A 55,567-nucleotide genomic window follows, 5' to 3' on the forward strand; every position below is an offset into this window, starting at 1 on the left:
AGCCGCCGCAGTCCGTGGCTCCGGCTGCCAGCCGGGCCCGCGGAAGACCCGCCCGGCCCGCTCGCGCCAGCTGTCCGCGGCCCGTACGTCCCGGGCGATCGCCGCGTACTCATGCGTGGCGACCCGCAGCGGGTTGTGGGTCTCGATGTTCTTGGTGAGCCCGAACACGGGCCGCTCGGTCTCGGGCGTGAACGACCCGAAGAGCCGGTCCCAGACGATCAAAATCCCGCCGAAGTTCCGGTCCAGATAGCCGCCTTGGGAGGCGTGATGCACCCGGTGGTGGGAGGGCGTGTTCAGTACGTACTCCGCGGGCCGCGGCAGCTTGTCGATCCGCTCGGTATGCACCCAGAACTGGTACACGAGGTTGACGGACGAGCAGAAGGCGAGCGCGGCCGGATGCACACCGCACGCGATGAGCGGCAGATAGAACGGCCAGACCGTCAGACTCGTCCAGGGCTGGCGCAGCGCGGTGGTGAGGTTGAACTTCCGGCTCGAGTGGTGCACGACATGGCTGGCCCACAGGATCCGGATGACATGGTGGCCGCGGTGGGACCAGTAGTAGAAGAAGTCCTGCGCGAGCAGCATCAGCAGGATCGTCCACCACAGGACGGGGACGCGTGCGGGGGTGAGCTCGTAGACCGCGGTGTAGATCGCGACGATGGGGATCTTCCACAGGAAGTCGAAGACAAGACTGCCGAGCCCCATGCCGACGCTGGTGGCGGCGTCCCTGGTGTCGTACCCGGCGGCATCCTCGTCGGGATGGAGGCGGACGGTCACCATCTCCAGGGCGCTGAGCAGCACGAAGGCGGGTATCGACCACAGCACGACATCGGGCAGGTTCGGCATGGGTGCACCGTAGAGGCGGTGGCCGTGGCGCGGCTAGATGGTGTTACCGACAAGTATGCGAGACAAGTTGTCATCAACCGTTGGTGACTTCCGCCAAGCCGTCGCGAGTCCGGCACGGGTACGGTGCGGCCGGATCTCAGACGCCCGCCGCGCCCAGCAGCGAACCCGCCCCGTACGTCACCGCCATAGCCACCGCTCCGCCGCCCATGTTCCTCAGCACCGCCGGGCCCGCGGCCGCCGCGCCCAGGCGTGCGCTCCACCAGCCCGTCAGGGCCAGGGCCGCGAGCACCGAGAACACGGTGACGTACAACCGCATCGACGGCGGCGGCAGAACGATCGCCAGCAGCGGCAGCAGCGCGCCGACCGTGAAGGCCAGGAAGCTGGCGCCTGCCGCGTGCCAGGGGTTCGTCAGCTGGTCCGGGTCGATGCCGAGCTCCACGCGCGCGTGGGCGCGCAACGCGTCCCGTTCGGTGAGCTGTTCCGCCGCCTCGCGGGCCACTTCCGGGGACAGACCACGGGCCGCCAACAGACCGGTCAGCTCATCGAGTTCCTCCTCCGGCTGTTCGCGCAGCTCGCGTCGCTCCATGGCCAGCGCCGCCTTCTCCGAGTCGCGCTGCGCGGATACGGAGACGTACTCACCGGCCGCCATCGACATGGAGCCGGCCAGCAGTCCCGCCAGACCCGCGGTGAGCAGGGTGTCGCGCGAGCTCGTGGCTCCGGCGACGCCGACGACGAGGCCCGCGGTGGAGACGACGCCGTCGTTGGCTCCGAGTACCGCGGCACGGAGCCAGTTGAGCCGCGAGCCGAGCGCCCCGCCGTGGGCTTCGTCGTGAGGTGCGTCGTGGGGTACGTCAGTCACCCCGGGAGAGTCTCACCCGGCCCGTCACCAGACGCGCACCGACCCGCCCCGCGCGAAGGCGGGACTCGTCGCGTCGGCCGGTATCTCCGCCAGGGGCTCGGCGATCTCCTCGACCGTCGGACCGGCCTTCGCCGCGATCGGGTCGAGAATGCGCAGGTCGAAACCGTAGACACGCGCGGCGTTGCCGCCGGCCATCGCCGCGACCTCGTCCCTCGGCAGACCCGCGTAGGCGATGCGGAGACCTTCGCGGGAGTACGGGGCCGTGCCCTCGTCGTGCGGATAGTCGCTGCCCCACATGATCTTGTCGAGGCCGATCCGGTCGCGCAGCGGCACCTCGTGCGGACGCATGAAGCTCGCGCCGACGAAGCAGTTGTCGCGCCAGACCTCGCTCGGGCCGCTGCCCATCGAAGCGGCAAGCCCGGCACCGAACTTGGACTCGGCGGTGGCGGCCCTGTCCGCCGCGGCCACCAGGCGCGAGTGGTAGTAGTCCAGCATGTCGAGCACGCCCGGAATCCACCCGGAACCCTGTTCGGTGAGGACCAGTCTCAGACCCGGGTGGCGGCGGAAGGCGCCGCCGAAGATCAGGTGCCACAGCGCCCGGTGCGAGAACCAGGTGGTCTCCACCATGAACACCGCCCGGGCCGCCGGTTCTTCGCCCAGCGGCGGGGACGCCGAGCCGCCGTGGTGGTTGACCGGTACGCCGAGCTCGTCGCAGACCGCCCAGACCGGGTCGTACGTCTGCGAGTACAGCTCGGGCAGACCCGAGCCCGGCGGCGTACCGGGCAGCAGGATCCCGCCGGTGAGGCCCGCCTCCTTGATCCGGTGGACCTCGCGGACCGCCTCGTCCACGTCGTTGAGCAGGATCTGCGCGACGCCCGCCCGGCGCCCGGGGGCCGCCGCGCAGAAGTCGGCGAGCCAGCGGTTGTGGGCACGCAGTCCGGCCCAGCGGTGCTCGTACTCCTCCCGCGTCGGCGCCGGAGCCATCAGGGAGGCGCTGGGGAAGAAGGGCGGGATGGTGTTGGGGAAGACGACCTCGGCGACGATGCCGTCCGCCTCCAGCTCGGCCAGCCGCCGGTCCGAGTTCCAGTTGCGGTCGGCCGTGTCGGCGAGGAGATCCTCGTACGGATTGATGTAGGTGTCGGCCCAGGCGTCGAAGTCGTCGTGGTACCTCTTCTCCAAGTACGGCTTGTAGTCGAGGAGATCGGCGCCGGCGTGGCAGTCGGCGGAGATGACGGTGTAGCGGTCGGTGGTGCGGTCGGTGGTGCGGTCGGTGGTGCGGCCCGTCATGAGGACGCTCCCAGGACCGGGAAGTCGTTGTCGGTCAGCCAGTGCCGGCCCACCTCCCGCGACCTCGCCCATGACGCCTCGACGGCCGACTGGTCGTCGGACTGGCCCAGTTCGGCCGGCGTCGGGCCGATCCGCCGGGCGACCGGCTCCAGCGCGGACACATCGAAGCCGAAGACCTCCGCCGCGGCCAGGCCGAGCATCCGCCGGGTCTCGGCGACCGGGATGTCGTGGAAGGTGTTCCTCAGCCATGCGCGGGTGTTGGGCCAGGTCCCTTCCGGATGAGGGAAGTCGCTGCCCCAGAGGATGTTGTCGACGCCGATCTCGTACCGCTGCGCGAGCTCGCGCCGCTTGGTGTTGGTGGCGCAGATGAAGATCTGCCGGTCGAGATACTCACTCGGCGGCCTCTTCAGCTCGGCGAACGGCGACAGCTTCTTCCCGCCGTGGGCTCCGAGGTAGAGCCGGTCCATGAACCACAGGAGGTTCGGCAGCCACCAGCAGCCGGACTCGGCGACGCCGAACTTCAGGCGCGGGTGGCGTTCGAAGACGCCCGACCAGAGCAGGAACCACAGCGGGCGCGCCGGCCACCAGGTGACTTCCGAGACGTAGATGCCCAGGTGATCGCCGTACTCATGGCGTGGAGCCGCGCCGGAGTGGGTGAGCACCGGCATACCGGTCTCGGCGGCGGCGGCCCACACGGGGTCGTAACGGCGATCGTGGTAGGGCGCCTTGTCCACCCACATCGAGGGAATCATCAGCGCGCCGAGCCCGGACTCCCTGGCCCGGTGGATCTCGGCGACCACACTGCCGACCTCGCCGGTGACGGGCAGCAGGGCGACCCCGCAGTGACGTGCCGCGTTCTGGGTGTTCCCGCCGACGAACTCGGCGAGCCAGCGGTTGTGCGCCTGTGCGCCCGCCATACCGAGGTCGGGGTCCTGGTCGCCGGAGAGTCCGAGGCCGACCCCGAAGGGCGCGGCGGTGCGGCTGTCCACGGCGTCCGCGTCGGGGAAGACGACCTCGGCCGCCACTCCGTCGCCGTCGAGCTCCTTGATCCGCTGGGCGCTGTCCCAGCCTCCCTTCAGGCCCTCCGAGTTGTCGCTGAACCACTTGGTCGCGAAGGCCTCGTTGCGTACACCGAGCCGGTTCATCTCCTCGCGGCGCGCGTCGCGCCCGGCGAGGAAGTCGTCGAAGGCCCGGTGGAACCTGCTGTCCAGATAGGGCCGGTACTGCTCGGTCGGCAGTCCGGCATGGCAGTCGGAGGAGATGATCAGGTACGGGTCCGCCATCACGCATCCCTCAATCGAGAATGAAGCTTTCCAGGTACGACGGGTCGGCGCGGTCGAGCATCGACTGCGACCTGGCGCGGATCTGCCGGTCGCTGCGCTCGCTCTCCGGCAGCATCCAGAACCGGTCAGCACGGATCCCGTCCACGACGAGTGCGGCGACCTCCTCGACCGGCGTGAACGTCACCTCGTGCCCTGCGTCCCTCATCGCGGCCTCCCACTGATCGAGGCTGCGGTAGGGCGTCCTGCGCGGCCGCTCCTTGGCGTAGCGCTCGGGCCGGTTGCGGTGCGACTCCCACAGTCCGGTGCGCAGCATGTGCGGTCCCGGGAAGAGCACGGACGCGCCCACACGCGCGTGCTCCGCCGTCAGATGCGCGTACAGCGACTCGGTCATCGTCACGACCGCAGCCTTGGTGACGGCGTATACGGAGGCTGTGGGCAGCGGGGCGATCCCGCCGTCGCCCGACGAGGTGTTGACGACATGGCCGGGCTCGCCACTCTCGATCATGCGCGGCACGAAGGCCTGGATGCCGTGGAAGACGCCCCAGACGTTGACCGCGAAGGCCCACTTCCAGTCGTTGGGCTCGTGTTCCCACATCCGGCCCTCGGCGCCGGAGCCGACGCCCGCGTTGTTGCACAGCACATGGACGGCGCCGAAGGTCCTGTACGCCGCGTCCGCCAGCGCGAACACGGAGGCCCGGTCGCTGACGTCGACGGTGCGGGCGAGCACCCGGGCGCCTTCCCCGGTCAGTTCGTCCGCGGCCGCGCGCAGCGCCTTCTCCTCGACGTCCGCGAGGACGACCTTCAGCCCGTCCGCCGCGAAGCGGCGCGCCATCGCAAGGCCGATGCCGCTCGCGGCGCCCGTGACGACGGCGACCTGTCCCGCCGTCAGCTCCATCAGACGCTCCCCTCGGGCGGGCCGTCGAGGATCTGCCGAGGGTCGTCGTAGCGCTGATGGATGTAGGGCAGCAGCGCCTGCGCGCTGACCCGTTCCACGACCCGGCCCTTCTGGTCGGTGGTCTTCTCGCCGATGGTGAGCTCGACGACGCGGCGTACGGGGAGGTCTGCGACAGGGTCGTACATGGACTCCCGCAGCACGATGTCGCCGGTGATCCTCTCCAGCCTGCGGAACTTCTCGTTACGCGTGCAGTGGACGAGGACCGGGTCGGTGTCGAAGCCCCTGCCGTCCACGGCGGGCAGGAATTTGAAGTAGAAGTCGAGCTTCTCGGCGGGCTCCGGCAGCGGAAGGGGGCCGTCCACCGCGCCCCGCACCTCGACGAAGGCGATGCCGTGCCGGGCGAGTACCGCCCGTACGACCAGGCCGTCGCGTTCGACGCCGACCTCGCCCAGCTTCTTCGGCTCGCCGAAGACCTCACGGCCGCCGATCAGCGCGCGCTCATGGGTCATCGGCATGACGAGGGGGTACCAGCCCTCCCGGCCGTCGTGCAGCGCGGCGACCGCCACGGAGCCCGCTCCGAGCCGATAGCCGGGCAGGTCGACCTTGCTGATGGCGGCCCGTACGAGCGGCCGCTCGGTGGGCTTGAGCGGCGGCGGCAGTACGGCCGCCACCGCGTCCGGGTCGCTCTCCCACACTGCCGTCACGCCCGTGGACCAGATGTCGGGGAGCTTGGAACCGGATGCACGGGCCGCGGCGATCTCCGCCTCGGTGCGCGCGCCGTACCGTACGCGTGCCATGTCCTACCCGCCCTTCGTGGGGTGTTCCTCTCCAGGGTCTGTAACACAGTTACACCGGAGGCGATGAAGGGTAAAGAGCCGTGCGCGTACCGGAATTGGGGGCACCATGCCGAGAACCGCCCTGACCCGCGAAGAGGTCCTCGACTCGGCTGCCGTCCTCGTCAGGCAGCACGGCCCGCAGGCCCTGACGATGCGCAAGCTCGCCGCCGGGCTCGGCACCGCCGTCACCTCGATCTACTGGCATGTGGGCAATCGCGAGTCGCTGCTCGACGCTCTGGTCGAGCGCACCGTCCAGGAGATGGGCGCCATCCGGCCCACCGGCCGTACACCCGCCGAGCGCGCAGTCTCGGTCGCGCGCAAGCTCCGTCGTGAGCTGCGGGACCGTCCTCATCTGATCGCGATGGTCCATGAACGGGGGCTCACCGAACGGATGTTCCTGCCCGCGCAACAGGCGCTCGTCCATGAGGTGCACGCGGCGGGGCTGCGCGGGGCGCGCGCCGCCGAGGCCGTGCGCGCCGTGCAGTTCCAGGTCGTCGGCTTCGTACTCGTCGAGCGCAACCGCGAACGCTCGCCCGTCCAGTCGCCGGGGGAGGGCGAGTTGTGGGAGGCCGCCGGCGCGGCGGAGCACGACCCGGCGCTGGCCCGCGCGCTGGCGCGCCCCGCCGATCCGGAAAAGCTGTTCACCGCCTCCGTACGGGCGCTGGTGAGCGCCCTGCTGGACGGCTGAAACCGGACGTCAGGAGTCTCTGGGCCGATAACAGCGCCGACACGCCTGACTCCGAACCCGGAGTCGGCGGGCGGCTGTTGCTCGCCCAGGGCGTGGTTCCGTGTCCCCCGATGGAGCGACAGTCACCGCCCGCCCGCTCGTGACCGGAGCGGTCGTTCGGCCACCGCAGGCCCGGACCTGGTCACCGTCAGCACCCCGACAAGGAACCGGCCATGCGGCCGGGCGGATGACGGGCCTGTCAGTCCCGGCCCGTATTCTCTGTGACCATGCTCGACGACCGTACAACCGCAGCAACAGCGTGGCCGGCCGCGTACCCACAGGGGTACGCGGTCGTCGACGTGGAGACCACCGGACTCGCCCGCGACGACCGGATAATCTCCGCTGCGGTGTACCGCCTCGACGCCCGGGGCAATGTCGAGGACCACTGGTACACCCTGGTCAACCCGGAGCGGGATCCGGGCCCGGTGTGGATCCACGGTCTGACCAGCGATGTGCTGGAGGGCGCCCCGCTCTTCGGTGAGATCGCGGGCGAGTTCGCCGAGCGGCTCGACGGCCGGGTCCTCGTCGCGCACAACGCCATCTTCGACTGGTCGATGATCGCCCGGGAGTACGCACGCGCGGAGGGGACCGCACCGACCCGTCAGCGGCTGTGCACCATCGCGCTCTCCAAGGAGCTGCGGCTGCCGCTGCCCAACCACAAGCTGGCGTCGCTCGCCGCGCACTTCGGTGTCGTACAGCAGCGGGCGCACCACGCGCTCGACGACGCGCGCGTGCTGGCCGAGGCGTTCCGGCCGAGTCTGCACACCGCGGCCCGCGACGGGGTGCGACTGCCACTGCTGGAGTGCCGCCCGCTGACCGAGTGGTCGGACTCCCCCGCCACCCCGCGGATCGGCTACCAGGCCTCGTACGGGCAGAGCAGTTGGCGGCCCTCGCGCAAACGCCCGCCGTGCCCCTATCCCAACCCCGGGCGGTACCAGGCGGACAAACCGCTCGTGCAAGGCATGCGGGTGGCCTTCTCGGGCGACACCTCCGTCGACCGCGAGCTGCTGGAGGACCGGGCGATCGAGGCGGGGCTGCACATCGCGTCCGGCGTCTCCCGGCTGACCAGCCTGCTGGTGACCAACGATCCGCAGGCCTCGACCTCGAAGACCGTCAAGGCGAAGTCGTACGGCACGCCGGTCATCGACGAGGCGGCCTTCACCCAGCTGTTGCGGGACGTGGCTCCGGCACCCGCATCGGAGTGAACCCGGCGCGACTCGCCCGGCGACCGCTCGCCCCGTGGCGCCTCGCGTCCCACCCTGTGGCGCATGGCACGTTGCGAGGTATGCGGAAACGACTACGGCATGTCCTTCGAGGTGCACGCGCAGGGCGCGGTGCACGTCTTCGACTGCTTCTCCTGCGCCATTCACCGCATGGCGCCCATCTGTGAACACTGCCGGGTCCAGATCATCGGCCAGGGCGTCGAGGTCGAGGGCCACTGGTTCTGCGGCGGGCACTGCGCCCGCGCAGACGGGAGGGCGGGCATCGTCGACAAAGTCTGATCCCACGGCCCCCGCCCCCGGGTGCTCTCGGGGGCACCGCACCCCGACCCCCACCCTCCGCACCCCATGACCCCAGTTGTACGGTCATGGGGTGTACCGCTTCCTGTTGTCCCGGCAGTGGGTGATCCTCACCCTCATCGCCCTCGTCCTCATCCCCGCGATGATCGAGCTGGGCTTCTGGCAGCTTCACCGGCACGAGCACCGGGTCGAGCAGAACACCCTGATCTCGCGGAACCTCAAGGCGAAGCCCGTCCCCGTGACCGAGCTCACCTCCCCGGGGCACACCGTCCCGCGCGCCGACTACTGGCGCCAGGTCACCGCCACCGGCACCTTCGACACCGCGCGCGAAGTCGTCGTACGCCGCCGCACCTCCGCCGACGAGCGGGTCGGCTTCCATGTGCTGACCCCGCTGGTCCTGGCCGACGGCCGGGCGGTCCTGGTCAACCGCGGCTGGGTGCCGTCCGCCGCCGACCAGAAGTCCTTCCCTCCCGTACCCGCCGCGCCCAAGGGCACCGTGACCGTCACCGGTCGGCTCAAGGCCGACGAGACGACGAGCGCCAGCGGCATCAAGGACCTGTCCGGCCTGCCGCCCCGCCAGATCATGCTGATCAACAGTGCGCAGCAGACGAAGTCGCTGGGCCGCTCCGTCCTCGGCGGCTATCTGGAACAGAGCGCGCCGGAGCCCTCGGGCGGCAATCCGGAACTGATCCCCGAACCCGATCACGAGTCCATCGGCCCGCACATGGCATACGCCGTCCAGTGGTGGCTGTTCGCCGCGGCCGTACCTGTCGGCTGGGTGATTCTCGTACGCCGCGAGAAGCACGACCGCCGGGCGGCCGACGCCCGGAGCGCCCCGCAGCCCGCCCCCGCGACCGCTTAACCGCAGCGTTTGGCGGGAACACGCCAGAGCGTGACCCAACGTATAGAGGACTACGCCCTCATCGGCGATCTGCAGACCGCGGCACTGGTCGGCAAAGACGGCTCCATCGACTGGCTGTGCCTGCCCCACTTCGACTCGCCGGCCTGCTTCGCCGCACTGCTCGGTGACGAGGAGAACGGCCACTGGCGGATCGCCCCCAAAGGCGCCGGGCAGTGCACCCGCCGCAGCTACGTCGGTGAATCACTGGTCCTGGAGTCGGTGTGGGAGACCCGCTCCGGCACCGTCAAAGTCCTCGACTTCATGCCGCAGCGCGACACGGCGCCCGATGTCGTCCGGATCGTGGAGGGCGTCAGCGGCAGGGTGGAGATGAACGGGACGCTGCGGCTGCGCTTCGACTACGGCTCCGTCGTGCCGTGGATGCGGCGCTCGGACGGCCACCGGGTGGCGGTCGCCGGCCCCGACTCCGTATGGCTGCGCAGCGAGCCCCAGGTCAAGACCTGGGGACACGAGTTGAGCACCCGCTCGTCGTTCACGGTCGGCCCCGGCGAAAAGGTGGCTTTCATCCTCACCTGGCATCCTTCGAACGAACCGCGGCCATGGCTCTGCGACCCGCTGGAGTCACTGGAGCAGAGCCTGGAGGACTGGGCCAAGTGGTCCTCGCGCTGCCGGAGCAAGGGCCCGTACCGCGAGGCCGTCGTCCGCTCCCTGATCACCCTGAAGGCACTCACCTTCGCGCCGACCGGCGGGATCGTCGCCGCGCCCACCACGTCCCTGCCGGAGGAGCTCGGCGGCGTACGCAACTGGGACTACCGCTTCTGCTGGCTGCGGGACTCCACCCTCACCCTGGGCGCGCTCCTTTCGGCCGGCTACCTCGACGAGGCGGCGGCCTGGCGCGACTGGCTGCTGCGGGCGGTGGCCGGCGACCCCGCCGATCTGCAGATCATGTACGGGCTGTCCGGCGAGCGCCGGCTGCCCGAGACGGAGCTGCCGTGGCTGAGCGGGTACGCGGGCTCCGTGCCGGTCCGTACCGGCAACGAAGCCGTACGCCAACTGCAGCTCGATGTGTACGGAGAGGTCATCGACTCCCTCCATCTGGGGCGGGAGGCCGGTCTGTCCTCGGAGAGGCACGCCTGGAATCTGCAGCTCAGCCTGCTCGGATTCCTGGAGTCGAAGTGGCGCGAGCCGGACGAGGGGCTCTGGGAAGTACGCGGCGCGCGCCGCCACTTCGTGCACTCCAAGGTGATGTCGTGGGTCGCGGCGGACCGTGCGGTTCGCACCCTGGAGGAGCATCCTTCGCTGCCCGGCGACGTCGCGCGGTGGCGGACGATGCGGGACGAAGTGCACCGGGAAGTGTGTGAGAAGGGGTACGACCCGGTACGGAACACCTTCACGCAGTCGTACGGCTCCATCGAACTCGACGCCGCGGCGCTGCTGATCCCGCGGGTCGGCTTTCTGCCGCCCGACGATCCGCGGGTGATCGGGACGGTGGACGCGGTACGGGCGGAACTGGGCGCCGACGGTCTGGTGCGCCGCTACAGCACGGACAACAAGGCGGTCGACGCGCTGCCGGGAGGCGAAGGGGCGTTCCTGGCCTGCTCGTTCTGGATGGCGGACGCGCTGCGGATGACGGGCCGGGTGAAGGAGGCCACGGAGCTCTTCGAGCGGCTGCTCGCCCTGCGCAACGATGTCGGGCTGCTCGCCGAGGAGTACGACCCGGTGAGCGGTCGCCAGGTCGGGAACTTCCCGCAGGCCTTCAGCCATATCGGGCTGGTGAACACGGCCCTCGCGCTGAGCGGGGAAGAGACGGCAGGATAGGTCCATGGATCTTGGACTGAAGGACCGCGTCTACATCGTCACGGGTGCGTCGCGGGGGCTGGGCAACGCGTCCGCCCGCGCGCTCGTCGCCGACGGCGCGAAGGTCGTCATCACCGGGCGCGGCGAGAAGGCGGTCTCGGACGCCGCCGCGGAACTCGGCCCGAACGCCGTGGGTCTCGCCTCCGACAATGCCGACCCGGCGTCGGCGGAGCGCCTCGTCGCGGCGGCGCGGGCGCAGTTCGGACGTCTCGACGGCGTACTGATCAGCGTGGGCGGCCCGGCACCGGGCTTCGCCGCGGACAATACGGACGAGCAGTGGGAGTCGGCGTTCGAGTCGGTCTTCCTGGGCGCGGTGCGCCTCGCCCGCAGCGCGGCGGCGGCGCTGAGCGAGGGCGGCGTCATCGGCTTCGTCCTGTCCGGCTCGGTCCACGAACCGATCCCCGGCCTGACGATCTCCAACGGCCTCCGTCCGGGCCTGGCCGGTTTCGCCAAGTCCCTCTCGGACGAGCTGGGCCCGCGCGGCATCCGGGTCGTCGGCCTGCTGCCGGCCCGTATCGACACGGACCGGGTGCGCGAACTCGACGCGCTGTCGGGCGACGCGGAGGCGGCACGTACGGCGCACGAGTCCCGCATTCCACTGCGGAGGTACGGCACACCGGAGGAGTTCGGCAACGCGGCGGCGTTCCTGCTGTCGCCTGCGGCGTCGTACCTGACGGGAGTGATGCTCCCGGTGGACGGGGGCGCACGGCACGGGTTCTAGCTGTATTCATGGGCAATACACCTAGCGCGCGGGGCGCGCCGCTCAACTCACCCGTTGCGCCCGGTGCTTCGCCGCCCTGAGGCGGACCTCCGCCGGCAGCGACGCCAGGCCCGCCGAGTCCCGTGCGTGTGCCACCGCCTCGTCCGTCAGGCGCGCCAGCATCTCGACGGGCGCCGCGTGCGGCTCCAGCAGCAGGTCCGCCCGGGCCTCCGGCGTGCTCCGGCGGCCGGTCAGGGTCACCCGGGCGCGGGCCACCCCGTCCAGGGCTTTCGCCTCACCCTCCAGTACTCCCTCCAGCGCGCGGCCCCGCAGCAGCGCGCCCTCGCCGTCGCCGCTGTCGACCAGGACTTCCGCCAGTCGGGAGCGCCGCAGTTGGGCGAGCAGCCACCACACGGCGAGCAGCACCAGCACTGCGAGCACGACGACGACCGTCGGCCACCACCAGCCCTCGTCCCGCCAGCGGTACCGGTCCGCCCTGCTCAGCAGCACATCGCGGGGCCCTTCGTAGGGCCACCAGGACGGCACGGGCAGCCCCACGCCCGCCGCCATGACCGCGCCGCCCGCGCACAGCAGCACCAGCCCGGCGAGGCCCAGCAGGACCCGGTTGACCACTCGCAGCGTTCCACCCACCGCGCCCTCACCTCTTCTTCGCCGGCGGCCTGGTGACGTGCACGGCCAGGGCCGGCGGCCTGGCGAGACCGAGTTCCCTGATGGCGGTGGCCAGCGCCGAGTCCAGATCGGCCCGTACGTCGTCGAGTTCACGGAAGTGGGACTGCGCCCGCACCGAGACCTTCGCCCGTCCCGTCCGCACGCGTGCGGACTGCACCCCGGAGACCTCCATCGCCCGGTCCCGCAGCACCTGCGCCGCGGCCTCCCGGTCAAGGCCGGCGCGTACGGCAGCGGTGCGGCGACGCATCGGCAGCAGTGCCCGCAGTCCGGGGGTCACGGCGAGGACGATCAGAATGACGCCGAGAAGCATCACGGCCCCCGCGCTCGCCAGCACGCCCACATCTTCCAGCCGCCATTTCGCGAGTTGCTGCGCGGTGGCGCGGCGCCATTGCATGGCCGGGCGGTCGGCCCGTACCGCCGCGATGTCGTACAGCAGCAGACCCGCGCAGCCGAGGACCACGACCGCCAGCAGCCCGGCCGGGACCCGGCGCACGGACCAGAAGCGTCCGGCCTTGCCGCCTTCGCCTTCCAGGACCGGAGCCGGCTCGTACGCCGCTGCTGACGCCGACTGGTCCAGATCGAGTACGGGTGGTGCGGGCCGTACCGGCTCGCTCATCGGATCCTCCCCTGGGCCGCGCTGCGCGAGTGGACGGAGTGCAGCCGCTCGACCAGCACGGCCACCTCGGGCACGTCCATCCCCGCCAACGCCTTTACCCGCTGTACGACTCGCTGACGCACGGCACCGCACTGACCGCCGATGTCGCAGGGATAGTCGAGTTCGAGGCTGACCCGCACCCGGGCGGCGTCATGGTGGACCGTGACCGTGGCCTGCGGCGGCGAGCCGCCCTCCGGTACGCCGCCGAGCGCTTCCCGTGCCGCCTGCGAGGCGATCTTCGCCACGACCCGGTCGGCGATCGTGGTCGCGCCGCGCTCGGCCGCTGCGACGCTCCCCCTGCCTCGGGCGGGGGGACCCCCGGCGGTCACGGCGTGTCACCGCCGCCGGTCGCCGCGGTCACGACTCCGGAAGAAGTCGCCTGGTTCCAGGTCGCCCTCGAGGAGGCGGCCCGCGACAAAGCCGACCACCCCCAACGCGGCCACCAGCAGGAAGGCGCCGAAGCCGCCGAAGTATCCGGCGAAGCCGAGCGCCATGCCGGCCATCAGGCCGACCACCGCCATGCTCATCGTGAGCTCCTCTACTGGAGACGCGGCTCCGGCTCTTCCTCTTCTTCATCGGGCAGTTTCACATCGCTGACCGCGATATTGACCTCGACGACCTCGAGACCCGTCATCCGCTCGACCGCCGAGACGACGTTCTCGCGGACCGCGCGGGCGACGTCGGCGATGGAGACGCCGTAGTCGACGACGATCTCGATGTCGAGGGCCGTCTGCACCTCGCCGACCTCGGCCTTCACGCCCCGGGTGACATTGGACCTGCCGCCGGGCACACGGTCACGGACCGCGCCGAGGGTGCGTGAGAAACCGCTGCCCATCGCATGGACACCGAGCACTTCGCGGGCCGCGAGCCCGGCGATCTTCTCCACCACGCCGTCGGCGATGGTGGTACGGCCGCGGGAGGCGGGATCGCCGCCGCCGCGTTTGCTCCCCGACGACTTCCTCAGACCTTCGCCCGAGCCCGACGGTTCGCTACCGGGGGACTCGGACCGGTTCCACTGAGCGGTGTCGTTCATCGCCGTTCGTCCTTTCCGGGCGGTGGTGGACTCCGCTGCCCACATTAAGTGCGCTTGCCCGATATCGCGCCGGGGATGCTGCAGGCTGGAGCAATGACCACTGCTGATGCGGTACGGAGACGGCTCGGCCTCGGCCGGCTGCTCCCGCTGGGCGGGGCGGCGGACGGGGCCTGGCTGACCGAGCAGGCGGCCGACACGGTGCTGCGGCGCGCGGCGGCCGCGGTACCCGGGGTGGCGCTCGGGCGGCTGAGGCTGGGGCTCGCCGATCCGGACTCGACGGCGCGGCCTGTCGTACCGGCTCCGCCGAGCGCACTGCCGCCGGGGCCGCTGCGGATCGAGGCGGATTTCGCGGCCTCGGCACCGCAGCCGCTGCCGGCTGCCGCGGCGGCTCTGCGCGCCGCGCTGTTCACGGCCTCGGTGGATCTCGGGCTCGGTGTCTCGGAGGTGGATCTGCGGGTGACGGAGCTGCTGGACAGCGCTGCACAAGCCCCGGTCCCCGCTCCGCCACCCGGGGTACGGCCCGTCACCGCGAGCGACCCGGCGGGCACGGCGGCATCCGCAGCCCCGGGTGTCGCGTATCTGACGGCAGTGCTGGGCACGGCGGTGCACCTGGCACCCGACCATGTCCGCGTCGAGGTGGCGACGGCGAGCGGGTATCACCCGCCCGATGTGGTCCGTGCGGTCCGCGAGGCGGTGACGGCGGCGCTCGCGGACGGCCGCCCGGTGGCGGTGCTGGTCACCTCGGTACCGGCGTGAAGGGGTACCGGCGCCACCCGGTACCGGGTGAACTCACGCCGGTACCGGGTGAGGACAACCGGTACCGGCGTGAAGGGAGTACCGCGTGAATGGGTGCAGGCGTGAGCCGGGGTGGCCGAGCGGATCAGTCCGCAAGGCCCGCCAGGTCACGCAGGCGGCGCGCCTGTGCCGCGCGCTCCGCGGTGCGCTGGTCCTCGTAGGAACGGGTGCCCGCGGCCTGCAGCAACGCCTTCGTCTCGATCACCGCGTCCCGCGGCGCCGCCAGCAGGGCGGACGCCAGGTCCCGTACCGCACCGTCCAGTTCATCGGCGGGCACGACGAGATTGGCGAGGCCGGTACGCTCCGCCTCGTCCGCGTGGACGAAACGGCCGGTCGCGCAGATCTCCAGCGCGCGGGCGTAGCCGACGAGCGACACCAGCGGGTGCGTGCCCGTGAGGTCCGGGACGAGCCCGAGGCTGGTCTCGCGCATGGCGAACTGCACGTCCTGCGCGACGACCCGGAGGTCGCAGGCGAGGGCGAGCTGGAAGCCGGCTCCGATCGCATGGCCCTGGACGGCCGCGATGGTGACGACGTCGCTACGGCGCCACCAGGTGAACGCCTCCTGGTACTCGGCGATGACCGCGTCGAGCTCCTTGTCGGAGCCGCGTGCGAGGTCGAGGAAGGACGGCTCGCCGTCGAAGCCCTCGGGCGTGAACGCCTGCCGGTCGAGACCGGCGGAGAAGGACTTGCCTTCGCCGCGCAGCACCACGACCCGCACATTGCCCGGCAACGACCGTCCCGCTTGCGCCAACGCCCGCCACAGAGCGGGAGATTGGGCGTTGCGCTTGTCCGGGTTGGTCAGGGTTACCGTGGCAACCGCGTCCTCGACGGTGAGCCGTACGCCGTCCTTGTCGAGCACAGAGTCGAGCGAAGCCATGGGGCGCCTCCGGTTCGGGAACAGTCACTGCAAACGAAGATAAGTGACTGCACAGTAACCACCCGGTCGACCGCGCGACCGACCGGGTGGCCACCGTGGAAACCGGTGGTCCGAAGGAAGCCTCGGTCGTCAGGCCGAGGCGGCCTTCTTGCCTCGCGTCGCTCCGCCGCGTCCCCGCAGCGTGACTCCGGACTCGCTGAGCATCCGGTGGACGAATCCGTAGGAGCGGCCTGTCTCTTCGGCCAACGCCCGGATGCTCGCACCGGAGTCGTACTTCTTCTTCAGGTCTGCCGCGAGCTTGTCACGCGCGGCGCCGGTAACCCGGCTGCCCTTCTTCAGAGTCTCGGCCACCCGTGCCTCCTCATGCGAAGTGCGCTCTGGACTCTCATGATCACCCCTCGGGAGCCTCCTGGCCACCCATTCGGCAAGGTCCGTGCGACAAGCTTTGCCGTACACCGGGCGGACACCACTACCGGAATCCGAGATTCCGTGAGTCCGTGTTCGCACGTCCGAACGGGGTCCCGGCAGAAGTACCAGGTCAGCGCGGCGCAAAGGGCACAGCCACGACAGACGCCCGGACGGAGGGAATCCGCACGGTGCCACGCCGGGGTACGAGACGTTCTCACACAGATGATGGATCACCCGTGAGCCGAATGATCCATACGGAGTGGATCAGCGGCGGATCAGGAGCAGAGCAGCCCGGTCCTGCGCCCGGGCCCCGGCCCGGATCAGGCGAGCGCCACCAGATCCGCGTAGTCCGCGCCCCACAGATCCTCGACCCCGTCCGGCAGCAGGATGATCCGCTCCGGCTCCAGCGCCTCGACCGCGCCCTCGTCGTGGGTGACGAGGATGACGGCGCCCTTGTAGGTGCGCAGCGCGCCGAGGATCTCCTCTCGGCTGGCCGGGTCGAGGTTGTTCGTGGGCTCGTCGAGAAGCAGGACATTGGCGGACGAGACGACCAGGGTGGCCAGCGCGAGACGGGTCTTCTCGCCGCCGGAGAGCACCCTGGCCGGCTTGTCGACGTCGTCGCCGGAGAAGAGGAAGGAGCCGAGCGTCTTGCGCACCGCGACAAGGTCGAGGTCGGGCGCGGAGGAGCGCATGTTCTCCAGGACCGTACGGTCCGGGTCGAGAGTCTCGTGCTCCTGCGCGTAGTAGCCGAGCTTGAGACCGTGCCCGGGGGTGACCTCTCCGGTGTCCGGCGTTTCCACGCCCGCGAGCAGCCGCAGCAGTGTCGTCTTGCCCGCGCCGTTGAGCCCGAGGATGACGACGCGTGAGCCCTTGTCGATGGCGAGGTCCACATCGGTGAAGATCTCGAGTGAGCCGTATGACTTGGACAGGCTCTCCGCGGTCAGCGGGGTCTTGCCGCAGGGCGCGGGATCGGGGAAGCGCAGCTTGGCGACCTTGTCGGAGACCCGTACCGCGTCCAGGCCCGACAGCAGCCGCTCGGCGCGCTTGGCCATGTTCTGCGCGGCGACGGTCTTGGTGGCCTTGGCGCGCATCTTGTCGGCCTGGGAGTTGAGGGCCGCGGCCTTCTTCTCGGCGTTCTGACGCTCGCGCTTGCGGCGCTTCTCGTCGGCCTCGCGCTGCTGCTGGTAGAGCTTCCAGCCCATGTTGTAGACATCGATCTGGGAGCGGTTGGCGTCCAGGTAGAAGACCTTGTTGACGACCGTCTCGACGAGGTCGACATCGTGGGAGATCACGATGAAGCCGCCGCGGTAGCTCTTCAGGTAATCCCGGAGCCAGACGACCGAGTCGGCGTCGAGGTGGTTGGTGGGCTCGTCGAGGAGCAGGGTGTCGGCGTCGGAGAAGAGGATCCGCGCGAGCTCGACGCGGCGGCGCTGACCGCCGGAGAGTGTATGCAGCGGCTGGCCGAGCACCCGGTCGGGCAGTCCGAGCGCGGCGGCGATGGTGGCGGCCTCGGCCTCGGCGGCGTAACCGCCCTTGGTCAGGAACTCCGTCTCCAGCCGCTCGTACTTCTTCATCGCCTTCTCGCGGGTGGCGCCCTTGCCGTTCGCCATCCGCTCCTCGTTCTCGCGCATCTTCTTCAGCACGGAGTCGAGCTCGCGGGCGGAGAGGATGCGGTCGCGGGCGAGGGTGTCGAGGTCGCCCGTACGCGGGTCCTGCGGGAGGTAGCCGACCTCGCCGGAGCGGGTGATGGTGCCGGCGGCGGGGATGCCCTCACCCGCGAGGCACTTGGTGAGCGTGGTCTTGCCCGCTCCGTTGCGGCCCACCAGGCCGATGCGGTCGCCCTTGGCGATACGGAAGGAAGCGGACTCGATAAGAATGCGTGCGCCGGCGCGCAGCTCGATGCCGGAAGCGTTGATCACGGAAAGTCTCCAGGGCGGTATGGACGGCGGAAGGGACGGACGTGGGAGCTTCGACGCCGTCTAGTGCGCAAGGAGAATTGCCATACGAACCAGTCTAACGGGGCCGTGCAAGTGGTTTGCGCCCTCGGAGCGGCCGCCGAAGGCGGGGATGGCGCCGTGTCGGCGGGCGGGCGCAGGGGCCGTGGGCCACGGGTCCTGTAACCGTACGGCAAAAGGGGCGGGCGGCACCGGCGTGATCGATACTCGGCGCAGGGCGGCGGGCTGCCGCCGTCGTGGAGCGGAGGGTGGTGGCCCATGCAGTTCGACGACGACGCCGATCTGGACACTTCGGAGGTCCGGGATGTGCGGGGCAGCCGCGTTCCCGGCGGGAAGGCCACCATCGGCGGCGGCGTCGCCGGCCTCATCGCACTGATCCTGGGGCTGTTCTTCGGGGTGGGGCCCGACGAGCTCGGGCTGTCGTCGGGCGACTCCGACCCGGCGGCGACGGCCTCGTCGCAGGCGCAGGTCGATCAGGCGTGCAAGCGCGGCTCGGACGCCAACAAGCGGGATGACTGCCGGATCGTCGCGGTGGTGAACAGCGTGCAGGACTACTGGCGGGCCGAATTCCGGCGGCGCCAGTGGCGATACCCGGACGCGCAGACGGTCATGTTCACGGGCCGGGTGGACACGGCGTGCGGGACCGCGACCTCGGCGGTCGGCCCCTTCTACTGCCCCGGCGACCGGAAGGTCTATCTGGACCTCGGCTTCTTCGACGACCTGCGGACCACGTTCGGGGCGGGCGGCGGTCCGTTCGCCCAGGCATATGTGGTGGCCCATGAGTACGGCCACCATGTGCAGAACCTGATGGGCACGCTGCGGCGGGCGCAGGACGGGCGACCGGGCGCCAACAGCAATGCCGTGAGGGCGGAGCTGCAGGCGGACTGCTACGCCGGGGTGTGGGCGCACCATGCGACGACCACGCCCGACGAGGTCACCGGGCGGCCGCTGCTGACCACGCTGACGGCGGCGGACATCGAGGACGGTCTCGACGCGGCGGCGGCGGTCGGCGACGACCGGATCCAGGAGAAGCTCCAGGGGCGGGTCGCTCCGGAGTCCTGGACGCACGGCTCGGCGGCGCAGCGCCGGCAGTGGTTCTCCAACGGCTTCCGCACGGGCGACATGGCCCGGTGCAACACCTTCGCCTGAGCGCCCGACTGCCGGGCGTTGTCAGTGGCCGGTGCAAGACTGAGACGCGGATCACATCCCTACCGTCGAGCATGAAGGAGTGACCGAGATGTCGGATTCACCGAGCATCTGTCCGACGCTGGTGTACACGGACGCGAAGGCCGCGATCAAGCAGCTCACCGAGGCCTTCGGCTTCGCCGAGCACGCGGTGTACGAGAACGAGGCGGGTGCGGTGATGCACGCCGAGCTGACCTTCGGCAACGGCATGGTCATGCTGGGCAGCAGAGGCACCGGCAGCGAGTTCGACAAGCTGATGGAGGGCGGCGGGCCGACGGGTGTGTTCGTCCATGTCGACGATGTCGACGCACATCACGGTCATGCGGTCGAGCACGGCGCGGACATCGTGATGCCGCCGACCGACCAGGCCTACGGCGCGCGTGACTACATGGCGCGCGACATCGAGGGCAATGTGTGGAGCTTCGGCACCTACGCACCGGGGGCGGAGGAGTCCTAGCCTCCCCCGCCGCTCGCCGCGTTCGCGCTAGACGCCTCCGGTGTGCACCTGGAACGCCGCCCGCCGCACGGCCTTGGCCAGGGCCGGGTCCGGATGTGCGGCGGCCAGCGCGACCAGGACCTGGACGGTGCGGGGGTGGCCGCCGGCCCGGACCTCGTCGAGCAGTGCGGGGACGGTGCCCTGCACCGCGGAGTCGAGATGCCGCAGCAGCAGCTGGGGCTCGCCGTGGTCGGCGACGGCCGCCGCGGTGTCCACCCAGAGCCAGGTCGCTTCCTCACGGGTGAGGACCTCGGCGGCGTCCTCGGGGTCCGCTCCCTCATACTCGGCGAGCCAGAGCAGGACGTAAGGGCGCAGCGAAGGCTCGTCGGCGGCCGCGCGGACGTCGGCCTCGGCGGGGGCGCCGACGACGCGCAGTGCCTCGAAGGCGAGTCCGCGCAGCAGGGCGTCCTCGCCACGCGCGACGCCCAGGAGCTCGGCGACCGCACTGGAGACGGTGCGGGCGGCGAGCCAGGCGCGGTACTCGGCGCGGGCCGGGCCGGGGGTGAGGCGGGCGCAGCCGCGCAGCATGTCCTCGGCGGGCTGCTCGATATTGCCGGCGGGGCTCTGTGCGGCGACGCAGATCTGCTCGAGTTTGACCCAGACCGCCCAGTTGCCGAGCGGGGTGAGGGTGGCGGACCGGCCCTTGTCCAGGGTCAGGGCGCCGACGGCGGACAGTCCCGCCAGGGCCCAGTCGAGAAGGAGGGAGACGGGAACGTCCCGCCGGGGCTCGAGGTCGGATCCGGCCCTGAGGTCGGATCCGGACCTGGACCCGGCGTCGGGCTCGGTCCCGGAGTCGGTCCCGGTCTCCGGCCCGGCGACGACATCCCGTGATACGGACTGAGGACCATGGGCGACCTCGCAGCGCTCCTCGCGCAGTTCCACGACGCGCTGCTGCAGCAGGTCGAGCAGGACCGGTACCAGCACGGGTCCGGCCGACAGCTGGAGCAGGGAGAGCACCTGGGGGACGGCCTCGACGACCTCGGCGACCGCCGTGGGGGCGACATCGTCGGGCGCGGGGTGGACCAGCGACCAGGCGTCGAAGAGGGCGACCCAGCCACGCAGTACGGCCATGTCGTCACGGTCCCAGGCGCGCAGCCGCCAGCCGGGGCGCGCGGTGTCGCCGTGCAGCTCGACCAGGCCGGCGAGGCGGGCGCGGTCCCAGCCCGCGCGTACCTGGAGCGGGGTCAACTCCAGGTCGGCCGCCGCCCGGTCCTGGGCGCGGTCGGCGAGCGGCGCGGTGCTGGGGTCCCGTTCGACGGCGGCCCAGCGGGCGATCCGTACGGCATCGGCGAGGACCGCCCGCGCCTGGCGGGCGAGCTCGGCGGGGGCCGGTGTGCCCTCGGGAGGCCGCGGGGCGGTCCGGGTGCGCCGGGCAGTCACGGCCCGCCGTGCGGTGGCCAGCGATCGCGAGCGGACAAGACGGAGTCTGGAGTTGCGCGCCAATTGCTCATCAGGCTTTCGGGACGTCACGGGGGGCAGTCTTCCCGCTGACAGCCCGAAAGCCCAAACGGAACCTGGTCGGCCGGACGGGGCGGCCGTCCGGCATGGATGACCCGTCGACTCACGAGGTGCTACATCAAGGGGGTGAGGAACCGGCGAAGGGCCTCTTCGTAGCGAACCGGGTCCGCGTTCCACATCGCGGCGTGCGGGGCGTGCGGGACCGTCTGCAGGCTGATCAGTTGCGGGCGGCGGGCAGCGAGTTCGCGGGACGGGTACCACGGCGCGAGGTCGTCGTCCGGGCCGTGGTAAATCAGCGTCGGTACGCGCATCGTGTCGGGGTCCGCGGCTTCGAGCAGCCGGTCGCCGTGCAGTCCTGTTCTGCCCTGCGCCGCCCTGACGGCGAGCGTCAGCAGCGGCCCTGGGGTGCCACGGGCGGCGGCCAGATTGCGCAGCGTGGCTTCCCAATCGAGGACCGGTGAGTCCAGTACGAGTCCGCTGATCCGGTCGCGCAGCGCGGAGTTGGCCGCGGCGTGCAGGGCCATCGAGGCGCCGGTGGACCAGCCGTAGAGGACGACGTGCTGGGCGCCGTAGCGCACGGCGTAGCGGATGGCGGCGTCCAGGTCGCGCCACTCCGAGTCGCCGAGGTGACCGAGCCCGTCCGGGGACCTCGGGGCGCCGACGTCTCCGCGGTAGCCGATGTCGAGCACCGGGAACCGGTGGACATGCAGGAACTCCATGATGTTCATGGGGTGTTCCCGGGTGGCGCCCAGGCCGTGCGCAGTGATCACCCAGGTGTCGCGGGCGCCGGGCACGAACCAGGCGGGCAGCCCGCCCAGTTCGCCCGGGATGTCGACATCGCTGTACTTGAGGCCGAGTGCGCTGTCCGGGTCGCCGCTGTACACCTGCGGGGTGAGCCGCACCCGGGTGCCCGGTTCCAGACTGCCGTGGCTGACGCGTTCCAGGCGGCGTACGACGGTGTCGGCGGCGTGCGGCACATCGCCGAGGACGGCGCCGACGACCGCGTGGACGGCCGGGCCCTCGAGACCGTACGTACCGGGGCGCAGCGAGGCGAGGCTGCGGGTCAGGGTCACCCGATCCGGGGTCGTGGCGTGCACGGTGAGCCGGGGGTCACCGGGCAGGGGCCGGCCGGGCGGCGTCTTGAGCGCGAGGTCGCTTGCGTAGCGGCCGGCCGCTATCGCGGCCGCGCCGACACCGATCAGAGTGGTGACGGCCACTGCCGTCGCTGTTGCCGGGCGCACCGTTCCAGTGTCGGCACCCGCGCGCCGCGCGGCCAGTGGACGGGGGCCGCCAGTGGCGGCGGAGGTCTCCGGGGTGGAGGCGACCCGGGCGGCCCCGGGCGGCGGGGCGCGTCCCGGGCGTCAGCGGGGCTGGCCGTAGCTCTGGAGTTTGTCCGCCACCTCACGCAGCTGGGCCCCGGAGAGCAGGGTGGGCGAGTAGCCGGGCACCGCTGCGGCGGTGAGCCAGAGCCGGCACATCCACTCCAGTTGAGCGGTGCGGTCGTAGGCCTGGTCGAGGGAGTCGCCGTAGGTGACCGTGCCGTGGTTCTGGAGGAGACAGCCGGTGCGGTCCCGCAGGGCGCTCAGCATGTTCTCGGCCAGCTCCTCCGTTCCGTACAGGGCGTAGGCGGCGACCCGGACCGGGCCGCCGAGGGCGGCCGCCATGTAGTGGATGAGCGGCAGCTCGGGGACGAGGGTGGAGACGGCGGTGGCGTGTACGGCGTGGGTGTGCACGACGGCGACGGCACCGGTGTTCCGGTAGACCTCGAGGTGCAGCGGCAGCTCGCTGGTGGGGGCGAGATCACCGAGGACCTGGTTCCCGTCGAGATCGACGGCGACGGCGTCCTCGGGAGTGAGCCGGTCGTAGGGCACTCCGCTCGGGGTGACCAGGACGAGCCCGCCGACCCGTACCGAGACATTGCCCGAGGTGCCTACGACAAGGCCTTCCGCCGCCGTTCTGCGGGCCGTGGCCACGAGGTCTTCCCACGCCCGCTCGATCGCGTCCTGCCGCACCTGATCGGTCATGCGGTGATCCTGTCAGGCGGGGCCGCGCCGCCACAGAGGCCGCAGTGACGGATATCACGCAATTCGCCATAAAAGGCGCCTTTCGTGGCACCGCCCGTACCGTTGTCGCGGCGATCGACAAGCGGAGTGACGGTTCCTCACTTGCGGACACCGCAAAGCCCGTCCCAGTTCATCTTCCGTTCATCCAGATTAACTACGTTCGCCGAGCCACTGACGTCAAACGATTGCCTGGGTAAATGGAACACATCACCTTGCTGCTCGCGATTGTGATCGTGACAGCTCTCGTGTTCGATTTCACGAACGGTTTCCACGACACCGCCAACGCGATGGCGACGACCATCTCGACCGGCGCTCTGAAACCCAAGACGGCGGTGGCCATGTCCGCCGCGCTCAACCTCGTCGGCGCGTTCCTGTCCGTGGAGGTCGCCAAGACGATCTCCAGCGGCATCGTCACCGAGTCAGGCATCACACCCGAAGTCATCTTCGCGGCGCTCGTCGGCGCCATCCTCTGGAACTTGATGACCTGGCTGATCGGCCTGCCGTCCAGTTCCTCGCACGCCCTCATGGGCGGTCTGGTCGGCGCCACCATCGCCTCGGTCGGCGTCAGCGGCGTCAACGGCGGCACGGTCGTCACCAAGGTGCTGATTCCGGCGATCGCCGCACCGCTGGTCGCCGGCCTCGCGGCGTTCCTCGCCTCCCGGCTGACGTACAAGATCGGCAAGAACGCCGACGCGAAGGCCACCTCGAAGGGGTACCGCTCCGGCCAGATCGCGTCCGCGGGCCTGGTCTCGCTGGCCCACGGCACCAACGACGCCCAGAAGACCATGGGTGTCATCACGCTGGCGCTCGTCGCCGGCGGTGTCCTCTCCCCCGGCTCCAACCCCCCGATGTGGGTCATCCTTTCCGCCGGTCTCGCGATCGCGACGGGCACCTACCTCGGCGGCTGGCGCATCATCCGCACCATGGGCACGGGCCTCACCGACCTCCAGCCGCAGCAGGGCTTCGCCGCCCAGACCAGCGCGGCCAGCGTCATCCTCGCCTCCTCCAACCTCGGCTTCTCGCTGTCGACCACGCACTCCTGCTCCGGCGCCGTGATGGGTGCGGGCCTGGGCCGCAAGGGCGGCGTGGTCCGCTGGTCCACCGCCACCCGGATGTTCGTCGCCTGGGGCCTGACGCTGCCGGCCGCGGGCCTGGTCGCCGCGGGCTCGGAGTTCGTGACCAAGCAGGGCGACTGGGGTGTCGCGGTCGTCGCGGCCTTCCTGATCGGCGCCTGCGCCGCGATCTGGTTCATCTCCCGTCGGCAGGTGGTCGACCACACCAACGTCACCGCGCCGGACGCCGAGCCCGCGGGTGTCGTGACCACCGCCATCGCGGCCGTCACCCCGCCGCCGGCCGGCACGCCCGCGCAGGACTTCAAGACCACCATCCCGGCTCCGGCCTCCGCCGACTCCGAGCCGACCCAGCCGGCCACGGTGTAAGGACAGATCAGCATGAGTATCGACTGGGCAGCTCTCGGTTCCGTCTTCGGCGTGAGCCTCGTCGCCACCGTCGCCCTGGTGGGCGTGTTCACCCTCGGCGTCGTGGGCCTGACCAAGCAGGAGTCGGCGACCGCGCAGGGCGGTTCCGCCGCCCTGGCACGCACCGGCGCGTACGCCTGTTTCGCGCTGTGCGCGGCGGCCGTGGCGTACGGGATCTATCTGATCGTCACCTGACGGCACAGTTCCACCGGGCTTTCGACAACCGCTTCACAGGCCGGGCCGGGCACCCCTTCGGGTGACCCGGCCCGGCTTTTCCGTCGCGGGCGAAACGGCGGTACGGCCCGTTTTCGACACGTAGGAGGATCCGGCCCCCATGTGTGCCCCAACACACTCTTGCACCGCAGGTCAAAGGCAAGTTGACGGTCGTTCTCGCAGCGTGGTGGACTGCCGGGGCCATCTACGGCGGCAGAAGAGGAAGCCGGTGCGAATCCGGCGCGGTCCCGCCACTGTCACCGGGGAGCAATCCCCGGAAGCCAGGAACTCTCACCGCCGATCACGTCGAACCAGGGCGCGGACACCCTGAGTGAGGACATATCGCCATGCCCGGCTGCGGTTCAGTTCCTGCTGTGAGTACAAGGGTCCATCGAGGCGAAGCGTCGGCCTGAACCCATGCGTGCCGACCGTGAATTCGTGTACGGCGCCACCGCCGGCCTGGCCGGCGACCTGCTGCTCGGCGACCCCCGCCGAGGCCATCCGGTCGCCGCGTTCGGGCGGGCCGCGGGCGCTGTCGAGCATGTCCTGTGGCGTGACCACCGCGGCTGGGGCGCGCTGCACACCGTCGTGTGCGCCGGTGGCGCCGCGGGTGCCGCAGCGCTTCTCGCGCGCGGTGCACGGGGCCGCGGCCGCGCATCCGTCGCGCTGATCGCCGCGGCCACGTGGGCCGTCGTCGGAGGGACCTCGCTGGGCCGGGAGGCACGGGCCATCGGCGGCGCGCTCGCCGCCGGAGACGTGGATGTGGCGCGGGAGCGCCTGCCGCATCTGTGCGGGCGCGACCCGCAGGCGCTGGACGAGCGGCAGATCGCGCGCGCCGTCGTCGAGTCCGTCGCCGAGAACACCTCCGACGCCGTGGTGGGCGCACTGGTCTGGGGCGCTCTCGCCGGCGTGCCCGGTCTGGTGGGGTTCCGTGCCGTCAACACGCTGGACGCGATGGTCGGGCACAAGTCGTCCAGGTACCGGCGGTTCGGCTGGGCCTCGGCGCGGCTCGACGATGTGGCCGGCTGGCCCGGGGCCCGGCTCACAGCCGCACTCGCGGTACTCGCGGGCGGGAACGCTCGCGGGGCCGTACGGGCCTGGCGGGCCGATGCGAAGAAGCACCCGAGCCCGAACGCGGGCCCGGTGGAGGCCGCGTTCGCGGGTGCGCTCGGCGTACGGCTGGGCGGAACCCTCTCGTACGGCGGCCGGGTCGAGCACCGTCCCGTACTCAACTCCGGCGGGCGCCCGGTGGAGTTCGGCGACATCGAACGCGCCGTACGGCTCTCGCGCCGCGTCGGCTGGCTGACACTGGCGACCTGCGCGGCGGGCCGCCTCGCGGGTCACGCACTGCGCGCGCGGCGCGCGGGAGAGGGGCGGGGATGAGCGGGCACAGAGGCGGCGGGCTGCTGATCGCGGGGACGACGTCCGACGCGGGCAAGAGCGTCGTCACGGCCGGGATCTGCCGGTGGCTGGTACGGCGGGGAGTGAAGGTCGCGCCCTTCAAGGGGCAGAACATGTCGCTCAATTCGTTCGTGACGCGCGAGGGCGCGGAGATCGGCCGGGCGCAGGCCATGCAGGCGCAGGCCGCACGCGTGGAGCCGAGCGCGCTGATGAACCCGGTGCTGCTCAAGCCCGGCAGCGACCGGTCCAGTCAGGTCGTGCTGATGGGCAAGCCGGTGGGCGAACTCAGTGCGCGGGGGTTCTTCGGGGGGTCCGGGCCCGCGGCGGAGCCGCAGTCAGCCGCGGGGTCGCCGGCAAGGACACTGCGCGGAGGCCGGCAGGAGGCGCTGCTCGGGACCGTCGTGGAGTGCCTGGAGGAGCTGCGGGGCACGTATGAAGCCGTGATCTGCGAGGGGGCGGGCAGCCCGGCCGAGATCAATCTGCGGCGTACGGACATCGTGAACATGGGCATCGCGCGAGCGGCACGGCTCCCGGTGCTGGTGGTCGGAGACATCGACCGCGGTGGGGTATTCGCCTCGTTCTTCGGGACCACCGCGCTGCTCAGCGCCGAGGATCAGGCGCTCGTCGCCGGGTACATCGTCAACAAGTTCCGCGGCGATGTGTCGCTGCTCGAGCCCGGTATCGAGATGCTGCGCGGGCTGACCGGTCGGCACACGTACGGGATTCTGCCGTTCGCGCACGGGCTCGGCATCGACGAGGAGGACGGGCTGCGGGTCTCGCTGCGCGGCGCGGTACGGGAGTCGGTGGTCGCGCCACCCGTGGGCGAGGACGTGCTGCGGGTCGCGGTCTGTGCCGTGCCCCTGATGTCCAACTTCACGGACGTGGACGCGCTGGCCGCCGAGCCGGGTGTCGTGGTGCGGTTCGTGGACCGGCCCGAGGAGCTCGTCGACGCCGACCTGGTGGTCCTGCCGGGAACCCGTGGCACGGTCAAGGCCCTGGCGTGGCTGAAGGAGCGCGGGCTGGCCGACGCGCTGGCGCGCAGGGCTGCCGAGGGGCGGCCTGTGCTCGGTATCTGCGGCGGTTTCCAACTGCTCGGCGAGCACATCGAGGACGAGGTCGAGTCCCGGGCGGGCCGTGTCCAGGGGCTCGGACTGCTGCCCGTACGGGTGCGGTTCGCGCGCGAGAAGACCCTCGCCCGGCCGGTCGGCGAGGCGCTGGGTGAGCGCGTGGAGGGCTACGAGATCCATCACGGCGTCGCCGATGTGCTCGGCGGCGACACCTTCATCTCCGATGGTGACGGACGGAGCCTGGACGGCTGCCGGGTCGGTGCCGTCCGGGGTACGCACTGGCACGGATCGCTGGAGAGCGACGGCTTCCGCCGGGCGTACCTGCGCGACGTCGCCCGGGCCGCGGGCCGGCGGTTCGTGCCCGCGCCCGACACCACCTTCGGGGCGCTGCGCGAGGAGCAGCTGGACCGCCTCGGCGACCTCATCGAAGAACACGCGGATACGGATGCGCTGCTGCGGCTGATCGAGTCGGGCGCACCCTCAGGACTTCCCTTCATCGCACCTGGAGCGCCATGAGCACCGAGAGCACCGTGCTGCTGCTGTCCACCGCCGATACGGATCTGCTGGCGGCCCGGGCCTCCGGCGCGCCGTACCGGATCGGCAATCCCACCCGTATCGATGTGGCGGAGGAGCTGCCCGCGCTCATCGCGGGCGCGTCCGTCGCGGTCGTGCGGCTGCTCGGCGGTAAGCGGGCCTGGGAGGACGGGCTCGCGGCCCTCAAGGCGTCCGGTATCCCGACCGTGCTGCTGGGCGGCGAGGCGGTGCCCGACGCGGAGTTGATGGCCGAGTCGTCCGTGCATGCGGGTGCGGTCGCGGAGGCTCTGCGGTATCTCGTCGAGGGCGGTCCCGGGAACCTCGTCGAGCTGGCCCGCTTCCTCACCGAGGACGTGCTGCTGGCCGGACACGGTCGTGCCGAAGCCGCGCAGAACAGGCACAGTGCCGAGCCGCGGAAGATGCCGGAGTGGGGCGTGCACGGCGCGCGTGCGTATGTGGAGGGGCGGCCGAGCGTCGGCGTGCTCTTCTACCGCGCGCACCAGCTCTCCGGGAACACCGGCTTCGTCGACACGCTGTGCGATGCGATCGAGGCGCGCGGGTCCAACGCCCTGCCCGTGTACTGCGGTTCGCTGCGCGGTGCCGACCCGGAGCTGTACGAGCTGCTGGCCAGGACCGACGCGCTGGTCGCCACGGTGCTGGCGGCGGGCGGTACGCGGGCGAGCGACGCCAGTGCCGGCGGGGACGACGAGGCCTGGGACATCGGCGCGCTCGCCGAGCTCAATGTGCCGGTGCTGCAGGGACTGTGCCTGACCTCGTCGAAGGCCGTCTGGGAGGCCTCGGACGCGGCCCTGTCCCCCATGGACGCGGCGATGCAGGTGGCGATCCCCGAATTCGACGGCCGGATCATCACTGTCCCGTTCTCCTTCAAGGAGCAGGGCCCGGACGATGTACCGGTGTATGTCGCCGACCCGGAGCGGGCCGGGCGCGTCGCCGGAATCGCCGTACGCCACGCCCTCTTGAAGCACAAGCCGAACGCCGAGAAGAAGCTCGCGCTCGTCTTCACCGCCTACCCGACCAAGCATTCGCGGGTCGGCAACGCCGTCGGTCTCGACACCCCGGCGTCTGCCGTGCGGGTGCTGGACGCGCTGCGCGACGCCGGTTACGCCGTGGAGGGCCATCCGGACAACGGCGACGAGCTGATCCACCGGCTGATCAACGCCGGTGGTCATGATGTGGAGTGGCTCACCGAGGAGCAGCTGGCCGCCGCGCCCGCGCGCGTGCCGCTCGCCGACTACCGCGCCTGGTTCGACAAGCTGGAGCCGGAGCTGCGCGACGGAATGCTGGCGCACTGGGGCGAGCCGCCGGGCAGCCTGTACATCGACGGCGACGAGATCGTGCTGGCGTCCTTGCAGTTCGGGAACGTCGTCGTGATGATCCAGCCGCCGCGCGGCTTCGGCGAGAACCCGATCGCGATCTACCACGACCCCGATATGCCGCCGTCGCACCACTACATGGCGGCGTACCGCTGGCTGGACAACAGCTTCGGCGCGGACGCGATCGTGCACATGGGCAAGCACGGCACCATGGAGTGGCTGCCGGGCAAGGGGCTCGGGCTGTCGGCGGGCTGCGGTCCTGACGCGGTGCTCGGCGAACTGCCGCTGGTGTACCCCTTCATCGTCAACGACCCGGGCGAGGGCACCCAGGCCAAGCGCCGCGGTCACGCCACCGTCGTGGACCATCTGGTGCCGCCGATGGCGCGTGCCGACACCTATGGCGACCTGGCCAAGCTGGAGCAGCTGCTCGACGAGTACGCACTCGTCAGCGATCTCGACCCGACGAAGGCCCCGGCTGTACGGGCGCAGATCTGGACGCTGGTGAAGGCCGCCGAACTGCATCACGATCTGCATGTGGACGAGCAGCCGGACGACGGCGAGTTCGACTCCTTCGTCATGCACATCGACGGCTATCTCTGCGAGATCAAGGACGTTCAGATCAGGGACGGTCTGCACATCCTGGGCGGCGGCCCGGAGGCCGAGGCCAGGGTCAATCTCGTACTGGCCGTGCTGCGCGCCTCGCAGGTGTGGGGCGGCACGGCGAACGCTCTGCCGGGGCTCAGGGCCTGTCTCGCCGAACACTTCGGACTGGTGGAGAAGGAGCTGCTCGGCGAGCCGGGTGCGCCGGTGAAGGTGCCGGTGGAGCTCACGGAGCTGGTCGACGGACCCGCGCGGACCGGTGCCGACGCGATCGATCTGCTGGAACAGCTGTGCCGGCGGCTCGCGGAGGGGATGGAGGAGCGCGGCTGGGAGGTGTCCGCCGTGGCCGGTCTCGTGGCCGAGGTGCTGGGCAGTGCCGGGCCTTCCGGGGTGGCTCCCTCCGTGTCCCCGTGCCCGGACGCGGTGGCCGTGCTGGGCTTCGCCTGCGCGGAGGTCGTGCCGCGGCTGGCCAGGACGACGGACGAGATCGACCATATTCTGCTGGCGCTGGACGGCGGTTACGTGCCGGCCGGTCCTTCCGGGTCGCCGACGCGCGGACTGGTGAATGTCCTGCCGACCGGCCGTAACTTCTACTCGGTAGACCCCAAGGCGATTCCGTCCCGCCTGTCGTGGGAGGTCGGCCAGGCGCTGGCCGACTCGCTCGTCGCGCGGTATCTCACGGACACGGGTGAGTACCCCAGGTCGGTGGGCCTGACGGTGTGGGGCACATCCGCGATGCGCACCCAGGGCGACGACATCGCCGAGATCCTGGCGCTGCTGGGCTGCCGGCCGGTCTGGGACGACGCGTCGAGGCGGGTCACCGGCTTCGAGATCGTGCCGGCCGCGGAGCTGGGCCGCCCGCGCATCGATGTGACGGTGCGTATCTCCGGCTTCTTCCGGGACGCCTTCCCGCATGTGGTGGGGCTGATCGACGACGCGGTACGGGCGGTGGCCGAACTGGACGAGCCGGCCGGGTCCAACTACGTACGGGCGCATGCCGACGAGGACACCGCCGAGCACGGCGACCGGCGGCGTGCCACGGCCCGGATCTTCGGCTCGAAGCCGGGGGCCTACGGTGCGGGGCTGCTGCCGCTGATCGACGCGCGGAACTGGCGCAGCGACGCCGACCTGGCCGAGGTGTACGCGGTGTGGGGCGGTTACGCCTACGGGCGCGGGCTCGAAGGACGGGCCGCGCGCGGGGACATGGAGACGGCGTTCCGGCGGATCGCGGTCGCCGCGAAGAACGTCGACACCAGGGAGCACGATCTCGTCGACGCGGACGACTACTTCCAGTACCACGGCGGCATGGTCGCCATGGTGCGGCACCTGACCGGTGAGTCGCCCGAGGCGTATGTGGGTGACAGTGCCACGCCGGACCAGGTGAAGACGCGCACGCTGGGCGAGGAGACGCACCGGGTGTTCCGGGCGCGGGTGGTCAATCCGCGCTGGATGGCGGCGATGCGGCGGCACGGCTACAAGGGCGCTTTCGAGATGGCCGCCACGGTGGACTACCTGTTCGGCTACGACGCGACGGCGGGCGTGGTCGACGACTGGATGTACGAGAAGCTCTCGGCGGAGTACGTCTTCGCGCCGGAGAACCGGGAGTTCATGCAGAAGTCCAACCCGTGGGCGCTGCGGGGCATTACGGAGCGGCTGCTGGAGGCGGCGGACCGTGGACTGTGGGCGGAGCCGGACGCGGAGACGCTGGAACGGCTGCGGGCGACGTATCTGGAGCTCGAGGGTGACTTGGAGGGGGACGCGTGACGTCTTTGGCGAACCGGAGCCCGAACCCGGGTTTCGGTCCCCGAACGCCGGCGCCGGCCGGTCCTGCCGGGCTGACCAGGCTTGATGTGGAGGCTTCTTCGTGAGTACGCCCTACCCGTTCACCGCGATCGTCGGCATGGACGACCTGCGGCTCGCGCTGCTGCTGAACGCCGTTTCCCCGGCGGTCGGCGGTGTGCTGGTGCGCGGAGAGAAGGGGACCGCCAAATCGACCGCCGTACGTGCGCTCTCGGCGTTGATCCCGGAGGTCGCGGTAGTCTCCGGATGCCGGTTCTCGTGCGATCCCGTGTCGCCGGACCCGGCGTGTCCCGACGGTCCGCACGAGGCGGGCGGCGGTGTGGCGCGGCCCGCGCGCATGGTCGAGCTGCCCGTCGGGGCGTCCGAGGACCGGCTTGTCGGCGCGCTCGACATCGAGCGGGCACTCGCCGAGGGCGTGAAGGCCTTCGAACCGGGGCTGCTCGCGGACGCGCACCGCGGGATTCTCTACGTGGACGAGGTCAACCTCCTCCATGACCACCTGGTCGACCTGCTGCTCGACGCGGCCGCCATGGGCGCGTCGTACGTCGAGCGCGAAGGCGTCTCGGTGCGGCACGCCGCGCGCTTCCTTCTCGTCGGGACGATGAATCCCGAAGAGGGCGAGCTGCGGCCGCAGTTGCTGGACCGTTTCGGGCTCACCGTCGAGGTCGCGGCCTCGCGGGAACCCGATCAGCGGGTGGAAGTGGTGCGGCGGCGGCTCGCCTACGACGACGATCCGGCGGGTTTCGCCGACCGGTGGTCCGACGAGGAATCCGCCGTACGGGCCCGGATCGCCGCCGCGCGGGCCCTGCTGTCCCGGGTCCGGCTCGGCGACGGCGCGTTGCGGCAGATCGCCGCCACCTGTGCCGCCTTCGAGGTGGACGGTATGCGCGCCGACATCGTGATGGCCCGTACCGCCACCGCGCTCGCCGCGTGGGCGGGGCGTACGGAGGTGCTCGCCGAGGATGTGCGGCAGGCCGCTCTGCTGGCGCTCCCCCACCGGCGGCGGCGCAATCCCTTCGACGCGCCCGGTCTCGACGAGGACAAGCTCGACGAGACCCTGGAGGAATTCGGGGACGACGATCCGGACCCGGATCCGGACGGGCCCGGCGGGGGCGGGCAGCCGCCGCAGGGCGGCCCCGACGTGCCGCCGCAGGGCGATGCCGGACAGGGCGACACGCCCGCTCAGGCGGAGTCGGCCGAAGGTGGCGCTCCGCAGGCCGGCGGCGGTGAGCAGCAGGCCGTACGGGCCGCCGAGCCGTTCCGTACGAAGATGCTGAGCGTGCCGGGTCTCGGCGAGGGCGCGGCAGGGCGCAGGTCACGTGCGCGGACGGAGCAGGGCCGTACGACCGGGGCGCGGCGGCCCCGAGGCGCGCTCACCAAGCTGCACTTGGCGGCTACCGTGCAGGCCGCGGCCCCGCACCAGCGGGCGCGCGGGCGCAGCGGCCGGGGTCTCGTGGTGCGGCGGGACGATCTGCGGCAGGCGAACCGCGAGGGGCGCGAGGGGAACCTGGTGCTCTTCGTGGTGGACGCGTCGGGTTCGATGGCGGCCCGGCAGCGGATGAGCGCGGTGAAGGGCGCGGTGCTTTCGCTGCTGCTGGACGCCTACCAGCGGCGCGACAAGGTCGGGCTGATCACCTTCCGCGGGAAGGACGCGGAGGTGGCGCTGCCGCCGACCTCGTCGGTGGACGCGGCCGCCGCTCGTCTTCAGACGCTGCCGACGGGCGGCCGTACGCCGCTGGCGGCCGGGCTGCTCAAGGCGCACGACGTGCTGCGGGTGGAGCGTATGCGCGATCCGTCGCGCCGGCCGCTGCTGGTCGTGGTGACGGACGGGCGGGCGACGGGCGGGGTCGATCCGGTGGCGCTGGCGTCGCGCGCGGCGCGGCTGCACTCCGCCGAAGGGACGGCTGCGATCGTCGTGGACTGCGAGTGGGGGCCCGTACGGCTCGGTCTTGCGGGCACACTGGCCGGCGATCTCGGCGGCACCGCCGTCACACTCGACGAGCTGCACGCCGACTCCATCGCCGGACTCGTCAAGGACGTTCAGACTGCCAGGAGGGCCGCGTAATGCCGCAAGGACAGCCGTCCGTCGTACCGGACGACGGGCTCACCACCCGCCAGCGCCGCAACCGCCCGCTCGTCGTCGTCCACACGGGCATCGGCAAGGGCAAGTCGACGGCCGCGTTCGGGCTCGCGCTGCGCGCCTGGAACCAGGGGTGGCCGATCGGGGTGTTCCAGTTCGTCAAGTCCGCGAAGTGGAAGGTCGGCGAGGAGAACGCGCTCAAGGTCCTCGGCGCCTCCGGCGAGGGCGGTCCTGTCGACTGGCACAAGATGGGCGAGGGCTGGTCGTGGGTGCAGCGCGACAAGCAGCTGAACAACGAGGAGGCGGCGCGCGAGGGCTGGGAGCAGGTCAAGCGCGATCTGGCGGCCGAGACGTACCAGCTGTATGTGCTGGACGAGTTCGCGTACCCGATGCACTGGGGGTGGGTGGACACGGACGAGGTGATCTCGGTGCTCCGGGACCGGCCGGGGACGCAGCATGTGGTGATCACCGGGCGCAACGCTCCGGCGGAGCTCGTCGGGTTCGCCGATCTGGTGACCGACATGTCCAAGGTCAAGCACCCGATGGACACCGGTCAGAAGGGGCAGCGGGGCATCGAGTGGTAGCACGTCTCGTCATCGCCGCGCCGTCGTCCGGCAGCGGCAAGACCACCGTCGCGACGGGCCTGATGGCGGCCTTCGTCGCGGCGGGCCTCTCCGTGTCCCCGCACAAGGTCGGGCCCGACTACATCGACCCGGGCTATCACTCGCTCGCCACGGGACGTCCGGGGCGGAATCTGGACGCGTATCTGTGCGGTACGGAGCTGATCGCGCCGCTGTTCGCGCACGGCGCGGCCGGCTGCGATGTGGCCGTGGTCGAAGGCGTGATGGGGCTGTACGACGGTGCGGCGGGCGCCGGTGAGCTGGCGTCCACCGCTCAGGTCGCGAAGCTGCTGCGGGCGCCGGTGGTGCTGGTGGTGGACGCGTCCTCGCAGTCGCGGTCGGTGGCGGCGCTGGTGCACGGTTTCGCGTCCTGGGATCCCCAGGTGCGGATCGGGGGCGTGATTCTGAACAAGGTGGCCTCTCAGCGGCACGAGGAGTTGTTGCGGGAGGCGCTGGACGAGTCGGGGGTGCCGGTGCTGGGGGTGTTGCGGCGGGCGGGCTCGGTGGGGACGCCGAGTCGGCACCTGGGGCTCGTGCCGGTCGCCGAGCGGCGGGCGGAGGCGGTGGCCTCCGTGGCGGCGACGGCCGAGCAGGTACGGCAGGGGTGTGACCTCCAGGGGCTGCTCGCGCTGGCGCGGAGCGCGCCCGCGCTGCCGGGCGCGCCGTGGAACGCCTCGGATGCCGTACCCGCCCCGGACATGTCCTCGAGCGCCGGACAGGCTCCCGTCGAGCCTCTCGGGCGACCGGCGAACGGCCGCGAGCGGCCCGTCGTCGCCGTTGCCGGCGGGCCCGCGTTCACGTTCTCCTATGCCGAGCACACCGAACTGCTCGCCGCCGCGGGCGCCGACGTCGTCACCTTCGACCCGCTCCGGGACGAGCAACTGCCCGAAGGGACGGCGGGGCTCGTCATAGGCGGTGGCTTTCCCGAGGTGTACGCGCCCGAACTGTCCGCCAACGACGCGCTGCGCAAGGCCGTCGCCGAGCTGGCGGACTCCGGCGCGCCCGTCGCCGCCGAGTGCGCCGGGCTGCTGTATCTCGCACGCGCCCTGGACGGACTGCCGATGTGCGGTGTCCTGGACGCCGAGGCGCGGATGGACGAGCGGCTCACGCTCGGATACCGGGAGGCCGTCGCGGTGAGCGACAGCGTCCTCGCGGCGGCCGGGACACGCCTGCACGGGCACGAGTTCCACCGCACGGTCATCGAGCCGGCCGCGGGGCCCGGCCCCGCGTGGGGGATGCACCGGCCCGAGCGGCGTGTGGAGGGATTCGTACAGCAGGGCGTGCACGCGAGCTATCTGCATACGCACTGGGCGGCCACGCCCGGCATGGCACGAAGTTTCACTGAGAGGTGCGGAGCATGAGCAGCAGGCTGATCGGTGTCGGAGTCGGGCCGGGCGACCCGGAGTTGGTGACCGTGAAGGGCGTGCGCGCGCTTCAGGAAGCCGATGCCGTCGTCGTACCTGTGATGGCCGGGGCCGACGGAACGGACGGGGGTGAGCCCGGGCGCGCCGAGGCGACCGTCCTGCACTACGTGGGCGCGGAGAAGGTCGTACGCGTCGTCTTCGCGCTCAACGAGCGCACCGACCGCGGCCGTCGCGAGGCCGCCTGGGATGCCGCGGGCGAGCGGGTGGCCGGGCTGCTGCGCGCGCACGGAACCGTCGCCTTCGCGACGATCGGCGATCCCAATGTCTACTCGACGTTCACGTATCTCGCGCACACCATCGCCGAACTGGTCCCGGGAACCGCCGTGGAGACCGTGCCCGGCATCACCGCCATGCAGGATCTGGCGGCCCGCAGCGGCGCCGTCCTCACCGAGGGCACCGAGCCGCTGACCCTGGTGCCCGTGACCGCGGGGTCCGCCGTGCTCAAGGACGCCCTGGAAGGTCCCGGCACGGTCGTCGCGTACAAGTTCGGGCGGCTCGCGGCGGAGGTGGCCAACGCGCTGCGCGAGACGGGACGGACCGAGGGCGCGGTGTGGGGGTCGGCGCTCGGACTGCCCGAGGAGTCGATCCGGCCGGCCGCGGACCTTGCCGGGGAACCGCTGCCGTACCTCTCGACGCTGATCGTGCCGGCGCCGCGCGACGGTGGCCGCGGAGGCAAGCTGTGAGTTCGCCACCCTGCCGGCGCGCCGAGCCGCTCCGCGAGTCACTCGGCGAGGCCGACCACCAGCCAGATGAAGCCCACGCCTCCCGCCGTGCACAGCAGGGTGGAGCGGGCGGGGTGGGCGTGGTGTGCCTCGGGGAGGATCTCGGCCGCGGCGAGATAGAGCAGGGCGCCTGCGAAGAAGCCGAGATAGCTGCCGAGGAGTTCCACCGGCAGCGTGAACAGCAGCGTGGACGCCGCACCGGCGATCGGCGCGAGCGCGTCCGCGACGAGCATCGCGACCGCCTTTCTGCGCGTGTTCCCGTACAGGCTGGTGATCGTGTACGTGTTGAAACCGTCCGCGAAATCGTGGGTGACGACGGCGAGCGCCACGGCCGCGCCCATGCCGCCGCCCACCTGGAACGCGGCGCCGATGGCGATCCCGTCCATCAGGCTGTGGCCGACCATCGCCGCGGCCGCCGTCAGCCCCACCTGGGGCACCCGCTCGGCCTCGTCAGCCCCGTGCGCCGCCTGACGAACGGCCAGCAGCCGCTCCACCAGATGCGCCGCGAGGAAGCCGCCGACGAAGAGCAGCAGCCCCTGCGGCACCCCGAACACCTTGTGGCCGGCCGCCTCCAGCGCCTCCGGCAGCAGGTCCAGGCCGACCACGCCGAGCATCAGCCCGCCGGCCAGGCCGAGTACGAGGTGGCGGCGGTCGGTGACGCGTTGCGCCGTCCAGCCGCCGAACAGCGTCATCAGGAACGCGCCGAGCGCGACGAACACCGCCATGCGCCCTTGCTAGCGGATTGACCCGCCTCTTCGCACTCTCCCCATCGAGATCCGCCCGAATCACCCGAATGACCCGAGAGGACCCCCGCTCATGGCCGATGCCGCCACTCACGGCAAGGTGACCTTCGTCGGCGCCGGCCCTGGCGCCGCCGATCTGCTGACGTTCCGCGCCGCGCGTGCCATCGCCGACGCCGACATCGTCATCTGGGCGGCGAGCCTGGTGCAGGCCGACGTCCTTGACCACGCCCGCGAGGGCGCCGAGATCCTCGACTCGGCGGCCATGTCGCTCGAGGACGTCGTCGCCGTGTACGAGCGGGCGCTCGACGAGGGCCTGCGGGTCGCCAGGATCCACTCCGGCGACCCCGCCCTCTGGGGCGGCACTCAGGAGCAGCTCGACCGGTGTGTGGATCTCGGCCTGGAGGTCGAGATCGTGCCGGGCGTCTCGTCGTTCTCGGCGGTCGCCGCGATCGCGCAGCGCGAGCTGACGATCCCGGAGGTCGCGCAGTCCGTCATCCTGACCCGGCTCGGCGGCGGCAAGACGCCGATGCCGCCGGGCGAGGAGGTACGGGAGTTCGCGCGGCACGGCACGACGATGGCCCTCTTCCTGTCGGCGGCACGCTCGGGCCAGTTGACGCAGGAGCTGCTGGAGGGCGGCTATCCGACGAGTACGCCGGTGGTCATCGCGTACCAGGCGACCTGGCCGGAGGAGCTGATCCTGCGCTGCACGATCGGCACGCTGGAGGAGACCGTCAAGGAGCACAAGCTCTGGAAGCACACGCTGTTCCTGGTCGGTCCGGCGCTGGCGGCTTCCGGTACGCGCTCGCACCTGTACCACCCGGGGCACTTCCACGGCTTCCGGAAGGCCGATCCGGCCGCCCGCAAGGCGCTGCGCGCGCAGGGCGCGACACCGTGATCACGGTCATCGGTACCGGGACGGGCGTGCCGCTCTCCGTACGCGACGGCGAGGCGCTGGCCGCGGCCACGCTGGTGGTGGGTGCCCGGCGGCATCTGACGGCGGCGTGCCGTGCGGCCGATGTGCCCGCCGACGCGCAACAGCTGGTGCTGGGGCCGCTCGCGCCGGCGCTCGACGAGATCGGGAAGAAGCTGGCCGGCGACGCGGCCGGGGTGGTGGTGCTGGCCTCGGGCGACCCCGGATTCTTCGGGATCGTACGGGCGTTGGCCGAGCGGTTCGGCGCGGACGCGCTGGACGTACGGCCGGGGGCGCCGTCGGTGGCGGTCGCGTTCGCGCGGATCGGACTGCCGTGGGACGACGCGGTCGTCGTCAGCGCGCACGGCCGTGATCTGCGAACCGCGGTCAATGTGTGCCGAGCGCATCCCAAGACGGCTGTGCTGACCGCTCCGGGCTCGGGGCCCGCGGAGCTGGGCGCCGAGCTGGCGTACCGGGCCACGGAGCGGACGCTGGTGGTGGCGACGGCGCTCGGCGACCCGGAGCACGAGCGGATCGAGCGGATGTCGCCCGCGGAGGCGGCGGCGCGTGAGTGGGACGCGGTGAGCGTGGTGCTCTGCCTGGACGAGCGGCGGGCGCTGTCGCCGGCGCAGCGGACGGTCTCGGTGCCCACCGGTCCGGACCGGTGGGCGCTGTCCGAGGGAGAGTTCGAGCACCGCGACTCGATGATCACCAAGTTCGAGGTGCGGGCGCTGGCGCTGGCCCGGCTCGGGCCGCGTACGGGCGACCTCGTGTGGGACATCGGCGCGGGGTCCGGTTCGGTCGCCGTGGAGTGCGCGCGGTTCGGCGCGGCCGTGGTGGCCGTGGAGAAGACCTCCGACGGCGTGGAGCGGATCCGCGCGAACGCGGCCGCGCACGGTGTGGACGTACGGGCCGTGCACGGCTCGGCACCGACGGTGCTCTCCCATCTGGCGGACCCTGACGCGGTGTTCATCGGCGGGGGCGGCGCGGAACTGCCCGCGATCGTCACCGCGTGCGCGCGGCGGACCCGGCGCACGGTGGTCGTCGCGCTGGCCGCGCTGGACCGGGTGGCGGCGGTACGGGCCGCGCTGGCCGCCGCCGGGTTGGTGTCCGACGGCGTACTGCTGCACTCGTCGCGACTGGCCCCGCTGCCCGGAGATGTGACACGGCTGGCGGCCGCCAACCCCGTCTTCCTGCTGTGGGGCGACCGCCCCGCGGATTCGGTGAACGAAGGAGCAATTCAGTGATCGGCCTGATCTCCGCGACGGCGGCGGGCGCCGCCGCCCGCGACCGGCTGGCCGCGGCCTGGCCCGGCCGCACCCGGGTGTACGAGGGCCCGGTGCGCGAGTCGGTGGAGCGCGCGTTCGCGGAGTGCGAGCAGCTGGTGTGCTTCCTGGCGACGGGTGCGGCGGTACGGCTGATCGCCCCGCTGCTCGCGGGCAAGTCGGCGGACCCGGGCATGGTGTGCGTGGACGAGGCGCAGCGGTTCGCGGTGTCGCTGCTGGGCGGCCACGGCGGCGGCGCGAACGAGCTGGCGGCGGACGTCGCGGACGTCCTGGGCTGCGCTCCGGTGGTGACGACGGCGACGGACGCGACGGACGTCCATGGCCTGGACACGCTGGGCCTGCCGGTGGAGGGCGCGGTCGCGGCGGTGACGCGGGCGGTGCTGGACGGCGAGCCGGTGGCGCTGCGGGCGGACGCGGTGTGGCCGTTGCCGCCGCTGCCGCCGAATGTGGGTGCCGAGGCGGGTGCTGACGGTGCCGCGAACGTGGGTGCCGACGCTACCGCGGTCCTCCGGGTGACCGACCGGCTCGTCGAACCGGGCGCACGGGAAGCCGTGTTGCGGCCCGCGTCGCTCGTCGTCGGGGTCGGAGCGTCCAAGGGCGCGCCGGTCGAGGAGGTGCTCGGGCTCGTCGAGGAGTCGCTGCGCGACGCCGGGCTCTCCGTGCTGAGCGTCGTGGAGCTGGCGACGGTCGAGGCGAAGGCGGATGAGCCCGGGATCGTCGGGGCCGCGGAGCGGCTCGGAGTGCCGGTCGTCACGTACGCGGCGCAGCAGCTGTCCTCGGTCACCGTGCCGAACCCGTCCGGCGCGCCGCTCGCCGCCGTGGGGACGCCGTCGGTCGCGGAGGCCGCCGCGCTCATGGGCGGAGGCGAACTCCTGGTCCCGAAGCGGAAGTCGAACCCCGAGGGGCGCGCAGCGATGGCGACCTGCGCGGTCGTGCGCAGGCCGCGGCGCGGCCGGCTGGCCGTGGTCGGACTCGGGCCCGGGGCCCGCGATCTCCTCACGCCGCGCGCCACCGATGAGCTGCGGCGCGCCTCCGTACTGGTCGGGCTCGATCAGTACGTCGACCAGATCCGCGACCTGCTCAGGCCCGGCACGCGCGTCATCGAGTCCGGCCTCGGGGCGGAGGAGGAACGGGCCCGTACGGCTGTGGCCGAGGCCCGCGCCGGACATGCGGTCGCACTGATCGGGAGCGGTGACGCGGGCGTGTACGCGATGGCCTCGCCCGCGCTCGCCGAGGCGTCCGACGACATCGACGTGGTCGGCGTACCGGGCGTCACGGCGGCGCTCGCGGCAGCCGCGATCCTGGGTGCGCCGCTCGGGCACGACCATGTCTCGATCAGCCTGTCCGATCTGCACACGCCGTGGGAGATCATCGAGCGCCGGGTGCGGGCCGCCGCGGAGGCGGACATCATCGTCACCTTCTACAACCCGCGCAGCCGCGGCCGCGACTGGCAGCTGCCGAAGGCGCTGACGATCCTCGGCGAGCACCGGGAGCCGGGGACGCCGGTGGGTGTCGTACGCAACGCGTCGCGCGTGGACGAATCCAGCCGCGTGACCACACTCGCCGGACTGGATCCGACGACGGTGGACATGATGACGGTCGTGACGGTCGGCAACACGGCCACGCGCGAGATCGCGGGCCGTATGGTGACGCCGCGCGGCTACCGGTGGCAGTCGTGAGGGCGCGCGGCGACGCGCTCGCGAGCGCGGAGGGGCGCGGGGCGCGTGTGCCCTGCCCCGGCGGCGGGGCGACCGCCGGAAGGGCAGCCCGTCACGCGGGCACGGGCAGAGGCACGGACGCAGGCGCAGACGCAGACGCGAGCACGGACGCAGGCACAGGCAGGCGCACAGGCACAGGCAGGCGTGCAGGTGAGCCCGGCGCACCCGTGTCGCGTCCCGGCAGCGCTCCGGCCTGTCCGTCGCCGCCGGCCGCGCCCGCTGCAGCGGGACTGGACCACGCGCCCACGGCCCGCTCCACCGGTGGCGCCCCCGCCCGGTCCTCGGCCCTCCGCACCACCCCAGCCACATGGCGCGGACCGCTCAACCCTTCGCGCCCGCCGGCGACCGCCGACGCCGCACCCGTCACCCACCGCCGCCACCCCGGAGTCGCCTCGTGACCCGCGTCGTCCATCCCATCGAGCAGGAGTCGTTCCGACGGCTCCGGTCCCGGCTGGATACCAGCGGGTTTCAGCCACTGACGCGGGCAGTCGTGGAGCGGGTCATCCACTCCGCCGCCGATCTCGATTACGCCACCGATCTCGTCTGCGACGAGACCTCCCTCGCCGCAGCGCACGACGCGCTGCACGACGGTGCTCCGGTCGTCGCCGATGTCGAGATGGTCGCCGCCGGGATCACCCGGCGCGAGACCGTCTGCAGGCTGAGGGACGCCAGGTCCGGCCCGGGGCTCACCCGTTCCGCGCACGCGATCCGCCTCGCGTACGAGCAGGTCGGGCCCGGCGCGATCTGGGTGATCGGCTGTGCGCCGACCGCTCTCGAGGAGCTGCTCGTCCTCGACGCCGCTCCCGCGCTGGTCATCGGGCTGCCCGTCGGTTTCGTCGGCGCGGCCGAGTCCAAGGCCGCGCTGCGCGAGAGCGGGCTGCCGGCCGTCAGCAACGTGTCCGAAAAGGGCGGCAGCGCGGTCGCCGCGGCCGCACTCAATGCTCTGCTGTACCACCCCCACACCAAGGAGAACGCGTGACCACCCCGCCCGCACTGCTGATCGCCGGCCACGGCACCCGCGACGAAGCCGGGGCCGAGGCCTTCCGGGACTTCGTACGGGAGCTGGGGCGGCGCCATCCCGAACTCCCCGTCGCCGGCGGCTTCATCGAGCTGTCCCCGCCGCCGCTCGGCGACGCCGTCACCGAGCTGGTGGAGCGGGGCGTGAACCGCTTCGCCGCGGTGCCGCTGATGCTGGTGTCCGCCGGGCACGCCAAGGGCGACATTCCGGCGGCGCTTGCCCGCGAGCGGGAGCGGCACCCCGGGATCTCCTACACCTACGGGCGCCCGCTCGGCCCGCACCCGTCGCTGCTGCGTGTCCTGGAGCGGCGGCTCGACGAGGCGCTGGGCTCCACGGTCCGCACGCCGTCCGACCGCGCCGATGTGACCGTGCTGCTGGTGGGCCGCGGTTCGACCGACCCGGACGCCAACGCCGAAGTACTCAAGGCGGCCCGGCTGCTGTGGGAGGGGCGGGGGTACGCGGGTGTGGAGACGGCGTTCGTCTCGCTCGCCGCTCCCGATGTACCGAGCGGTCTCGACCGGTGCGTGAAGCTGGGGGCGCGCCGGATCGTCGTACTCCCGTACTTCCTGTTCACCGGCATCCTGCCGGACCGGGTGCGTCAGCAGACGCAGGGCTGGGCGGAGGCTCATCCCGAGGTCGAGGTCGTGTCGGCCGATGTCATCGGCCCCGCCGAGGAGCTGCTGGACCTGGTCATGGAGCGCTACCGGGAGGCCGTCGCCGGCGACATCCGGATGAACTGCGACTCCTGCGTGTACCGGATCGCGCTGCCGGGCTTCGAGGACAAGGTGGGCATCCCGCAGCAGCCGCACTTCCACCCGGACGACGACGGCCACCACCACAGCCACGGGCACCACCACGGCAGCCATGCGCACTCACACTGACGCACACGATCTGCGTCACCACGGTGACGCGGAGGTGCGGGACGCGCACCTCACGGACCTCGCGGTCAATGTCCGGGCCGGCACTCCCCCGGACTGGCTGCGCGAGCGCATCGCCTGCTCGCTGACGGCCCTGGCGGCCTATCCGGACGGGCGGGCTGCGCGCGCGGCGGTCGCCCGACGGCACGGTGTGCCGGTGGAGCGGGTGCTGCTGACGGCGGGGGCCGCCGAGGCGTTCGTACTGCTGGCTCGCGCGCTGACGGTATGTCAACCGCTGGTGGTGCACCCGCAGTTCACGGAGCCGGAGGCGGCACTGCGGGACGCGGGCCACGAGGTGGCGCGGGTGCTGCTGCGCGAGGCGGACGGCTTCCGGCTCGACCCCGCGGCCGTTCCCGACGCCGCGGACCTGGTGATGATCGGCAATCCGACGAACCCCACGTCCGTACTGCATCCGGCCGCCGACATCGCCGGACTGGCCCGTCCCGGACGGGTGCTGGTGGTCGACGAGGCCTTCATGGACGCGGTGCCCGGTGAGTCCGAGTCACTCGCGGGACGGACCGACATCCCGGGGCTGGTGGTGCTGCGCAGCCTCACCAAGACCTGGGGGCTGGCCGGTCTGCGGATCGGCTATGTGCTCGCCGAGCCGGAGACGGTCGAGGCGCTGGAGCGGACCCAGCCGCTGTGGCCGGTCGCGACACCCGCGCTGGCCGCGGCTGAGGCGTGCATGGAGCCGGCCGCGCTCAAGGAGGCCGCGCAGGCCGCGCACGGGATCGCGACGGAGCGGGCGCATCTGCTCGCGGGGCTCGCGGAGTTCGAGGAGGTACGGGTGGTGGAGGCGGCCGAGGCTCCCTTCGTCCTCGTACATGTGCGGCGGGGCGCCGAGGTGCGGGAGCGGCTGCGCGGTCTGGGCTTCGCGGCCCGGCGCGGCGATACGTTTCCGGGGCTCGGTCCCGACTGGCTGCGGCTCGCGGTACGCGACCGGGTGACCACCAACCGCTTTCTGCAGGCGCTCGACCAGGCGCTCACCATGGTCGGCGGCTGACGCCCCGCACGGCCTCGCGTGCGGGGCGCCGGACGCCCGGTGTCAGCTCCTGGACCGGGCGCGGGCCAGCACCATCGCGGCGCCGCCTGCCGCCAGCAGCAGCACCGCGCCGCCCGCGAGGTACCGGGTGATGGAGTTGCCGCCGGTCTCGGCGAGGTCCTCCTCGGCGGGGGCCTCGCCGGACTGCGCCCGCACGCCGTCGCTCGGTCCCGAGGACGGTTCCCGCGCGGCGGGCGATTCGCATGTCGCCTCGGCGAGCGTGACCACGCCCGTGACGTCGGCGACGTTCAGCGTGAGCGGGTTGACCGACACCTTCAGCTCGAGCGCGGTGGCGGCGGCCGCACGGGACGTGGTGTGAGTCTTCGACAGATCGAGCGTCACCTCGCCGATCCCCGGCGCCTCGACCCGGGTGGGGCCGCTGGTGGAGAGCGTGACCTTCTTGCCGAGCACGGTCACCCGGCCGAGCAGATTCGACTCGGCCACCGGCTGCTTGCCCGCCTCGCAGACGGCCTTCGACGTGACCGCCTCGATCTCGACGAGCGAGAGCAGCGGCAGTCCGGGCACATGGAGCCTGGCGCGGGCGAGGTTTGCGTAACCCTCGGCCCGGTGTCGGTCGGCGGTGGCCTTCGCGGTAGCCACGTCCGCGCGCAGCACCTGGACGGGCCTGCCCCGGTCGACCCCGTCCAACCGCACGGTCAGCGCCCTCTTTTCGGCACTGGCAGGGGCCCGCACCTCGTTGAGCGTGGCCTTGAGCGGGACGTCGACGGTCTTGTCGAGCAGGGACACATCGAGCCCGGTGCGGAGCACGACCGCACTCGCCCGTCCCTCGCCGCCACCCCCTGTGGCGTGCGCCGGCCCGGCGACCGCGACGGGTCCGGCGACCAGCGCGGCAGCTGCCGCCGCGGCGGCGCAGCGGCGTGCGGGCATGCGGAAGGTGTTGCTGTTCAAGGTGGTGGAACCCCCACAGGAGACACGGCGCCGCTGCCGCCCCGCTGGGACGCACGGACGGCGGCGACTTGGGACACCGGAATCCTTGCGCACCGAGAGTGAAGCAACCGACACCTGGAGCGAGTTCACCCCAACGTGGAGTTTCCGTGCCCGTATTCGATTTTTGAGGTACGGGTGTTCCTGCGTGGCCACCCTGTCGCCGCGAACGGGTGGTGCGCCGGTCGATCGAACCGGCTCGCACGGGAAGTGCTTCGACGAACGGCGACACCCTCGGTCACGCTGGGTCACCACCACGGCCGGAGGGGAGCAGCCCTCGTCAGCCGATCACACGGCCGTTGAGGATCACCCGCCGCGGCGCCGCCAGCGCCCTGACGTCCGCCCGCGGATCCGTGTCGTAGACCACCAGGTCCGCCGGCGCGCCCTCCTCCAGCACGGGGCGGCCCAGCCACTGACGCGCCCCCCAGGCCGTCGCCGACAGCGCCTGGACCGGCGGGATGCCCGCCTTCACCAGTTCCGCCACCTCCGCGGCGACCAGGCCGTGGGCCAGCGAGCCGCCCGCGTCCGTACCGACGAAGACCGGGATGCCCGCGTCGTAGGCCGCGCGCACCGTGTCGTAGCGACGCTCGTACAGCCGGCGCATATGGGCGGACCAGTCGGGGAACTTCGCTTCGGCGCCCGCGGCGAGGTCCGGGAACGTCGCGATGTTGACCAGCGTCGGGACGATCGCGACGCCCCGCTCCGCGAACAGCGGGATGGTGTCCTCGGTGAGCCCGGTGGCGTGTTCGATGCAGTCGATGCCCGCTTCGACCAGGTCCCGGAGCGCGACCTCGGCGAAGCAGTGCGCGGTCACCCGCGCGCCCAGCCGGTGCGCCTCGGCGATCGCCGCAGCGACCTCGCCGCGCGGCCAGCAGGCGGTCAGATCGCCCGCGTCCCGGTCGATCCAGTCGCCGACGAGCTTGACCCATCCGTCGCCGCGCCGCGCCTCCCGCGCGACATACGCGACCAGGTCGCCCGGCTCGATCTCATGGGCGTAGTTACGGATGTAACGGCGGGTGCGCGCGATGTGCCGGCCCGCCCTGATGATCTTCGGAAGGTCCTCGCGGTCGTCGATCCAGCGGGTGTCGGACGGCGATCCGGCGTCGCGGATGAGCAGCGTGCCCGCGTCCCGGTCGGTGAACGCCTGCTTCTCGCTGGTCGTCTCGTCGACCGCGCCGTGATGGTCAAGACCGACATGGCAGTGCGCGTCGACCAGACCGGGCAGCGCCCAGCCCGCGACGGTGAGCGCCTCTGCGCGCGGCCGTTCGTACGTGATCCGGCCGTCCACCGCCCACAGCTCGTCCCTGACGTCGTCGGGACCGGCGAGCACCCGCCCCTTCACATGCAGCACCACGCGATCGCTCATGTCCAGCACTGTACGAGGCCCTGGGTACCCTCGGCGCGGCCGACCGGAAACGGCGGACACGCACGCCGGCGCACCGGCGCTCGGCGGCGGTCTCGAGCCGTACGTCCACGAGGCGCGGGAGGCGGCGCCATGGCCACAACACCGCGTGCCCCGGCCGGAGTCGACTCCTCCGAGCTGGTCGCGAAGGCGCTCGCGGCCGACCCGTCACTGCCGCTGATCACGGGTGGCGGGGTGCGTGCCCAGGAAATGCTCCGGGGCAGCCACTACTGCGCGGACACCACTCTCGCCACCGTGCGGTCCACGCCGGCGGCGCTGGGCGCGGCGCTCGGCGAGTCGGGTGTGCGGGTGGCCCGGAGGCGGCCCGGCGCGCGGCCAGGGAGGTCCGACGCCATCCGTGAGTGACCGCGGTCACGGCGCACAGCATTCCTCACGGAATTAAAGTCGCGTTAAATTGGAATAGACGGAAGCCGCTTTATTACGGGCAGCTTCCCGTATTCGTCTGCCCCGGTTTGCCGATCCTAAACACCCAGCTTTCGACAGGATCGATTGACGTAATTCGGGCGGATCTCGAGAGGGTTACCCGCGTGTGACCGACTCCACAGCACATCCGATTCACCCCCATAATTCCGGTGCAAAAGCCCTGAAAATGGCGCCTCGCCGACCCGGGACTCGCGCCCGCGCGATAACACAAAGAGGCGCATCACCCAACCCCTTCCCTCGATGCATTTTTTGAATTTGCTCGGTAAATTTCCTCTGCATGACCGCCGCACAAGAAGACCTTGTACGAGTCAACACCCCGAGCGAATTTCTGGAGATCGATACCCCACGAGTGGAGGACGGAGCCGCGATCTGGCGCATCGCCCGCGACTCCGAGGTCCTGGACCTGAACTCCTCGTACAGCTATCTGCTGTGGTGTCGCGACTTCGCGGCCACCTCCGTGGTGGCGCGCGGCTCCGACGGTGAGCCCATCGGCTTCGTCACGGGCTACGTACGCCCTGACCGCCCCGAGGCACTTGTCGTCTGGCAGGTCGCCGTCGACCAGGCGCACCGCGGCCGTGGACTCGCCGGCGTACTGCTGGACGCGCTGACCGTCAGGGTCACCGACGGCCGCGGGGTCCGGGAGATCGAGACGACCGTCACCCCGGACAACGCCGCGTCCGACCGCCTCTTCACCTCCTACGCCCAGCGTCACGGGGCGGGGCTGGAGCGCGAAGTGCTCTTCGACGGCGGGCTGTTCCCCGAAGGAACGCACCAGCCGGAAGTGCTCTACCGCATCGGCCCCCTCTCCGCCTGACCTCCCCCACATCTGGAGACTGCTGTGACCATCACCCCGCCCGCCCTGAGTGTCTTCGAGACCCTGGAGTCGGAGGTACGCAGCTACTGCCGTGGTTGGCCCGCCGTGTTCGACCGCGCGCAGGGCAGCTACCTCCACGACGAGGACGGCCACACCTACCTCGACTTCTTCGCCGGCGCCGGATCGCTCAACTACGGGCACAACAACCCGGTGCTGAAACGCGCGCTGATCGACTACATCGAGCGCGACGGCATAACCCACGGCCTGGACATGGCCACCACCGCCAAACGCGCCTTCCTCGAGTCGTTCCAGAACGTGATCCTGCGGCCGCGCGATCTGCCGTACAAGGTCATGTTCCCCGGCCCGACCGGCACCAACGCGGTCGAGTCGGCGCTCAAGCTGGCCCGCAAGGTGAAGGGGCGCGAGTCCGTCGTCTCGTTCACCAACGCCTTCCACGGCATGTCGCTGGGCTCGCTCGCCGTCACCGGCAACGCCTTCAAGCGCGCCGGCGCCGGCATCCCGCTCGTGCACGGCACGCCGATGCCCTTCGACAACTACTTCGAGGGCCGGGTCCCGGACTTCATCTGGTTCGAGCGGCTGCTCGAGGACCAGGGCTCCGGCCTCAACAAGCCGGCCGCTGTCATCGTCGAGACGGTGCAGGGCGAGGGCGGCATCAATGTGGCCCGCGCCGAGTGGCTGCGAGCCCTTCAGGACCTGTGCCACCGCCAGGACATGCTGCTGATCGTCGACGACATCCAGATGGGCTGCGGCCGTACCGGCGGCTTCTTCTCCTTCGAGGAGGCCGGCATCACGCCGGACATCGTCACCCTGTCGAAGTCCATCAGCGGCTACGGAATGCCCATGTCGCTCTGCCTGTTCAAGCCGGAGCTGGACATCTGGGAGCCGGGGGAGCACAACGGCACCTTCCGCGGCAACAACCCGGCGTTCGTCACCGCCACCGCCGCGCTCAACACCTACTGGGCCGACGGCCAGATGGAGAAGCAGACGCTGGCGCGGGGCGAGCAGGTCGAGCGTGCGCTGCTGGCCATCGCCGAGGAGAGCGCGGGGGCCGGACTGAGCTTCCGCGGCCGCGGCCTGGTCTGGGGCCTGGAGTTCGAGGACAAGGCACGTGCCTCGGCGGTCTGCGCCCGCGCCTTCGAGCTGGGGCTGCTGCTGGAGACCTCGGGTCCCCAGAGCGAAGTGGTGAAGCTGCTGCCCGCGCTCACCATCTCCCCCGACGAACTGGACGAGGGCCTGCGCACCCTGGCCCGTTCCGTCCGCGAAACGGCCTGACACCACCGTACGAGAAAGGCAGCAACTCACCGTGATCGTCCGATCTTTCAAGGACATCGAGAACACCGAGCGCCATGTGAGGGCCTCTTCGGGCACCTGGGAGAGCAAGCGCATCGTGCTCGCCAAGGAGAAGGTCGGCTTCTCGCTCCACGAGACCGTGCTGTACGCGGGTACGGAGACGTCGATGTGGTACGCCAACCACATCGAGGCCGTGCTCTGCGTGGAGGGCGAGGCCGAGCTCACCGATGACGAGACCGGCGAGACCCACTGGATCGAGCCCGGCACGATGTATCTGCTGGACGGCCACGAGCGCCACACCATGCGTCCCAAGACCGACTTCCGCTGTGTCTGTGTCTTCAACCCGCCGGTCACCGGACGGGAGGACCACGACGAGAACGGCGTCTACCCGCTGCTCACCGAGGAGGGCTGAACGATGACCACCGCCCCTGTACGCACCGACCTGTACCCGACACGCGGCGCGGGCGAGGTGACCACTCCGCGCCAGGACCCGGTCGTGTGGTCCGCGCCCGGGGCGCCGGGGCCGATCGTCCCTTCCGAACTCATGGGCTTCGAGCGGGACGGCTTCCTGACCGTCGACGAGCTGATCACGCCGGACGAGGTCGCGCTCTACCGAGCCGAGCTGGAACGGCTGGTCACCGACCCCGCCGTACGTGCCGACGATCGCTCGATCATCGAGCCGAAGTCGAGAGACGTGCGCTCGGTCTTCGAGGTGCACAGGCTCAGCGAGATCTTCGCCGGTCTGGTGCGCGATGAGCGGGTGGTGGGCAGAGCCCGGCAGATCCTCGGCTCGGACGTGTACGTCCACCAGTCCCGTATCAATGTGAAGCCGGGCTTCGGCGCCTCGGGCTTCTACTGGCACTCGGACTTCGAGACCTGGCACGCCGAGGACGGTCTGCCGAACATGCGCACCGTCTCCGTCTCGATCGCGCTGACCGAGAACCGTGACACCAACGGCGGCCTGATGATCATGCCCGGTTCGCACAAGACGTTCCTGGGCTGTGCGGGCGAGACGCCGAAGGACAACTACAAGAAGTCACTGCAGATGCAGGACGCGGGCACTCCGTCGGACGAAGCGCTGACCCGGTACGCGGACCGGCACGGCATCCGGCTCTTCACCGGCCGGGCCGGTTCGGCGACCTGGTTCGACTGCAACTGCATGCACGGCTCCGGGGACAACATCACCCCGTACCCGCGCAGCAATGTCTTCATCGTCTTCAACAGCGTGGAGAACGCTGCCGTGAAGCCGTTCGCGGCGCCGGTGCCGCGCCCGGACTTCATCGGGGCACGGGACTTCACTCCGGTGCGGTAGCCCTCCGCGCACGGCAGGGCCCGGCGCCCCTCGCACCGAGGGGCGCCGGGCCCTGCCGTGTGCGACTGCCTTACAGGGCCGGGTAGTCGATGTAACCCTTGTCGTCACCGCCGAAGAACGTGGCCGTGTTCGGGATGTTGTACGGGCCTTCGGCCTTGAGCCTGGCCGGCAGGTCCGGGTTGGCGAGGAACAGCGCGCCGAAGGCGAGGATGTCCGCGATGCCGTCCTCGATCAGCCCCAGCGCCCCGTGGTCGGTGGGACCCTCGGTCGACGGGTTGAGGATGAAGGTGCCGCTGAATTGCTTGCGCAGCGCGAGCGTCACATCCCGGAAGCCCGGAGTCATCTCGACGACGTGCAGATAGCCGAGGCCCAGCGGCTCCAGCTCCTTGACCAGCGCGGGGTAGACCGCCTCTGTGTCCGTCTCGGCGATGTCGTTGTACGCGTTGCCGGGAGAGACCCGCAGCCCGGTCCGCTCGGCACCGATCTCGGCCACCACGGCCTTGGTCACCTCGACGGCGAAGCGGATGCGGTTCTCGACGGATCCGCCCCACTCGTCGGTGCGCAGGTTGGTGTTGGGGGCGAGGAACTGGTGGATGAGATAGCCATTGGCGCCGTGCAGTTCGACGCCGTCGAAGCCGGCCTCGATGGCGTTGCGGGACGCGTCGACGAACTCGCCGATGATGGCGCGTACTTCGTCGCCGGACAGCTCCCGCGGGGCGATGAAGTCCTTGGGGCCCTCCTGCGTGAAGAGCTGCCCGGCGGCGGCGACGGCGGAGGGGGCCACGCTGAGAAGTTCCTGGTCCGGCCAGAGCACCGGGTGGCCGATGCGCCCGGCGTGCATGATCTGGGCGAAGATCTTGCCGCCCTTGGCGTGCACGGCGTCGGTGACCTTGCGCCACGCGGCGACCTGCTCGGCGCTGTGCAGGCCCGGGGTGTTCGGGTAGCCGCGGCCGACGACCGAGGGCTGGATGCCTTCGGTGATGATCAGGCCGGCCGAGGCGCGCTGGCCGTAGTACTCGACGGTGGAGTCGGTGACGGTGAGTCCTTCGCCGAACGCCCGGCTGCGGGTCATGGGTGCCATGGCGATCCGGTTGCCGAGCTGGGTACCGGACAGGTCGATCGGGTCGAAGGCGGTGGTCATGGGAGCCCCCAAGATTTATGTGGTCGGCCAAGTAAATACGACGGGGGCCACTGTAGCGCATTACTTGGTCGGCCAAGTTAATATCTCTGTGAGTACTCTCAGTACCTCAAACCCGGAGGTCCGAGGAGGCCACGATGTCCGCCACATCCGCGGCGCAGACAGATCCTGTCTGTAGCGAGCTGCCCAGGGCCGCCCGCGGCGGCCCGGTCAGCCATGCCTTGTCCCGGGTCGCCCGACTCCACCGCATCGCCGCGGGCAAGCTGCTCAAGGGAGCCGGCCTCTACCCCGGTCAGGAGTTCCTGATGATGCGCCTGTGGGACGCCGGGCCCGTACGGCAGTCGGAGCTCATCAGGGCCGTCGACCTCGACCCCTCGACCGTCACCAAGATGCTCCAGCGCCTGGAACAGACCGGGCATGTACGCCGCTCCCCGGACCCGGACGACCGGCGCGCGGTGCTCGTCGAGGCCACAGACAACAGCTGCGCTCTGTTCACCGATGTGAAGGCCGCCTGGGGCAAGCTGGAGGAGCACACGCTCGCCGGGCTCGACGCGGACGAGCGCCGCGAGCTCACCCGGCTGCTCACCAAGGTCGAGGCGAATCTCTGCACCGAGACCGAGGGCTGCCCCGACCCGGGCGCGGAGCTCCACGACGGCCCGGGCACACAGCCGGGCTGCTGATCTCGCACCCTCAGCCCGACAGGACGTCCAGCACCCGTTCCACCTCGGCGGCGGAGTTGTAGAGGTGGAAGGCGGCGCGCAGATTTCCCGCCCGGTCCGCGACGATGATTCCCGCGCGAGCCAGCTCCGCGACGCGGTGGCCGAGCCCCGGGACGGCGACGATGCCGGAATCACCGGGCACCGGTTCATGGCCCAGCTCCGCCAGCCCCGCCCGGAACCGCCGGGCGAGCGAGGTGTTGTGGGCGTGTACGGCGTCGATTCCGGTCTCCTCCAGCAGCGCGAGTGACTGCTTCGCTCCGTGGTACGACAGGAAGGCGGTGGGTTCGTCGAACCGGCGCGCGGAGTGCGCCAGTTCCTCGACCGGTCCGTAGGTGGTCCCCCACAGCTCCTCGGCGGCGAAGGTCCCCGCGTGGATCGGCACCAGGGTCTCCTGCGCCTCCCCGGTCACGGTGAGGAAGGAGGCGCCGCGCGGGCAGAGCAGGAACTTGAAGCCGCCGGTGACGGTGTAGTCCCACGCGCCCGCGTCCAGCGGCAGCCAGCCGGCCGACTGGCTGGCGTCGAGCAGCGTACGGGCGCCGTGCGCGGCCGCGGCGGCCCGGATGGCCGGCATATCGGCGATCCGGCCGTCGGCCGACTGCACCGAGGAGAAGGCCACCAGGGCGGTGCCCGGACGCACCGCATCGGCCAGCTCGTCCAGCGGTGCGTACCGCAGCTTGAGATCCCCGCGCACCGTGAAGGGCGTGATGACCGAGGCGTACTCCCCCTCGGGGAAAAGGACTTCGGCGCCGGTCGGCAGCGAGCTCGCGATCAGTGCGACATGCACGGAGACCGAACCGCCGACGGCGACCCGATCCTCGTCCACACCGGTGAGGCGTGCGAAGGACTGCCGGGCGGCGGTCACCTCCGAGTAGTCACCCGCGCCGCCCGGCCGCCCTGCCGCGAGCTCCTCGGCCAGCGCCGTGACGGCCGCGACGGTCCTGCTGGGCAGCAGCCCGCAGGTGGAGGTGTTCAGATACGTCGTGTCAGGCGCGAACTCGGCGCCACCCAGGGTCTCCATGGGATCACCCTGCGGTGCCCCCCAACGGCTGGTCAACCGCGAAATGTTGAGGGGAACCGCTCAGCAGCGCTCAGGCATGTGCTCCGGGCTGCGGAACCTCGCAGGAGCCGTCGGTGTCGCAGGCGGCGGCGTCCGCGCCGATCGGGGTGATCGCCCGGCCCTGCCACGCCTGCTCCAGCGCCTGGGTGAAGAGCTCGGCCGGCTGGCCGCCGGAGACGCCGTAACGCCGGTCGAGGACGAAGAACGGCACGCCGGTGGCGCCCAGCTCGGCGGCCTCGCGCTCATCCGCGCGTACCACGTCGGCGTACGCGTCCTCGTCGGCAAGGACCGCCCGGGCCTCGTCCGCGTCCAGACCGGCCTCCACGGCGAGCTCGAGGAGGATCTCGGCGTCGAAGACGGACCGTTCCTCGGCGAAGTTCGCCCGGTAGGCGAGGTTCAGCAGCTCGTCCTGGCGGCCGCGGGCCTTGGCCAGGTGCAGCAGCCGGTGGATGTCGAAGGTGTTGCCGTGGTCGCGGCCCCCGGCACGGTAGTCGAGGCCCTCGGCGCGTGCGTTGGCGGCGACGTGTTCCTCCATCGACCGCGCTTCCTCGAGGGTGCGCCCGTACTTCTTCGCCAGCATGGGGATCACCGGGCCGGTCTCGCCCTTGGCGCGGTTCGGGTCGAGCTCGAAGGAGCGGTGCACCACCTCGACCTGGTCTCGGTGGGCGAAGGCCGCGAGACCCTGCTCGAAGCGTGCCTTCCCTATGTAGCACCAGGGACAGGCGATATCGCTCCAGATCTCGACGCGCATGCTCATTCTCTCCAGGTCTGTACGGGGCCGGCGCGGAGGCCTCCTCCGCTCCGGCGTCAACGCGCTGCGGGTGCGGCTCATTCCGCCGCGGGCGGCGTGCGGGCGTGCTCGGCGGAGCCGTCGAAGGCGTCGTCCGGGAGATGACCGCGGTAGTAGCTCGCGCGGGCCTCGGCGTGGAGGGCGGCGATGGCGTCCAGGTCGGCGGGAACGGCTGTTCTGATCACGGTGGTGGTGACGCCGGGAGATCAGCCGGCGGTTGCGGTCCGGCCGAGGGAGGCACTCGGTGGGCGCTCGGTGTGCGGCCGACGCGGCGCCGGATGTGCCGGTACCGCGCCGGATGTGCCGGCGCGGCGGGTCCGCCGTGCCGAGGCCGCCGGCGCGGGCGGGCTGTTCCATCGGCAGCGCGGTGGTCCCGAGGAGTTGGCGGGCCGTGCTCGACGCCCCGGTGGAGCAGCACTGCTGGGTCTCCGTACGCCGCCCGGCGCCGCTCGTCCCCCGGGCGGTCCAGGCGACGCGGGCCCGGATCCGGGCCGCGGGCCCCACGGCTCGGCGGCCCGCCCTCAGCTGCCGTCGCGCAGCCCCTCGGGCCAGCCCGCGCGGTACTCGATCCTGTCGAACGTCACCACACAGCCCTCGCCCACCGGGGACTGTGCCAGGAAGCCCACGAGCGCGGCCCCGGCCTGCTCCTCCGTCCCGAGGGCGAAGATCCGCACGAAGGTCCAGTGCTCGCCGTCCGTCGAGGCGTGGAAGGCGAATGCCTTGCCCGTCCGGCTGATCCGCAGCCATGCGCTGTCGCCCGCCACCTCGAAGGAGTTGGCGTCGTCGGAGTGGCCGCGGGTGACAACCGTGCAGATGGTGGGCTTGTCCGGGGAGAGCTCCAGGCAGAGCTTGGCCCACTCCCGCTCGCCGACGTGCAGATAGAGCACGCCGGCGTCGAAGGCCGCGGCGAAACCGACGGTGACCCGCGCGATGAGCTGGAAGTCGCCCTCCGGCGAACCGAGCAGGCGTGGCGCGTCGGAGGCGGGTTCCAGCGCCTCGCCCGCGGGCGGTACGAAGCGGTCCTGCCTGGCCCCCGCCCAGCCGGTCAGCACCCCTTTCTCGTAGGACCAGTTGGCCTCGGGGCCGTACGAGCGCAGCGGGAAGGGGAGTTCGGGCAGGTCGATGGGCTCGGTCACCGACTCAGCTTCCCGGAGTCTCGAGGCGGCCGTCCACCCGGCGCGGCAGCCCCAGCGGGTTTTCGTCGCGCAGCTCGGGCGGGAGCAGCGCGTCGGGCGTCGTCTGGTACGTGACCGGGCGCAGCCAGCGCTCGATCGCGGTGGCCCCGACCGAGGTGGATCCGGAGGTGGAGGCCGGGTAGGGGCCGCCGTGGTGCTGGGCGGGGGCGACGGCGACACCGGTCGGCCAGCCGTCGACCAGGACGCGGCCCGCGAGCGGGATGAGTTCGGCGAGCAGCTCCGCGCCCCGGCCCCCGCCCGCGGCCTCG

General features: G+C 71.6%; 55 protein-coding genes, 1 pseudogene and 1 riboswitch (1 of these 57 cut by a window edge). Of the genes and pseudogenes, 30 read left to right on the top strand and 26 right to left on the bottom strand.

Annotated elements, in window-relative coordinates:
* From ACWDZ6_RS18865 to ACWDZ6_RS18890, 6 genes are all read right to left on the bottom strand, one after another.
* On the bottom strand, nucleotides 1–846 hold an 846-nt coding region (locus ACWDZ6_RS18865), incomplete at its 3' end, for a sterol desaturase family protein (protein WP_451503763.1).
* Nucleotides 847–982: 136 nt separating this feature from the next.
* Complete coding sequence (locus ACWDZ6_RS18870; RefSeq protein WP_451503764.1) at nucleotides 983–1,705, bottom strand: VIT1/CCC1 transporter family protein; 723 nt, start codon at nucleotides 1,703–1,705, stop codon at nucleotides 983–985.
* Between the two features lie 24 nt (nucleotides 1,706–1,729).
* Nucleotides 1,730–2,992 carry an amidohydrolase family protein gene (locus ACWDZ6_RS18875; protein WP_451503765.1) on the bottom strand — a complete coding sequence of 421 codons (1,263 nt, stop codon included), beginning with the start codon at nucleotides 2,990–2,992 and terminating at the stop codon, nucleotides 1,730–1,732.
* On the bottom strand, nucleotides 2,989–4,275 hold the full coding sequence (locus ACWDZ6_RS18880) for an amidohydrolase family protein (protein WP_451503766.1): 1,287 nt from the start codon (nucleotides 4,273–4,275) through the stop codon (nucleotides 2,989–2,991). Before ACWDZ6_RS18880 ends, ACWDZ6_RS18875 begins: the two co-directional genes overlap by 4 nt.
* Nucleotides 4,276–4,285: 10 nt before the next feature.
* Nucleotides 4,286–5,170, bottom strand: coding sequence for an SDR family NAD(P)-dependent oxidoreductase (locus tag ACWDZ6_RS18885; RefSeq protein WP_451503767.1), 885 nt, complete (start codon nucleotides 5,168–5,170; stop codon nucleotides 4,286–4,288).
* Nucleotides 5,170–5,967: an acetoacetate decarboxylase family protein gene (locus ACWDZ6_RS18890; RefSeq protein ID WP_451503768.1), complete on the bottom strand. Its 798-nt coding sequence runs from the start codon at nucleotides 5,965–5,967 to the stop codon at nucleotides 5,170–5,172. The genes ACWDZ6_RS18885 and ACWDZ6_RS18890 overlap by 1 nt, the downstream gene beginning before the upstream one ends.
* A 106-nt stretch (nucleotides 5,968–6,073) precedes the next feature.
* Here ACWDZ6_RS18890 and ACWDZ6_RS18895 point away from each other — a divergent pair, with 106 nt between their 5' ends.
* The 6 genes from ACWDZ6_RS18895 to ACWDZ6_RS18920 all read left to right on the top strand — a co-directional run bounded on the left by ACWDZ6_RS18895 (nucleotide 6,074) and on the right by ACWDZ6_RS18920 (nucleotide 11,690).
* The gene (locus ACWDZ6_RS18895; RefSeq protein WP_326649058.1) at nucleotides 6,074–6,694 is read left to right on the top strand and encodes a TetR/AcrR family transcriptional regulator; all 621 of its coding nucleotides are present in this window, start codon (nucleotides 6,074–6,076) and stop codon (nucleotides 6,692–6,694) included.
* Between the two features lie 266 nt (nucleotides 6,695–6,960).
* Nucleotides 6,961–7,938 (top strand): DEDDh family exonuclease, encoded by a 978-nt coding sequence (locus ACWDZ6_RS18900; protein WP_451503769.1) that lies wholly within the window; start codon nucleotides 6,961–6,963, stop codon nucleotides 7,936–7,938.
* A gap of 63 nt (nucleotides 7,939–8,001) precedes the next feature.
* Nucleotides 8,002–8,235: a hypothetical protein gene (locus ACWDZ6_RS18905; protein ID WP_266542878.1), complete on the top strand. Its 234-nt coding sequence runs from the start codon at nucleotides 8,002–8,004 to the stop codon at nucleotides 8,233–8,235.
* 91 nt (nucleotides 8,236–8,326) lie between these two features.
* Complete coding sequence (locus ACWDZ6_RS18910; protein ID WP_451503770.1) at nucleotides 8,327–9,115, top strand: SURF1 family cytochrome oxidase biogenesis protein; 789 nt, start codon at nucleotides 8,327–8,329, stop codon at nucleotides 9,113–9,115.
* A 30-nt stretch (nucleotides 9,116–9,145) separates the two neighbouring features.
* Nucleotides 9,146–10,930, top strand: a complete 1,785-nt coding sequence (locus ACWDZ6_RS18915) for a glycoside hydrolase family 15 protein (protein WP_451503771.1) — start codon at nucleotides 9,146–9,148, stop codon at nucleotides 10,928–10,930.
* 4 nt (nucleotides 10,931–10,934) lie between these two features.
* Nucleotides 10,935–11,690, top strand: a complete 756-nt coding sequence (locus ACWDZ6_RS18920; protein WP_389184814.1) for an SDR family oxidoreductase — start codon at nucleotides 10,935–10,937, stop codon at nucleotides 11,688–11,690.
* A gap of 42 nt (nucleotides 11,691–11,732) precedes the next feature.
* Here ACWDZ6_RS18920 and amaP read toward each other — a convergent pair whose 3' ends face one another.
* From amaP to ACWDZ6_RS18945, 5 genes are read right to left on the bottom strand one after another with little or no spacing between them, the layout of a single operon-like run.
* On the bottom strand, nucleotides 11,733–12,320 hold the full coding sequence (gene amaP / locus ACWDZ6_RS18925) for an alkaline shock response membrane anchor protein AmaP (RefSeq protein WP_451503772.1): 588 nt from the start codon (nucleotides 12,318–12,320) through the stop codon (nucleotides 11,733–11,735).
* Between the two features lie 7 nt (nucleotides 12,321–12,327).
* Nucleotides 12,328–12,975, bottom strand: a complete 648-nt coding sequence (locus ACWDZ6_RS18930) for a DUF6286 domain-containing protein (RefSeq protein ID WP_451503773.1) — start codon at nucleotides 12,973–12,975, stop codon at nucleotides 12,328–12,330.
* Nucleotides 12,972–13,343, bottom strand: a complete 372-nt coding sequence (locus ACWDZ6_RS18935; RefSeq protein WP_451503774.1) for an Asp23/Gls24 family envelope stress response protein — start codon at nucleotides 13,341–13,343, stop codon at nucleotides 12,972–12,974. Before ACWDZ6_RS18935 ends, ACWDZ6_RS18930 begins: the two co-directional genes overlap by 4 nt.
* 6 nt (nucleotides 13,344–13,349) lie before the next feature.
* Nucleotides 13,350–13,541, bottom strand: coding sequence for a hypothetical protein (locus ACWDZ6_RS18940; protein WP_326649068.1), 192 nt, complete (start codon nucleotides 13,539–13,541; stop codon nucleotides 13,350–13,352).
* A gap of 11 nt (nucleotides 13,542–13,552) precedes the next feature.
* Complete coding sequence (locus ACWDZ6_RS18945) at nucleotides 13,553–14,047, bottom strand: Asp23/Gls24 family envelope stress response protein (RefSeq protein WP_451503775.1); 495 nt, start codon at nucleotides 14,045–14,047, stop codon at nucleotides 13,553–13,555.
* A gap of 93 nt (nucleotides 14,048–14,140) precedes the next feature.
* Between ACWDZ6_RS18945 and ACWDZ6_RS18950 the strand changes: the two genes are divergently transcribed.
* Nucleotides 14,141–14,803, top strand: a complete 663-nt coding sequence (locus ACWDZ6_RS18950) for a hypothetical protein (RefSeq protein ID WP_451503776.1) — start codon at nucleotides 14,141–14,143, stop codon at nucleotides 14,801–14,803.
* A 124-nt stretch (nucleotides 14,804–14,927) separates the two neighbouring features.
* Here ACWDZ6_RS18950 and ACWDZ6_RS18955 read toward each other — a convergent pair whose 3' ends face one another.
* The 3 genes from ACWDZ6_RS18955 to ACWDZ6_RS18965 form a co-directional block, all read right to left on the bottom strand.
* Nucleotides 14,928–15,719: an enoyl-CoA hydratase/isomerase family protein gene (locus ACWDZ6_RS18955; protein ID WP_326649071.1), complete on the bottom strand. Its 792-nt coding sequence runs from the start codon at nucleotides 15,717–15,719 to the stop codon at nucleotides 14,928–14,930.
* 129 nt (nucleotides 15,720–15,848) lie between these two features.
* Complete coding sequence (locus ACWDZ6_RS18960) at nucleotides 15,849–16,070, bottom strand: helix-turn-helix domain-containing protein (RefSeq protein ID WP_006123601.1); 222 nt, start codon at nucleotides 16,068–16,070, stop codon at nucleotides 15,849–15,851.
* A gap of 377 nt (nucleotides 16,071–16,447) precedes the next feature.
* Nucleotides 16,448–18,046 carry an ABC-F family ATP-binding cassette domain-containing protein gene (locus tag ACWDZ6_RS18965; RefSeq protein WP_451503777.1) on the bottom strand — a complete coding sequence of 533 codons (1,599 nt, stop codon included), beginning with the start codon at nucleotides 18,044–18,046 and terminating at the stop codon, nucleotides 16,448–16,450.
* Between the two features lie 294 nt (nucleotides 18,047–18,340).
* Here ACWDZ6_RS18965 and ypfJ point away from each other — a divergent pair, with 294 nt between their 5' ends.
* Nucleotides 18,341–19,231, top strand: a complete 891-nt coding sequence (ypfJ, locus tag ACWDZ6_RS18970) for a KPN_02809 family neutral zinc metallopeptidase (protein WP_451503778.1) — start codon at nucleotides 18,341–18,343, stop codon at nucleotides 19,229–19,231.
* An 88-nt stretch (nucleotides 19,232–19,319) separates the two neighbouring features.
* A complete protein-coding gene (locus ACWDZ6_RS18975; RefSeq protein WP_451503779.1) occupies nucleotides 19,320–19,724 on the top strand; it encodes a VOC family protein in 405 nt (134 codons plus the stop codon).
* Between the two features lie 27 nt (nucleotides 19,725–19,751).
* On the opposite strand, the gene ACWDZ6_RS18980 is transcribed toward ACWDZ6_RS18975, so the two are convergent.
* From ACWDZ6_RS18980 to ACWDZ6_RS18990, 3 genes are all read right to left on the bottom strand, one after another.
* Nucleotides 19,752–21,233, bottom strand: coding sequence for a hypothetical protein (locus tag ACWDZ6_RS18980; protein ID WP_451503780.1), 1,482 nt, complete (start codon nucleotides 21,231–21,233; stop codon nucleotides 19,752–19,754).
* Nucleotides 21,234–21,334: 101 nt separating this feature from the next.
* Nucleotides 21,335–22,462 (bottom strand): alpha/beta hydrolase, encoded by a 1,128-nt coding sequence (locus ACWDZ6_RS18985; protein WP_451503781.1) that lies wholly within the window; start codon nucleotides 22,460–22,462, stop codon nucleotides 21,335–21,337.
* A gap of 120 nt (nucleotides 22,463–22,582) precedes the next feature.
* On the bottom strand, nucleotides 22,583–23,245 hold the full coding sequence (locus tag ACWDZ6_RS18990; protein WP_406732494.1) for a class II aldolase/adducin family protein: 663 nt from the start codon (nucleotides 23,243–23,245) through the stop codon (nucleotides 22,583–22,585).
* 236 nt (nucleotides 23,246–23,481) lie between these two features.
* Between ACWDZ6_RS18990 and ACWDZ6_RS18995 the strand changes: the two genes are divergently transcribed.
* The 9 genes from ACWDZ6_RS18995 to cobI all read left to right on the top strand — a co-directional run bounded on the left by ACWDZ6_RS18995 (nucleotide 23,482) and on the right by cobI (nucleotide 36,518).
* On the top strand, nucleotides 23,482–24,723 hold the full coding sequence (locus ACWDZ6_RS18995; protein ID WP_351452501.1) for an inorganic phosphate transporter: 1,242 nt from the start codon (nucleotides 23,482–23,484) through the stop codon (nucleotides 24,721–24,723).
* 12 nt (nucleotides 24,724–24,735) lie between these two features.
* Nucleotides 24,736–24,957, top strand: coding sequence for a hypothetical protein (locus ACWDZ6_RS19000; protein WP_366733364.1), 222 nt, complete (start codon nucleotides 24,736–24,738; stop codon nucleotides 24,955–24,957).
* A 189-nt stretch (nucleotides 24,958–25,146) separates the two neighbouring features.
* Nucleotides 25,147–25,285, top strand: a riboswitch (cobalamin riboswitch).
* Between the two features lie 107 nt (nucleotides 25,286–25,392).
* Entirely contained in the window at nucleotides 25,393–26,358 is a 966-nt protein-coding gene (locus tag ACWDZ6_RS19005; RefSeq protein ID WP_451503782.1) for a cobalamin biosynthesis protein, read from the top strand.
* Nucleotides 26,355–27,959 (top strand): cobyric acid synthase, encoded by a 1,605-nt coding sequence (locus ACWDZ6_RS19010; RefSeq protein ID WP_451503783.1) that lies wholly within the window; start codon nucleotides 26,355–26,357, stop codon nucleotides 27,957–27,959. The genes ACWDZ6_RS19005 and ACWDZ6_RS19010 overlap by 4 nt, the downstream gene beginning before the upstream one ends.
* Nucleotides 27,956–31,675, top strand: a complete 3,720-nt coding sequence (gene cobN / locus ACWDZ6_RS19015; protein ID WP_451503784.1) for a cobaltochelatase subunit CobN — start codon at nucleotides 27,956–27,958, stop codon at nucleotides 31,673–31,675. The genes ACWDZ6_RS19010 and cobN overlap by 4 nt, the downstream gene beginning before the upstream one ends.
* Before the next feature lie 100 nt (nucleotides 31,676–31,775).
* Complete coding sequence (locus tag ACWDZ6_RS19020) at nucleotides 31,776–33,776, top strand: putative cobaltochelatase (RefSeq protein WP_451503785.1); 2,001 nt, start codon at nucleotides 31,776–31,778, stop codon at nucleotides 33,774–33,776.
* Complete coding sequence (gene cobO / locus ACWDZ6_RS19025) at nucleotides 33,776–34,375, top strand: cob(I)yrinic acid a,c-diamide adenosyltransferase (protein WP_326649084.1); 600 nt, start codon at nucleotides 33,776–33,778, stop codon at nucleotides 34,373–34,375. The genes ACWDZ6_RS19020 and cobO overlap by 1 nt, the downstream gene beginning before the upstream one ends.
* Entirely contained in the window at nucleotides 34,369–35,772 is a 1,404-nt protein-coding gene (locus ACWDZ6_RS19030; protein ID WP_451503786.1) for a cobyrinate a,c-diamide synthase, read from the top strand. The genes cobO and ACWDZ6_RS19030 overlap by 7 nt, the downstream gene beginning before the upstream one ends.
* A complete protein-coding gene (gene cobI / locus ACWDZ6_RS19035; RefSeq protein WP_451503787.1) occupies nucleotides 35,769–36,518 on the top strand; it encodes a precorrin-2 C(20)-methyltransferase in 750 nt (249 codons plus the stop codon). The genes ACWDZ6_RS19030 and cobI overlap by 4 nt, the downstream gene beginning before the upstream one ends.
* A 38-nt stretch (nucleotides 36,519–36,556) precedes the next feature.
* Here the strand turns inward: cobI and ACWDZ6_RS19040 are convergent, their stop codons facing one another.
* Nucleotides 36,557–37,282: a ZIP family metal transporter gene (locus ACWDZ6_RS19040; RefSeq protein ID WP_451503788.1), complete on the bottom strand. Its 726-nt coding sequence runs from the start codon at nucleotides 37,280–37,282 to the stop codon at nucleotides 36,557–36,559.
* Nucleotides 37,283–37,373: 91 nt separating this feature from the next.
* Between ACWDZ6_RS19040 and cobM the strand changes: the two genes are divergently transcribed.
* From cobM to cobC, 6 genes are all read left to right on the top strand, one after another.
* A complete protein-coding gene (gene cobM / locus ACWDZ6_RS19045) occupies nucleotides 37,374–38,195 on the top strand; it encodes a precorrin-4 C(11)-methyltransferase (protein WP_326649088.1) in 822 nt (273 codons plus the stop codon).
* A complete protein-coding gene (cbiE, locus tag ACWDZ6_RS19050) occupies nucleotides 38,192–39,457 on the top strand; it encodes a precorrin-6y C5,15-methyltransferase (decarboxylating) subunit CbiE (protein WP_451503789.1) in 1,266 nt (421 codons plus the stop codon). Before cobM ends, cbiE begins: the two co-directional genes overlap by 4 nt.
* On the top strand, nucleotides 39,454–41,175 hold the full coding sequence (cobJ, locus tag ACWDZ6_RS19055) for a precorrin-3B C(17)-methyltransferase (RefSeq protein WP_451503790.1): 1,722 nt from the start codon (nucleotides 39,454–39,456) through the stop codon (nucleotides 41,173–41,175). The genes cbiE and cobJ overlap by 4 nt, the downstream gene beginning before the upstream one ends.
* A gap of 433 nt (nucleotides 41,176–41,608) precedes the next feature.
* Nucleotides 41,609–42,193, top strand: a complete 585-nt coding sequence (locus ACWDZ6_RS19060; RefSeq protein WP_451503791.1) for a precorrin-8X methylmutase — start codon at nucleotides 41,609–41,611, stop codon at nucleotides 42,191–42,193.
* On the top strand, nucleotides 42,190–43,113 hold the full coding sequence (locus ACWDZ6_RS19065; protein WP_451503792.1) for a sirohydrochlorin chelatase: 924 nt from the start codon (nucleotides 42,190–42,192) through the stop codon (nucleotides 43,111–43,113). Before ACWDZ6_RS19060 ends, ACWDZ6_RS19065 begins: the two co-directional genes overlap by 4 nt.
* On the top strand, nucleotides 43,097–44,152 hold the full coding sequence (cobC, locus tag ACWDZ6_RS19070) for an Rv2231c family pyridoxal phosphate-dependent protein CobC (RefSeq protein WP_451503793.1): 1,056 nt from the start codon (nucleotides 43,097–43,099) through the stop codon (nucleotides 44,150–44,152). Before ACWDZ6_RS19065 ends, cobC begins: the two co-directional genes overlap by 17 nt.
* Before the next feature lie 42 nt (nucleotides 44,153–44,194).
* Here cobC and ACWDZ6_RS19075 read toward each other — a convergent pair whose 3' ends face one another.
* On the bottom strand, nucleotides 44,195–45,100 hold the full coding sequence (locus tag ACWDZ6_RS19075; protein ID WP_451503794.1) for an SCO1860 family LAETG-anchored protein: 906 nt from the start codon (nucleotides 45,098–45,100) through the stop codon (nucleotides 44,195–44,197).
* A 316-nt stretch (nucleotides 45,101–45,416) separates the two neighbouring features.
* Nucleotides 45,417–46,502, bottom strand: a complete 1,086-nt coding sequence (locus ACWDZ6_RS19080; protein ID WP_326649096.1) for an amidohydrolase family protein — start codon at nucleotides 46,500–46,502, stop codon at nucleotides 45,417–45,419.
* Nucleotides 46,503–46,554: 52 nt separating this feature from the next.
* On the opposite strand from ACWDZ6_RS19080, the pseudogene ACWDZ6_RS19085 reads away from it, so the two are divergent.
* From ACWDZ6_RS19085 to thpD, 5 genes and pseudogenes are all read left to right on the top strand, one after another.
* A pseudogene (locus ACWDZ6_RS19085) lies at nucleotides 46,555–46,900 on the top strand (alanine--glyoxylate aminotransferase family protein); the annotation flags it as partial.
* Between the two features lie 359 nt (nucleotides 46,901–47,259).
* A complete protein-coding gene (ectA, locus tag ACWDZ6_RS19090; protein WP_451503795.1) occupies nucleotides 47,260–47,796 on the top strand; it encodes a diaminobutyrate acetyltransferase in 537 nt (178 codons plus the stop codon).
* 24 nt (nucleotides 47,797–47,820) lie between these two features.
* Nucleotides 47,821–49,089 (top strand): diaminobutyrate--2-oxoglutarate transaminase, encoded by a 1,269-nt coding sequence (gene ectB / locus ACWDZ6_RS19095; protein WP_389184741.1) that lies wholly within the window; start codon nucleotides 47,821–47,823, stop codon nucleotides 49,087–49,089.
* A gap of 31 nt (nucleotides 49,090–49,120) precedes the next feature.
* The gene (locus tag ACWDZ6_RS19100) at nucleotides 49,121–49,519 is read left to right on the top strand and encodes an ectoine synthase (protein ID WP_451503796.1); all 399 of its coding nucleotides are present in this window, start codon (nucleotides 49,121–49,123) and stop codon (nucleotides 49,517–49,519) included.
* A 3-nt stretch (nucleotides 49,520–49,522) separates the two neighbouring features.
* Nucleotides 49,523–50,419, top strand: coding sequence for an ectoine hydroxylase (gene thpD, locus ACWDZ6_RS19105; RefSeq protein WP_351452547.1), 897 nt, complete (start codon nucleotides 49,523–49,525; stop codon nucleotides 50,417–50,419).
* Nucleotides 50,420–50,489: 70 nt separating this feature from the next.
* On the opposite strand, the gene ACWDZ6_RS19110 is transcribed toward thpD, so the two are convergent.
* Nucleotides 50,490–51,560, bottom strand: a complete 1,071-nt coding sequence (locus ACWDZ6_RS19110; RefSeq protein WP_451503797.1) for an alkene reductase — start codon at nucleotides 51,558–51,560, stop codon at nucleotides 50,490–50,492.
* A gap of 134 nt (nucleotides 51,561–51,694) precedes the next feature.
* Between ACWDZ6_RS19110 and ACWDZ6_RS19115 the strand changes: the two genes are divergently transcribed.
* On the top strand, nucleotides 51,695–52,237 hold the full coding sequence (locus tag ACWDZ6_RS19115) for a MarR family winged helix-turn-helix transcriptional regulator (protein WP_451503798.1): 543 nt from the start codon (nucleotides 51,695–51,697) through the stop codon (nucleotides 52,235–52,237).
* 10 nt (nucleotides 52,238–52,247) lie between these two features.
* On the opposite strand, the gene ACWDZ6_RS19120 is transcribed toward ACWDZ6_RS19115, so the two are convergent.
* From ACWDZ6_RS19120 to ACWDZ6_RS19140, 5 genes are all read right to left on the bottom strand, one after another.
* Nucleotides 52,248–53,294, bottom strand: coding sequence for an aminotransferase class V-fold PLP-dependent enzyme (locus ACWDZ6_RS19120; protein ID WP_451503799.1), 1,047 nt, complete (start codon nucleotides 53,292–53,294; stop codon nucleotides 52,248–52,250).
* A 70-nt stretch (nucleotides 53,295–53,364) separates the two neighbouring features.
* Entirely contained in the window at nucleotides 53,365–54,084 is a 720-nt protein-coding gene (locus ACWDZ6_RS19125; protein ID WP_451503800.1) for a DsbA family oxidoreductase, read from the bottom strand.
* 77 nt (nucleotides 54,085–54,161) lie between these two features.
* Nucleotides 54,162–54,308 (bottom strand): hypothetical protein, encoded by a 147-nt coding sequence (locus ACWDZ6_RS19130; protein ID WP_451503801.1) that lies wholly within the window; start codon nucleotides 54,306–54,308, stop codon nucleotides 54,162–54,164.
* A gap of 336 nt (nucleotides 54,309–54,644) precedes the next feature.
* On the bottom strand, nucleotides 54,645–55,259 hold the full coding sequence (locus ACWDZ6_RS19135) for a DUF1349 domain-containing protein (RefSeq protein ID WP_366735697.1): 615 nt from the start codon (nucleotides 55,257–55,259) through the stop codon (nucleotides 54,645–54,647).
* A 4-nt stretch (nucleotides 55,260–55,263) separates the two neighbouring features.
* A protein-coding gene (locus tag ACWDZ6_RS19140) for an aldehyde dehydrogenase (NADP(+)) (RefSeq protein ID WP_451503802.1) crosses the window boundary here: on the bottom strand, nucleotides 55,264–55,567 show its final stretch. 1,235 nt of this gene lie beyond the right edge of the window; the window shows 304 of its 1,539 coding nt (coding positions 1,236–1,539); its start codon lies beyond the right edge, outside the window — the gene reads right to left on this strand; it ends in the stop codon at nucleotides 55,264–55,266.

Source organism: Streptomyces sp. NPDC002926 (genome assembly GCF_053591755.1).

What these genes read in the sequence shown, in the direction of transcription:
- ACWDZ6_RS18875 (WP_451503765.1), bottom strand. Translation starts at nt 2,992, where the DNA reads ATGACGGGCCGCACCACCGACCGCACCACCGACCGCACCACCGACCGC.
- ACWDZ6_RS18880 (WP_451503766.1), bottom strand. Translation starts at nt 4,275, where the DNA reads ATGGCGGACCCGTACCTGATCATCTCCTCCGACTGCCATGCCGGACTG.
- ACWDZ6_RS18885 (WP_451503767.1), bottom strand. Translation starts at nt 5,170, where the DNA reads ATGGAGCTGACGGCGGGACAGGTCGCCGTCGTCACGGGCGCCGCGAGC.
- ACWDZ6_RS18890 (WP_451503768.1), bottom strand. Translation starts at nt 5,967, where the DNA reads ATGGCACGCGTACGGTACGGCGCGCGCACCGAGGCGGAGATCGCCGCG.
- ACWDZ6_RS18895 (WP_326649058.1), top strand. Translation starts at nt 6,074, where the DNA reads ATGCCGAGAACCGCCCTGACCCGCGAAGAGGTCCTCGACTCGGCTGCC.
- ACWDZ6_RS18900 (WP_451503769.1), top strand. Translation starts at nt 6,961, where the DNA reads ATGCTCGACGACCGTACAACCGCAGCAACAGCGTGGCCGGCCGCGTAC.
- ACWDZ6_RS18905 (WP_266542878.1), top strand. Translation starts at nt 8,002, where the DNA reads ATGGCACGTTGCGAGGTATGCGGAAACGACTACGGCATGTCCTTCGAG.
- ACWDZ6_RS18920 (WP_389184814.1), top strand. Translation starts at nt 10,935, where the DNA reads ATGGATCTTGGACTGAAGGACCGCGTCTACATCGTCACGGGTGCGTCG.
- ACWDZ6_RS18930 (WP_451503773.1), bottom strand. Translation starts at nt 12,975, where the DNA reads ATGAGCGAGCCGGTACGGCCCGCACCACCCGTACTCGATCTGGACCAG.
- ACWDZ6_RS18940 (WP_326649068.1), bottom strand. Translation starts at nt 13,541, where the DNA reads ATGAGCATGGCGGTGGTCGGCCTGATGGCCGGCATGGCGCTCGGCTTC.
- ACWDZ6_RS18945 (WP_451503775.1), bottom strand. Translation starts at nt 14,047, where the DNA reads ATGAACGACACCGCTCAGTGGAACCGGTCCGAGTCCCCCGGTAGCGAA.
- ACWDZ6_RS18950 (WP_451503776.1), top strand. Translation starts at nt 14,141, where the DNA reads ATGACCACTGCTGATGCGGTACGGAGACGGCTCGGCCTCGGCCGGCTG.
- ACWDZ6_RS18955 (WP_326649071.1), bottom strand. Translation starts at nt 15,719, where the DNA reads ATGGCTTCGCTCGACTCTGTGCTCGACAAGGACGGCGTACGGCTCACC.
- ypfJ (WP_451503778.1), top strand. Translation starts at nt 18,341, where the DNA reads ATGCAGTTCGACGACGACGCCGATCTGGACACTTCGGAGGTCCGGGAT.
- ACWDZ6_RS18975 (WP_451503779.1), top strand. Translation starts at nt 19,320, where the DNA reads ATGTCGGATTCACCGAGCATCTGTCCGACGCTGGTGTACACGGACGCG.
- ACWDZ6_RS18990 (WP_406732494.1), bottom strand. Translation starts at nt 23,245, where the DNA reads ATGACCGATCAGGTGCGGCAGGACGCGATCGAGCGGGCGTGGGAAGAC.
- ACWDZ6_RS18995 (WP_351452501.1), top strand. Translation starts at nt 23,482, where the DNA reads ATGGAACACATCACCTTGCTGCTCGCGATTGTGATCGTGACAGCTCTC.
- ACWDZ6_RS19000 (WP_366733364.1), top strand. Translation starts at nt 24,736, where the DNA reads ATGAGTATCGACTGGGCAGCTCTCGGTTCCGTCTTCGGCGTGAGCCTC.
- ACWDZ6_RS19005 (WP_451503782.1), top strand. Translation starts at nt 25,393, where the DNA reads ATGCGTGCCGACCGTGAATTCGTGTACGGCGCCACCGCCGGCCTGGCC.
- ACWDZ6_RS19010 (WP_451503783.1), top strand. Translation starts at nt 26,355, where the DNA reads ATGAGCGGGCACAGAGGCGGCGGGCTGCTGATCGCGGGGACGACGTCC.
- cobN (WP_451503784.1), top strand. Translation starts at nt 27,956, where the DNA reads ATGAGCACCGAGAGCACCGTGCTGCTGCTGTCCACCGCCGATACGGAT.
- cobO (WP_326649084.1), top strand. Translation starts at nt 33,776, where the DNA reads ATGCCGCAAGGACAGCCGTCCGTCGTACCGGACGACGGGCTCACCACC.
- cobI (WP_451503787.1), top strand. Translation starts at nt 35,769, where the DNA reads ATGAGCAGCAGGCTGATCGGTGTCGGAGTCGGGCCGGGCGACCCGGAG.
- ACWDZ6_RS19040 (WP_451503788.1), bottom strand. Translation starts at nt 37,282, where the DNA reads ATGGCGGTGTTCGTCGCGCTCGGCGCGTTCCTGATGACGCTGTTCGGC.
- cobM (WP_326649088.1), top strand. Translation starts at nt 37,374, where the DNA reads ATGGCCGATGCCGCCACTCACGGCAAGGTGACCTTCGTCGGCGCCGGC.
- cobC (WP_451503793.1), top strand. Translation starts at nt 43,097, where the DNA reads ATGCGCACTCACACTGACGCACACGATCTGCGTCACCACGGTGACGCG.
- ACWDZ6_RS19080 (WP_326649096.1), bottom strand. Translation starts at nt 46,502, where the DNA reads ATGAGCGATCGCGTGGTGCTGCATGTGAAGGGGCGGGTGCTCGCCGGT.
- ectA (WP_451503795.1), top strand. Translation starts at nt 47,260, where the DNA reads ATGACCGCCGCACAAGAAGACCTTGTACGAGTCAACACCCCGAGCGAA.
- thpD (WP_351452547.1), top strand. Translation starts at nt 49,523, where the DNA reads ATGACCACCGCCCCTGTACGCACCGACCTGTACCCGACACGCGGCGCG.
- ACWDZ6_RS19110 (WP_451503797.1), bottom strand. Translation starts at nt 51,560, where the DNA reads ATGACCACCGCCTTCGACCCGATCGACCTGTCCGGTACCCAGCTCGGC.
- ACWDZ6_RS19115 (WP_451503798.1), top strand. Translation starts at nt 51,695, where the DNA reads ATGTCCGCCACATCCGCGGCGCAGACAGATCCTGTCTGTAGCGAGCTG.
- ACWDZ6_RS19120 (WP_451503799.1), bottom strand. Translation starts at nt 53,294, where the DNA reads ATGGAGACCCTGGGTGGCGCCGAGTTCGCGCCTGACACGACGTATCTG.
- ACWDZ6_RS19125 (WP_451503800.1), bottom strand. Translation starts at nt 54,084, where the DNA reads ATGCGCGTCGAGATCTGGAGCGATATCGCCTGTCCCTGGTGCTACATA.